54 protein-coding genes (2 of these 54 cut by a window edge) are annotated in these 57,671 nt (G+C 45.8%); 23 read left to right on the top strand and 31 right to left on the bottom strand.

The genetic code is table 11. From position 1 onward, the window contains the following. Both NIES208_RS04835 and sbcD read left to right on the top strand, forming a co-directional pair. Positions 1–1,192 carry the 3' portion of an ABC1 kinase family protein gene (locus NIES208_RS04835; protein WP_075890279.1) on the top strand. The gene continues 785 nt to the left of window position 1, outside the view, so 1,192 of the gene's 1,977 nt are visible here — the last part of the coding sequence; the start codon falls outside the window, past its left edge; the stop codon is at positions 1,190–1,192. Between the two features lie 89 nt (positions 1,193–1,281). After that, on the top strand, positions 1,282–2,514 hold the full coding sequence (sbcD, locus tag NIES208_RS04830; protein WP_075890277.1) for an exonuclease subunit SbcD: 1,233 nt from the start codon (positions 1,282–1,284) through the stop codon (positions 2,512–2,514). Positions 2,515–2,518: 4 nt separating this feature from the next. Here sbcD and NIES208_RS04825 read toward each other — a convergent pair whose 3' ends face one another. The 3 genes from NIES208_RS04825 to queA are packed head-to-tail and all read right to left on the bottom strand — an operon-like array spanning position 2,519 to position 6,256. Further along, on the bottom strand, positions 2,519–3,811 hold the full coding sequence (locus tag NIES208_RS04825) for a TldD/PmbA family protein (protein WP_075890275.1): 1,293 nt from the start codon (positions 3,809–3,811) through the stop codon (positions 2,519–2,521). 7 nt (positions 3,812–3,818) lie between these two features. Then, entirely contained in the window at positions 3,819–5,144 is a 1,326-nt protein-coding gene (locus NIES208_RS04820; protein ID WP_139324986.1) for a tetratricopeptide repeat protein, read from the bottom strand. 29 nt (positions 5,145–5,173) lie between these two features. Further along, a complete protein-coding gene (queA, locus tag NIES208_RS04815; protein ID WP_075890271.1) occupies positions 5,174–6,256 on the bottom strand; it encodes a tRNA preQ1(34) S-adenosylmethionine ribosyltransferase-isomerase QueA in 1,083 nt (360 codons plus the stop codon). A gap of 89 nt (positions 6,257–6,345) precedes the next feature. Between queA and NIES208_RS04810 the strand changes: the two genes are divergently transcribed. Beyond that, positions 6,346–6,888 carry a TIGR02652 family protein gene (locus tag NIES208_RS04810; RefSeq protein ID WP_075890269.1) on the top strand — a complete coding sequence of 181 codons (543 nt, stop codon included), beginning with the start codon at positions 6,346–6,348 and terminating at the stop codon, positions 6,886–6,888. Between the two features lie 121 nt (positions 6,889–7,009). Here NIES208_RS04810 and NIES208_RS04805 read toward each other — a convergent pair whose 3' ends face one another. Continuing rightward, positions 7,010–7,984, bottom strand: coding sequence for a LysR family transcriptional regulator (locus NIES208_RS04805; protein ID WP_075890267.1), 975 nt, complete (start codon positions 7,982–7,984; stop codon positions 7,010–7,012). Between the two features lie 142 nt (positions 7,985–8,126). On the opposite strand from NIES208_RS04805, the gene NIES208_RS04800 reads away from it, so the two are divergent. From NIES208_RS04800 to miaA, 3 genes are all read left to right on the top strand, one after another. After that, positions 8,127–8,843, top strand: a complete 717-nt coding sequence (locus NIES208_RS04800) for an NnrU family protein (RefSeq protein WP_075890265.1) — start codon at positions 8,127–8,129, stop codon at positions 8,841–8,843. Positions 8,844–8,987: 144 nt separating this feature from the next. Continuing rightward, on the top strand, positions 8,988–9,329 hold the full coding sequence (locus NIES208_RS04795) for a thioredoxin family protein (protein ID WP_075890263.1): 342 nt from the start codon (positions 8,988–8,990) through the stop codon (positions 9,327–9,329). After that, complete coding sequence (gene miaA / locus NIES208_RS04790) at positions 9,326–10,228, top strand: tRNA (adenosine(37)-N6)-dimethylallyltransferase MiaA (protein ID WP_075890261.1); 903 nt, start codon at positions 9,326–9,328, stop codon at positions 10,226–10,228. Before NIES208_RS04795 ends, miaA begins: the two co-directional genes overlap by 4 nt. Positions 10,229–10,246: 18 nt before the next feature. Here the strand turns inward: miaA and NIES208_RS04785 are convergent, their stop codons facing one another. After that, positions 10,247–10,831 carry a VOC family protein gene (locus tag NIES208_RS04785; protein WP_075890259.1) on the bottom strand — a complete coding sequence of 195 codons (585 nt, stop codon included), beginning with the start codon at positions 10,829–10,831 and terminating at the stop codon, positions 10,247–10,249. Between the two features lie 85 nt (positions 10,832–10,916). Here NIES208_RS04785 and NIES208_RS04780 point away from each other — a divergent pair, with 85 nt between their 5' ends. The 3 genes from NIES208_RS04780 to NIES208_RS04770 all read left to right on the top strand — a co-directional run bounded on the left by NIES208_RS04780 (position 10,917) and on the right by NIES208_RS04770 (position 12,719). After that, positions 10,917–11,564, top strand: a complete 648-nt coding sequence (locus NIES208_RS04780) for an RNA polymerase subunit sigma-70 (RefSeq protein ID WP_075890257.1) — start codon at positions 10,917–10,919, stop codon at positions 11,562–11,564. Positions 11,565–11,883: 319 nt separating this feature from the next. Next, complete coding sequence (locus NIES208_RS04775; RefSeq protein ID WP_075890254.1) at positions 11,884–12,054, top strand: NAD(P)H dehydrogenase subunit NdhS; 171 nt, start codon at positions 11,884–11,886, stop codon at positions 12,052–12,054. Between the two features lie 5 nt (positions 12,055–12,059). Then, the gene (locus NIES208_RS04770) at positions 12,060–12,719 is read left to right on the top strand and encodes an HAS-barrel domain-containing protein (RefSeq protein WP_075890252.1); all 660 of its coding nucleotides are present in this window, start codon (positions 12,060–12,062) and stop codon (positions 12,717–12,719) included. A 101-nt stretch (positions 12,720–12,820) separates the two neighbouring features. Here NIES208_RS04770 and trpB read toward each other — a convergent pair whose 3' ends face one another. The 4 genes from trpB to NIES208_RS04750 all read right to left on the bottom strand — a co-directional run bounded on the left by trpB (position 12,821) and on the right by NIES208_RS04750 (position 17,688). Next, positions 12,821–14,074: a tryptophan synthase subunit beta gene (trpB, locus tag NIES208_RS04765; RefSeq protein ID WP_075890250.1), complete on the bottom strand. Its 1,254-nt coding sequence runs from the start codon at positions 14,072–14,074 to the stop codon at positions 12,821–12,823. 91 nt (positions 14,075–14,165) lie between these two features. Then, positions 14,166–15,551, bottom strand: coding sequence for a hypothetical protein (locus tag NIES208_RS04760; RefSeq protein ID WP_075890248.1), 1,386 nt, complete (start codon positions 15,549–15,551; stop codon positions 14,166–14,168). A gap of 145 nt (positions 15,552–15,696) precedes the next feature. Next, positions 15,697–16,872: a sensor histidine kinase gene (locus NIES208_RS04755; RefSeq protein ID WP_225875252.1), complete on the bottom strand. Its 1,176-nt coding sequence runs from the start codon at positions 16,870–16,872 to the stop codon at positions 15,697–15,699. 315 nt (positions 16,873–17,187) lie between these two features. Continuing rightward, positions 17,188–17,688 carry a DUF427 domain-containing protein gene (locus NIES208_RS04750; RefSeq protein WP_075890244.1) on the bottom strand — a complete coding sequence of 167 codons (501 nt, stop codon included), beginning with the start codon at positions 17,686–17,688 and terminating at the stop codon, positions 17,188–17,190. A 1,072-nt stretch (positions 17,689–18,760) separates the two neighbouring features. Here NIES208_RS04750 and NIES208_RS04745 point away from each other — a divergent pair. Then, positions 18,761–18,985, top strand: coding sequence for a hypothetical protein (locus tag NIES208_RS04745; RefSeq protein WP_075890242.1), 225 nt, complete (start codon positions 18,761–18,763; stop codon positions 18,983–18,985). Positions 18,986–19,054: 69 nt separating this feature from the next. Here NIES208_RS04745 and NIES208_RS18865 read toward each other — a convergent pair whose 3' ends face one another. After that, positions 19,055–19,222 (bottom strand): hypothetical protein, encoded by a 168-nt coding sequence (locus NIES208_RS18865; protein WP_171971719.1) that lies wholly within the window; start codon positions 19,220–19,222, stop codon positions 19,055–19,057. A gap of 121 nt (positions 19,223–19,343) precedes the next feature. Continuing rightward, positions 19,344–20,114 carry a type I methionyl aminopeptidase gene (gene map / locus NIES208_RS04740; RefSeq protein WP_075890240.1) on the bottom strand — a complete coding sequence of 257 codons (771 nt, stop codon included), beginning with the start codon at positions 20,112–20,114 and terminating at the stop codon, positions 19,344–19,346. A 317-nt stretch (positions 20,115–20,431) separates the two neighbouring features. Here map and ilvC point away from each other — a divergent pair, with 317 nt between their 5' ends. From ilvC to bchM, 4 genes are all read left to right on the top strand, one after another. Further along, positions 20,432–21,427, top strand: a complete 996-nt coding sequence (ilvC, locus tag NIES208_RS04735) for a ketol-acid reductoisomerase (RefSeq protein ID WP_075890238.1) — start codon at positions 20,432–20,434, stop codon at positions 21,425–21,427. Positions 21,428–21,859: 432 nt separating this feature from the next. Continuing rightward, the gene (locus NIES208_RS04730) at positions 21,860–23,215 is read left to right on the top strand and encodes a GGDEF domain-containing response regulator (RefSeq protein ID WP_075890236.1); all 1,356 of its coding nucleotides are present in this window, start codon (positions 21,860–21,862) and stop codon (positions 23,213–23,215) included. Between the two features lie 61 nt (positions 23,216–23,276). After that, positions 23,277–23,765, top strand: a complete 489-nt coding sequence (locus tag NIES208_RS04725; RefSeq protein ID WP_075890234.1) for a CYTH domain-containing protein — start codon at positions 23,277–23,279, stop codon at positions 23,763–23,765. A 59-nt stretch (positions 23,766–23,824) separates the two neighbouring features. Continuing rightward, complete coding sequence (bchM, locus tag NIES208_RS04720) at positions 23,825–24,523, top strand: magnesium protoporphyrin IX methyltransferase (protein WP_075890232.1); 699 nt, start codon at positions 23,825–23,827, stop codon at positions 24,521–24,523. Positions 24,524–24,605: 82 nt separating this feature from the next. Here bchM and NIES208_RS04715 read toward each other — a convergent pair whose 3' ends face one another. Both NIES208_RS04715 and NIES208_RS04710 read right to left on the bottom strand, forming a co-directional pair. Continuing rightward, entirely contained in the window at positions 24,606–26,258 is a 1,653-nt protein-coding gene (locus tag NIES208_RS04715) for an adenylate/guanylate cyclase domain-containing protein (RefSeq protein ID WP_075890230.1), read from the bottom strand. Between the two features lie 106 nt (positions 26,259–26,364). Then, complete coding sequence (locus NIES208_RS04710; protein ID WP_075890228.1) at positions 26,365–26,862, bottom strand: cupin domain-containing protein; 498 nt, start codon at positions 26,860–26,862, stop codon at positions 26,365–26,367. A gap of 447 nt (positions 26,863–27,309) precedes the next feature. On the opposite strand from NIES208_RS04710, the gene recQ reads away from it, so the two are divergent. After that, on the top strand, positions 27,310–29,463 hold the full coding sequence (gene recQ / locus NIES208_RS04705) for a DNA helicase RecQ (protein ID WP_075890226.1): 2,154 nt from the start codon (positions 27,310–27,312) through the stop codon (positions 29,461–29,463). Here recQ and NIES208_RS04700 read toward each other — a convergent pair whose 3' ends face one another. Then, entirely contained in the window at positions 29,464–30,066 is a 603-nt protein-coding gene (locus NIES208_RS04700; RefSeq protein ID WP_075890224.1) for a Uma2 family endonuclease, read from the bottom strand. 75 nt (positions 30,067–30,141) lie between these two features. Here NIES208_RS04700 and NIES208_RS19600 point away from each other — a divergent pair, with 75 nt between their 5' ends. After that, complete coding sequence (locus NIES208_RS19600; protein WP_411974249.1) at positions 30,142–30,282, top strand: hypothetical protein; 141 nt, start codon at positions 30,142–30,144, stop codon at positions 30,280–30,282. Positions 30,283–30,286: 4 nt separating this feature from the next. Here the strand turns inward: NIES208_RS19600 and NIES208_RS04695 are convergent, their stop codons facing one another. The 11 genes from NIES208_RS04695 to NIES208_RS04645 all read right to left on the bottom strand — a co-directional run bounded on the left by NIES208_RS04695 (position 30,287) and on the right by NIES208_RS04645 (position 47,583). After that, the gene (locus tag NIES208_RS04695; protein ID WP_075890222.1) at positions 30,287–30,883 is read right to left on the bottom strand and encodes a Uma2 family endonuclease; all 597 of its coding nucleotides are present in this window, start codon (positions 30,881–30,883) and stop codon (positions 30,287–30,289) included. 91 nt (positions 30,884–30,974) lie between these two features. Next, entirely contained in the window at positions 30,975–31,589 is a 615-nt protein-coding gene (locus NIES208_RS04690) for a Uma2 family endonuclease (protein ID WP_235641336.1), read from the bottom strand. 62 nt (positions 31,590–31,651) lie between these two features. After that, positions 31,652–33,112: an adenylate/guanylate cyclase domain-containing protein gene (locus tag NIES208_RS04685; RefSeq protein WP_225875251.1), complete on the bottom strand. Its 1,461-nt coding sequence runs from the start codon at positions 33,110–33,112 to the stop codon at positions 31,652–31,654. Positions 33,113–33,381: 269 nt separating this feature from the next. Next, positions 33,382–35,859, bottom strand: coding sequence for a CHAT domain-containing protein (locus NIES208_RS04680; protein WP_075890218.1), 2,478 nt, complete (start codon positions 35,857–35,859; stop codon positions 33,382–33,384). Positions 35,860–36,206: 347 nt separating this feature from the next. Beyond that, positions 36,207–37,109, bottom strand: a complete 903-nt coding sequence (locus tag NIES208_RS04675; RefSeq protein ID WP_075890216.1) for a histone deacetylase family protein — start codon at positions 37,107–37,109, stop codon at positions 36,207–36,209. Between the two features lie 36 nt (positions 37,110–37,145). Next, positions 37,146–38,369, bottom strand: a complete 1,224-nt coding sequence (locus tag NIES208_RS04670) for a glycosyltransferase (RefSeq protein ID WP_075890214.1) — start codon at positions 38,367–38,369, stop codon at positions 37,146–37,148. 333 nt (positions 38,370–38,702) lie between these two features. Beyond that, the gene (locus NIES208_RS04665; RefSeq protein ID WP_075890212.1) at positions 38,703–40,487 is read right to left on the bottom strand and encodes a fatty acyl-AMP ligase; all 1,785 of its coding nucleotides are present in this window, start codon (positions 40,485–40,487) and stop codon (positions 38,703–38,705) included. Between the two features lie 82 nt (positions 40,488–40,569). Continuing rightward, positions 40,570–41,373, bottom strand: a complete 804-nt coding sequence (locus tag NIES208_RS04660; RefSeq protein WP_075890210.1) for an SDR family oxidoreductase — start codon at positions 41,371–41,373, stop codon at positions 40,570–40,572. A gap of 80 nt (positions 41,374–41,453) precedes the next feature. After that, the gene (locus NIES208_RS04655) at positions 41,454–44,792 is read right to left on the bottom strand and encodes an aminotransferase class I/II-fold pyridoxal phosphate-dependent enzyme (protein WP_075890208.1); all 3,339 of its coding nucleotides are present in this window, start codon (positions 44,790–44,792) and stop codon (positions 41,454–41,456) included. Between the two features lie 268 nt (positions 44,793–45,060). Next, positions 45,061–46,935 (bottom strand): glutamine--fructose-6-phosphate transaminase (isomerizing), encoded by a 1,875-nt coding sequence (gene glmS, locus NIES208_RS04650; RefSeq protein WP_075890206.1) that lies wholly within the window; start codon positions 46,933–46,935, stop codon positions 45,061–45,063. An 84-nt stretch (positions 46,936–47,019) separates the two neighbouring features. Next, the gene (locus NIES208_RS04645; RefSeq protein ID WP_075890204.1) at positions 47,020–47,583 is read right to left on the bottom strand and encodes a DUF3172 domain-containing protein; all 564 of its coding nucleotides are present in this window, start codon (positions 47,581–47,583) and stop codon (positions 47,020–47,022) included. A 125-nt stretch (positions 47,584–47,708) separates the two neighbouring features. Between NIES208_RS04645 and NIES208_RS04640 the strand changes: the two genes are divergently transcribed. Continuing rightward, on the top strand, positions 47,709–48,068 hold the full coding sequence (locus NIES208_RS04640; protein WP_075890202.1) for a HepT-like ribonuclease domain-containing protein: 360 nt from the start codon (positions 47,709–47,711) through the stop codon (positions 48,066–48,068). Between the two features lie 41 nt (positions 48,069–48,109). Beyond that, entirely contained in the window at positions 48,110–48,760 is a 651-nt protein-coding gene (locus tag NIES208_RS04635; protein ID WP_075890200.1) for a histidine phosphatase family protein, read from the top strand. Between the two features lie 96 nt (positions 48,761–48,856). Here the strand turns inward: NIES208_RS04635 and nadA are convergent, their stop codons facing one another. Beyond that, a complete protein-coding gene (nadA, locus tag NIES208_RS04630; protein WP_075890198.1) occupies positions 48,857–49,819 on the bottom strand; it encodes a quinolinate synthase NadA in 963 nt (320 codons plus the stop codon). Between the two features lie 220 nt (positions 49,820–50,039). Between nadA and NIES208_RS04625 the strand changes: the two genes are divergently transcribed. Continuing rightward, positions 50,040–50,258 (top strand): hypothetical protein, encoded by a 219-nt coding sequence (locus NIES208_RS04625; protein WP_075890196.1) that lies wholly within the window; start codon positions 50,040–50,042, stop codon positions 50,256–50,258. A gap of 1 nt (position 50,259) precedes the next feature. Next, positions 50,260–50,646 carry a pepsin/retropepsin-like aspartic protease family protein gene (locus NIES208_RS04620; protein WP_225875250.1) on the top strand — a complete coding sequence of 129 codons (387 nt, stop codon included), beginning with the start codon at positions 50,260–50,262 and terminating at the stop codon, positions 50,644–50,646. 10 nt (positions 50,647–50,656) lie between these two features. Here NIES208_RS04620 and NIES208_RS04615 read toward each other — a convergent pair whose 3' ends face one another. After that, entirely contained in the window at positions 50,657–51,430 is a 774-nt protein-coding gene (locus NIES208_RS04615; protein WP_075890192.1) for an ABC transporter permease, read from the bottom strand. A 70-nt stretch (positions 51,431–51,500) separates the two neighbouring features. On the opposite strand from NIES208_RS04615, the gene NIES208_RS04610 reads away from it, so the two are divergent. The 3 genes from NIES208_RS04610 (at position 51,501) to NIES208_RS04600 (ending at position 54,728) form a co-directional block, all read left to right on the top strand. Next, positions 51,501–52,622, top strand: coding sequence for a DegT/DnrJ/EryC1/StrS family aminotransferase (locus tag NIES208_RS04610; protein ID WP_075890190.1), 1,122 nt, complete (start codon positions 51,501–51,503; stop codon positions 52,620–52,622). Positions 52,623–52,888: 266 nt separating this feature from the next. Then, positions 52,889–53,779 carry a hypothetical protein gene (locus tag NIES208_RS04605; protein WP_075890188.1) on the top strand — a complete coding sequence of 297 codons (891 nt, stop codon included), beginning with the start codon at positions 52,889–52,891 and terminating at the stop codon, positions 53,777–53,779. Positions 53,780–53,858: 79 nt separating this feature from the next. Then, on the top strand, positions 53,859–54,728 hold the full coding sequence (locus tag NIES208_RS04600; protein WP_075890186.1) for a mechanosensitive ion channel family protein: 870 nt from the start codon (positions 53,859–53,861) through the stop codon (positions 54,726–54,728). Here NIES208_RS04600 and NIES208_RS04595 read toward each other — a convergent pair. The 4 genes from NIES208_RS04595 to NIES208_RS04580 all read right to left on the bottom strand — a co-directional run. After that, positions 54,720–55,847: a DNA alkylation repair protein gene (locus tag NIES208_RS04595; RefSeq protein ID WP_075890184.1), complete on the bottom strand. Its 1,128-nt coding sequence runs from the start codon at positions 55,845–55,847 to the stop codon at positions 54,720–54,722. The two genes, NIES208_RS04600 and NIES208_RS04595, sit on opposite strands and share 9 nt — an antisense overlap. An 80-nt stretch (positions 55,848–55,927) precedes the next feature. Beyond that, complete coding sequence (locus tag NIES208_RS04590; protein ID WP_075890311.1) at positions 55,928–56,695, bottom strand: SDR family oxidoreductase; 768 nt, start codon at positions 56,693–56,695, stop codon at positions 55,928–55,930. Between the two features lie 22 nt (positions 56,696–56,717). After that, positions 56,718–57,233: a P-loop NTPase family protein gene (locus tag NIES208_RS04585; RefSeq protein ID WP_075890182.1), complete on the bottom strand. Its 516-nt coding sequence runs from the start codon at positions 57,231–57,233 to the stop codon at positions 56,718–56,720. A gap of 117 nt (positions 57,234–57,350) precedes the next feature. Further along, positions 57,351–57,671: the end of an AvaI/BsoBI family type II restriction endonuclease gene (locus NIES208_RS04580; protein WP_075890180.1), read on the bottom strand. 630 nt of this gene lie beyond the right edge of the window; only the last 321 of its 951 coding nucleotides appear in the window; its start codon lies beyond the right edge, outside the window; its stop codon occupies positions 57,351–57,353.

Here is a 57,671-nt window from a genome sequence, read left to right as displayed (position 1 = left end):
AACAATGGAATGGCTGGACGGGATCAAGCTCACCAACCTAAAGGAAATTGCCGCCCTCGGCATTGATGCCACCCACCTTGTGGAAGTCGGTGTTGAATGTTCCCTGCGTCAGCTCCTCGAATATGGGTTTTTCCATGCCGATCCCCACCCCGGTAACCTACTGGCCTTAGAAGATGGTCGTCTTGCCTATCTCGACTTCGGCATGATGAGTATGATCAAGCCCTACCAACGCTATGGCCTCATTGAAGCAGTCGTACATTTAGTCAATCGTGACTTTGAGTCCCTTGCCCATGACTATGTCAAACTTGATTTTCTGACACCGGATACCGATTTAGCACCGATTATTCCTGCCCTCAGCACTGTCTTTGGTAATGCCCTTGGCGCTAGCGTAGCGGAGCTAAACTTTAAAAGTATTACCGATCAGATGTCTGGCATCATGTACGAATTTCCGTTTCAAGTGCCGGCCTATTACGCACTGATTATTCGTTCAATGGTGACCTTAGAAGGGATTGCCATTGGCGTTGATCCGGAGTTTAAGGTTCTGAGCAAGGCTTATCCCTACATTGCCAAGCGTCTACTAACGGACGAATCGGAAGAGTTGCGCAGTTCCCTCAAGGATTTGCTCTTTAAAGATGGTAGTTTCCGTTGGAACCGTCTTGAAAACCTTCTTCAAAACGCGAAGACTTCCCAGGATTATGACTTGGAAAATGCTGTAAATCAGGCTGTGGATTACATTTTTTCTGAGCGGGGTGATTATATCCGTGAGCAGTTGGCTGAAGAAATTGTGCAGTCAGTGGATGCTTTTGGTCGTAGCACTTTCCAAAGTCTGACGAATTTGGTACAGCAGCGTCTGGGTCAGAAAAAGGATATTACACGCTCGAAAACGGAGATGATTGACACGGAGGGCCGTGCAAATTTAGAGCATATCCAAAATATTTGGCAGATTTTACAAGATACGCCTGATTTTGACCCGACATTCCTATTGCCTTTAATTCCCCGCGTGTTGATTAAGCCTGAAACTCAGCAGCTTGGCCAAAAGATTGCGGAAGGTTTACTGCAGAAGGTTGCCGCACGATTTATTCGGAATGTGCTTTTAGCGGATCGGGAGTCTGTTGCTAGTGCTAAGACGGTTGATGTTGATGTGATTCGTTATCCTTCTAATATCTCTGCTCCAAAGGCGGCTTTACGTTAAAAGTAGATCTTGTGTATGGGTTCGGTCTCACTCAACATAATCGAATCAAGCTAAGGTTAGGTATTGAGCTTGGGTGATAGATCGGGTAGATGTTTAAAATTCTTCATCTTGCAGATATCCATATGGGTAGTGGTTTTTCCCATGGACAGGTCAATCCGGAAACGGGGATTAATAGCCGCCTTGAAGATTTTGAGCGTACTTTGAGTCTTTGTATGGATCGGGCGATCGCCGAACCGGTAGATCTCGTGATTTTTGCGGGTGATGCCTTTCCCGATGCGACTCCTGCCCCCTATGTCCAAGAGGCCTTTGCTGAGCAATTTCGCCGTCTCGCCGATGCCAAGATTGCTACGGTTTTATTAGTGGGAAACCATGACCAATATTCCCAAGGGAGTGGCGGCGCGAGTTTAAGTATCTATCGCACTCTTGCCGTACCCGGTTTTATTGTCGGTGAAAGCCTGAAAACCCATCGCCTAACGCTGCCGAAAGGTGAGCTGCAAATTATTACGCTGCCGTGGATTAACCAATCAACTTTACTGACTCGTCAGCAAACAGAAGGCAAAACCTTAGCCGAAATTCACGACATTTTGCTTGAAAAGCTGAAGCCTGTGTTGGAAGCAGAAATTCGTCGTCTTGATCCGGAGATCCCAGCGATTCTGGTGGGTCACTTGATGGCGGATCGCGCTAATCTTGGTGCTGAACGTTTTTTAGCTGTGGGGAAAGGCTTTAATATTCCCATTGCGTTTCTCAATCGTCAGGAATTAGACTATGTTGCCCTCGGCCATGTCCATCGCCACCAAAATTTAAATAAAGACAATAATCCGCCCATTATTTATCCGGGCAGTATTGAGCGGGTGGATTTTAGTGAGGAAAAAGAAGATAAAGGCTATGTGATGGTGCATTTGGAAAAGGGTAAAGTGGCTTGGGAGTTTGTCCCTTTACCTGTGCGCAAGTTTTTAACGCTCAAGGTTGATGTCAGTGAAGAAACGGAACCGGAAGCGGTCATTCTTAAAAAGATTAAAAAAGCCAATATTAAGGACGCGGTGGTGCGGCTGATCTATAAATTGCGGTCTGAACAGATTGAGCTGGTCAATCTTAAGGTTTTGCGGGAAGCTCTCGCTGAGGCTCACCAGATGGCCATTCAACCGGAATTGGTCAGTCAATTGGCGCGGCCTCGTTTGCCGGAATTGGGGGCGGGTCAATCGATTGATCCACTCCATGCTCTTGGTGCTTATTTAAATAATCGCGAGGATTTACGGGATATTGCTGAGGAGATGCAAATGAAGGCGGAGGAACTTTTTGCGGAGCTGGACTTGGTGCAATAGTTTTCTAGCCTGTGATGGACAGAGATTCTAGCAAGATTGATGGGGTTAAACAGGAGCCTTGCCAGCGGCGATCGCCACCGATTTCCACCACATGTTTAAGGGCTTCATAGACATTGCCGGAAACCATGGTGTCTTTCACTCGGCCAATCACCTCACCGTTTTTGACTTGATAGCCAAGGTCGATATTGACGGAAAAATCACCGGATAAATCTGCGCCGCCCCCTAAAATTTGGTCAACGATAATGGCATTCTCTAAATCTGCAATAATTTCAAGTGGTTGTTTTTCGCCGGGAGCAACGATGAGATTAATCAGATCTGGCGTTGGATAGCGCCCGAGGCTCGGCCGAAACCCATTGCCCGTTGGACGCAGACGTAATGCTTTTGAGGTGTGGCGATCGCCGTAAAAATCTTGAATTTCCCCCTCTCGGATTAAGGATAAGGCGCGGGTGGGGGTTCCCTCGTCATCAAAGTGACAAATATAAGGTTTGGCGGTGGGATCTTGGTATAGAGAAATTTTGGGAGACAGAACCTGTTTGCCTCCGGCATGACTCCATGGAGATGAACCTTCAAGGATAAATTTGCCGTTTAAGGCTGATGACACGGTTGACCACAACATGGATGCGGCATTGCTGGTGAATAAAACGGGTATTTTACCGCTGCTCGGACGCGTATTTTGTGTTGCCCACTGTAAGCGTTGCAAAATGGATTGGACAATTTCCGCCGTTTGGAGCTTATCTTGGGCGACTTCGCTGTCATAAACTGCGAGAAAATCATCGCCACGCATCCACTCTGCGCCGAGAAAAAAGCTGAGGGAAATATCTGCGGCTTCGCAATACAACTGATCTGAATTGAGTAATAATGTCTCAGAATGGTCACATTCAAAGCTACTGTGGCAAACGAGATCCGGGTAAGCTTCCCGCAATTGGGCGATCGCCGTTTTCCCCATTTCGATAAAGGTTTCGACAGAGAGTTCCTTGCCGATGGGTGGGTTGATATCCCGGCGCGGTTCGCAAAAATCAGGACGATTAATTCCATTCAGATCACTGAGGGCGATCGCCTTGTCCACGAGGGACTGGGGCTCGACTGCACCATAGGCTACCGCTAATCCCGGACGACCATCTCGCCAAACTCGAAGGGCTGTACCGACTGATTCGGAACTTTCTAGTTGCTTTAACCGGTTAGATTCAAAGGTAACCGGGCGCGAAAAAGAAGAAGATTGGTAGACTTCTGCGTCCTGCGCACCAGATTTTAGCGCTGTGTCAATCAGCTGTTGGGCAAACGCTCGATTTAATTGCATGAACTATCTAAGCTTGTACTTCGGTCGAGGTGGATTCAGAATCTTCTGGTTCGGTTGGAGCAGCCTCAGTTTCGGCTGGAGTCGTTTCGGGAGTGGGAGGATTTAAAATCCGTCGCTGCAAAAAACGATCAGCTTCTTGCACTTTAAAATCTCGCCCCTCTTGGGCAAATAAATCCCGTGCCTGCACAATAAAGGTTGTGGCTTTGCGTGGCTTCCCTAAAGCTTGGTAACAAACGCCAATATTGAAAACCGCTTCGCTGAGGCTCGGCTCACGGATTAAGGCTTGCTCATAGGCGGCGATCGCCAAGGTATATTGTGCCTGTTTTTGATAAACAACGCCGAGATTGTAGTGGGACAATGCATCGTCAGGGTCAAGATTAAGAGCCTCTTGAAACGCCACTAACGCATCATCTAGATCACCATTTTTTAGTGCCGCTACCCCCAGTTGACGATAGGCACTCACATTATCGGGATTAAGGCGAATCGTCCGCTCAAAGCGTTTGGCAGCACCATCGTAATTTTCCGCCTCCGCCAGCAATAAACCGTAGTGATATTGGGCAAGGGCATTTTCTGGGTCAAGGGATGCGGCACGACCCACCGTATTTAAAGCTTGCTCTAAATTATTTTCTTTGAGGTATAGCAAGCCAAGTTGGTAATAGGCTGGTGCATAGTCAGGGTCAAGCTCAATAGCCGTTTCAAAGTTGGCGATCGCCTCAGCAGTACTACCAGCCTCTGCCAGCAAAATACCGAGGTTATTGTAGGCGGCAACATAGGTATCATCTAGCTCTAGCACCTTAACGTATTGTTCTTGGGCAGAACGGGACTGGCCTTGGACATCGTAGGCAAGACCTAGTTGGAAATAGGCATCAACAAATTCTGGATCGAGGCGAATGACTTGGCCAAAGGCGGCGATCGCCGGGCGGAGATCCCCAAGATCATAGGACACTAACCCCAAGTTGTAATAGGCTTCCACAAACAACGGATCATACTGCGTCGCACTTGCATAGGCTGCCTGTGCCTTGCGGGGTTTTTCTGCTTCGAGGAAAAGGTGACCCTGTAGATAATGAGCCATCGGCATCCAAGGATCAAAATCTAAGGCAATTTCAACATATTTCGTTGCCCGCGCAAATTCCCGCCGTTGGTACAAATCCATCGCCTGCTGAAAGGCTTTACCCGCCTCCAGACTTTCGGTGTAAATACCGTTGAGCACCTGTTTATTGCCAACAAGCTGACTAGATTTTTCGGCGATCGCCCCCTGTTGGAAAAAAATACCGCCACTGAGGGCAAACATTAAACCAAGGGCAATCCGTCGTTGTTGTGAGCCAAATAACACAGGGTAACCTCCACCATTCTCCCTTTGTTTCACATCATACCCTTTGCTTGTGGCAAGATAGCCATCGCATCACCAAATGAATAAAATCGATACCCCTCGGCGATCGCCTCCCCATAAAGCGCCAATAATCTTTCCCGGCCGATCAACGCACTCACCAGCATCATCAAACTCGACTTAGGCAAATGGAAATTCGTAATCAAACCATCAACCACTTGCCACTCATAGCCCGGGTAAATAAATAAATTCGTCTTCCCTTGAAATCCCCGCAATTCACCGTCCGATGCCGCCGCCATGCCCTCCAGAGAGCGTACAGCCGTTGTCCCGATAGCAATTACACGCCCCCCCTTCGCCTTCGTTTCCTTGATTTTTTGTACCGTACTATCCGGCACATCAATCCATTCATAGTGCATATCATGGGTCGTAATATCATCAACCTCCACCGGACGAAACGTCCCAACCCCCACATGGAGAGTGATAAAAGCCCTAGCAATACCTTTCGCCCCAAGCTTATCCAATAACTCAGGCGTAAAATGTAGCCCGGCAGTAGGAGCAGCCACCGCTCCCGGTTGCTCTGCATAAATAGTTTGGTACTGATCCGGCTTGGCCTCAGAATCAGTGACATAGGGCGGAAAAGGAATTTCCCCAAAATCATCTAAAACAGACCAAAGATTCGTCGTTGCAGGCAAATCAAACGCAAGGACACGACCCCCAGTTTCAGGATCTCGATCAATAACCGTTGCCCTAAGAACCTGGTCTAAATCACGGGGTGACGTAAACGCAATTTCTGCGCCGAGGGTAAACCGTTTCCCCGGCTTCACTAAAGCAAGCCATGTATTAACCGACTTTTCTTCCAGCAATAGGACTTCTACCGGTGCACCCGTCACCTTGCGCCCGTGCAGTCGCGCCGGAATAACCTTCGTATTATTCATGATCAGTAGATCATTAGGCTGTAACCAATCACCAAGTTGGTAAAAATGCTGGTGGTGGTGAGTTGTCGGCGAGTCTAGGACTAATAGCCGGGAGTGATCGCGGGGAGTGACGGGCGTTTGGGCGATGCATTCCGGCGGCAGAATATAGTCGTAACTAGCGAGGTTTTGGTCAACAGTAGACATGGTAGGACAGGGAACAAAAATCTCCGGGTATAATGAATGAAATTCCGTCGACGGTATAGCGTAATTCTATCGGTGCAAATTAAGTCGTAATGCTCGAATCCAGCTTACATTATCCTATTTTCGGTAAAGAAATTCTTTGTCCCCACTGCCGTCAAACAATTCAGGCGCTCACCCTAACCGATAGCTATCTCTGCGATCGCCACGGCGCATTTGAAGCCAATCCGGAGACCGAAGAGCTCGTACACCTCCAGTCCAGTCGACAATGGAAACGTTGGGAAGAAAAATGGTATCGCCAACATACTCATCCGGATGGGATTCGCTTTGAAATCCATGAAGCACTAGATCGACTTTATACTAAAGGTTTTCGCGCCACAAAAATCACGATCGCCAGTCGTTACGAAACCCTAGTAAGCCGCTCCTTAGAATTACGCGCTCCCCGCACTCGCATTACCAGCGAACCATCACATACACCCGTTCAATCCCGTGTGCCCTACCTCTACGGTTTACCCGTGACCTTCAGTGATAATGGCGATCGCCAGAATGACGAAAAATGGAACATCGTTAACTTTGAACTAGAAACAGAGCCCGGTGTGCCCCGTCGCTACCCCTACCATTACCTCGTGCGAGACTAGACAAATAATAATCATCAAGACAGATATACTTGACAGTGATGGTAACCTTGACGATCAGCCAAAACCCTACCATTAATCCCACTCGTCAACTTTAAATTAAATTTAAATTAAAAGACGCATATTATTTCCCATCAGACTCAGCAGGCATTAGCTCACTAAGATCAAACTTCTTCAACTGATTTGCGAAATGGGGCAAAATCTCTTGGCAAAATGCCTCTGCCGCCTTAGAACGATAGCGATTAGGATTAATAATTACACTAAGAATCCGCCGCACTTCAACCTCTTCAATGTGGGCACGGTGTAATGCACCCATGCGCAGTTCCTTTTCAATGGCCGTTACGGACACAAAAGAAGCACCTAAACCGGACTGAACAGCATTTTTGATCGCCTCAATGGAATTGAGTTCCATTTCAATACGCAGACGCTTAGTATCAATATCGCAACGGGTTAAAACCTGATCAATCACTTTGCGGATAGTGGATTGGGAATCGAGAGCAATAAATTTCAGCTTATATAGATCATCGCGGTGAATGGTTTCTACCTTTGCCAAGGGGTGATTAATCGGCAAAATTAAAGACAGCTCATCTTCTGCATAGGGCACAATTTTGAGGGTGTCCTGCAACTCAGAAGGGACTTCACCACCGATAATGGCGAGATCCACTTGACCGTTCGCAACACCCCACGATGTTCTGCGGGTTGAGTGAACCTGTAATTGCACTGCGACATCGGGATATTTTTGGCGAAATAAACCGATCATGCGGGGGATGAGATAAGTACCCGTGGTTTGGGATGCGCCGACGATTAAAGTACCGCCCTGTAAATTTTGTAAATCTTCGATCGCCCGACAGGTTTCTTGGCAGAGGGTGATAATTTTTTCACCGTAATCAAGTAACAGATAACCGGCTTCCGTGAGTTGTGCCCTTCTACCACCTCGGTCAAAGAGGGGAACACTGAGTTGTTTTTCTAAGTTTTGAACCTGTAGACTGACCGCTGGCTGGGAGACGTAGAGGCTATCTGCGGCTCGCTTAAAGCTACCTTCGGTGGAAATGGCTTTAAGGATACGAAGTTGATCCAGAGTGAATGGAATGTCAGACATACAGCCTCGGCAAAAAGAAACGATAAAGAGGTATCGATGCTGGTTTCATGATTGACAGTACCACAATAAGGGGATCGTATCTCTTTTGATGGATAATATAGCCTGTACTAATTCGTTTAAAAATACTTCTATTGGCTGAATTATGGCGGAAATGAGCTGGTTTACGACAAGTCACTGGGTGATGTTAGGGCTTTTGGTTGGGTTTGCGATCGCCCACAGTGGATTAGCGGCGCTCCGTCCTTGGGGTGAAAAGAAGATTGGCTCTCGCCTCTACCGCGTCATTTTTGCATTGGTGAGCATTCCCTTTGCGACATGCTTAATTATTTATTTCTTTAACCACCGTTATGACGGGGCAGTGCTGTGGCAAATCCAAGGGGAAGCTTGGGTAAAGCCGACGGTGTGGTGGCTGTCAGCGATTTCATTTTTCTTTCTTTATCCTTCGACCTTTAATTTGCTGGAAATTGCTGCAGTACAACAGCCCCAGGTTCATCTTTATGAGAAAGGTATTATCCGTATTACCCGTCACCCGCAAATGGTGGGTCAGGTGATTTGGTGTGTTGGTCATCTTCTGTGGGTGGGGAGTTCGTTTATGTTGCTCACTTGTGTTGGTTTGGTGGCGCATCATTTGTTTGCGGTTTGGCATGGCGATCGCCGCCTAGAGTCCCGCTACGGCAAAACATTTCTCGCCGTCAAAGAACGCACATCGGTTATACCATTTCTCGCAATTTTCCAAGGAAGACAAACCCTCAAGCTTGGTGAATTTCTCAAACCTGCTTATGTGGGTGTGAGTGGCTTTATTGCGCTTCTATGGTGGGGACATCCTTGGCTGATGGTAATGACTGCAAAAGTGCCGTGGTAGATGTTTAAACGAATATGAGTTCTGATTGGGGATCAAGATCTAACCTTGGGTTTCTTAACCGAAAAAATATGATCCCCACGACCGATACAGGTAAGATAAGAGACCAAGATAAAATGTCTATATAACCAGAAACAACGGGAGATCATGGTTCTGTCGATCACCGAGGAAAATTTTAAGCAGACTGTTTTAGAAGCTGACCAGCCCGTCTTAGTGAATTTTTGGGCCCCTTGGTGTGGTCTTTGCCATTTATTACATCCCTTTCTCGTCAAAGTTCAGAAGGAATGGCAAGGGCAATTTTTATTGGTTGATGTGAATGCTGACGATAATTTCAAGCTGGCCAATACCTATCGGCTGAAAACATTGCCGACTTTGATTTTGTTTAATCATGGCAAAATTGTTGAACGTATTGATAAATTCCAAGACCGCGATCGCCTCAGCAGCCAGCTAGAACAACTCTTACAAGGTGTCGTAATTCCGAACCGATGACTTTGCCTTTGATCGTAATTTGTGGCGCGACGGCAACGGGAAAATCAAGTTTAGCCCTCAAGCTTGCCAAAGTATTAGATGCCGTTATTCTCAGTGCTGATTCACGGCAAATTTATCGAGAGTTTGATATTGGTACAGCCAAACCGAGTCCAGCAGAGCTAGCCCAAGCGCCCCATTATTTAATCGATATTTGTGAGCCAACGAAGACGCTAACTTTGGCTGAATATCAATCCCAAGCCCAAGCACTGATCGCTAAATTTCAAGCAGAAAATCGTTATATTTTGTTAGTGGGTGGGACTGGTCTTTACATTAAGGCGATCGCCAAAGGTTTAAAAATTCCGCGCGTTTCTCCTCAGCCAAATCTCCGCGAACAATTTACTAATCTAGGTCAAAAATATAGTTACCAACTCTTGCAACAACTCGATCCCATTGCCTGCGAAAAGATTCACCCCAATGACCAAGTGCGAACATTGCGGGCTTTGGAAGTTTTTTACGTTACAGGCAAACCAATCACCGAGCAGCAGGGCGAAAATCCCCCAGACTATCCCATTATTCAAATCGGCCTAGATTGCGATCTTGACCATCTCGAAGACCGAATCCGTCGTCGTACTCATCAAATGGTTGAGTTGAGGTTTGCGTCGGAAGTAAAAACCTTGGGGAAAAAATATGGTTGGGATTTACCATTACTCAAAACCCTCGGCTACGAAGAATTTGGAGAATATGTCCGTAACGAAACGACTGTTCAGGGGGCGATCGCCGCAACCATTTTACATACCCGTCAATTTGCCAAACGCCAACGAACTTGGTTCCGAGCCGTGCCCGAAATTAATTGGCTTAATAACGAAGATCCTGATTTAGTCCAGCAGGCGATCGCCGTCATTAAAAAGTCCAGTGCATGAGTGAAGCATAACGCGCGATCAAGACATTACTTCCGCAATTTCAATCACCTGATCTTCCCAATCTTTGACGAGAAAATTGAGAGGCTTTTCCTGACGAATTTTGTATTTTAAACGGCGAGACTGCACGCGCAATAAAACTGACTCCAAGCATTCCTTATCAAAACAAACATGGCGCTGTTGATTTTTTTTGCCTAAGCTTGCCCCAGACACAATATGCAACTGCGTATCTTTTTTGAGCTGATACCAGAGACCTTCCTGTTCCTTAACTGGGGACATGCCCATGGCCGAAGGTGATGCAGCGCCCATGTACATTGGATCAATACCACCGACACCACCGAGGGTTTGCTCATAGTTGTAGTAGTAATGCATCGGTACATCTGCCACAGGCAATTGTAAAATGCCCTCATAAAAACGCCTTGCCACATCCAAGTCTGAAACCATAATGGTATGAACCTTCGGGGCGCTGGTGAGAAACATCCACATCGCTACACCATAGGCACAAAGCAGCATAACCATAATGCCCTGGGTCGAAAAAAGCGAATCGAAGACCGGGAAAAATGCGCCGAGGTAAAGATTAGTAAGGATTGGAACAGCTGCAACCATAGATCAGGCGTTGATGAATAAATCGACTATGATGAAAGTCTAATGAGTCTGTTTAGGTGATTTTGTAAGCATTATATTGTAGGACATGGTTCAGATCCCGAGTTTTCCCGAAGCGAATCATCCCCTGATTCAATCCCTCAACCATTATAGCGATTTGGATTTGCTCACTCTTTTCCAGCGTTATCCGGAGCAGGGTAAGTATTTTACTGGGATTTTTTGTCGCTATTCACCGATTATTTATTCTCTGATCGGTAATTCTGCGCGATCGCCGGTGCAGGCAGACTACATTTTTGCATTGACATGGCGACATATTTTCCATGAAATGCGCGGTCTAAATTTGCGAGACGAAAATACCAACGCCGATACCCTACAAAATTGGCTAATCAACACCACGGCAATGTGCATCAACGGCACTGAAATGCCCCCTGTCGAATCGATCAACTACAACATCAAAGAAGCAACCCCCCCATTGTGGTGCTATCTCGAACAAGCCCTAGAACTCATTCCACCCTTGGCACGACTAATTTTGGTGATGGCCGATAATTATCACTGGAGTCCTACCCGCATTTCGGCATATCTCCAAGCAGAAGGCGAAAACCTTTCCACTGAAGATGTGGAATATTGGATTCAGCAGGGTCGCCAATTTGTCATTAACGAATTACCCGAAGATATTTGCGAACTTTATTTTCCTGAAGCCCTCGCATCCCGCGAAGATCTACTTGATGCCGTTTAAAATCAAGCTGCTTGTGCATCTGGAGGATGTCAGCGAACTTTTCCCAAAGTCGCCGAGCAACAACTGGTTCTACACGATTCATTGGTGATGCTGTGATTGTGACGCGATCTGTTGCGATTTTAGCCATTCTACCCGAACCATCCCTACGCCAAATCAAATGCTCCAGCCAATTTTGTTATTTTATTTGCTCGTCCCTTCTGCCAAGGGCTGATCAGCGTTTGCTGCTACCTCAAGCGGGCGTTCATAGATTTGCTGTTGCTTGTGTTCCGCATTAACCCGTTATTATTGTTGGAGTGTCTTTTAGAAAGGAAAACTTACGATGATTCTTCCCGGCAGTACAGTAAAAGTCATTAATCCCGACGATACCTTCTACCGTTTTACAGGCTTGGTACAGCGTGTCACCGATGGTCGTGCGGCGGTCTTGTTTGAAGGTGGTAACTGGGACAAAATTATTACGTTTAATCTCTCTGAACTCGAAGAGAGTAAGTAAGCTAGATGCGTTTGCCCTTGCCTCAATTTAGTCTTGGCGATCGCCACCCGGATCATATTGCGGAGGTCATCGAGACGACAACCACAGAATTCACGGCGCAATGTTTGGAACCAGAGGATTTAAGTTTCCCGGTCATGCCACCCTTCGGTAGTTGGGTAAAATCCTATGACGAAGAGTCCGGCAATGTGGTTTATGGCATCGTTACCTATGTGACGACATCCCCCATTGATTCTGTACATCGGGCAAGGGCATTGGGCATGAGTTTAGAGGAGTTGCGGGAACAGCAACCCCAGATTTTTGCCATGCTAAAAACTGAATTTCGAGCGGCAATTGTGGGCTTTGAAGCGCCGCCAAAACGAAGAAACAGTAAACGTGGCGAAGTGTTTCAATATTTACCGCCCCGCCCGCCTCAAATTCACCAATCGGTTTACCATTGCGAACCGGAAGAGATTATTCACTTCACTGACAAGCTCGAATTTTTACGGGTTTTATTGCAGGTGAATTGGGTTCCGCCGGAATCTCTCATCGCTGCATCTGTGCGAGAGGTTTACCGACTACGAAAAGGCGATCGCCAGTGGCTCGTAAACGTGGGGCGAATGATCAGCACCTTGCTCAAGGATGACTACGATCGATTGCGTTATATCCTGAGCCAAATTCATTGGTAATTTTAGAGAATCAAAAAGCGACCACATTTCCTGAATCAAGAGGAAGGCGATCGCCCAAAAAACAATTTTTGATTTATCCGTAAAATTTGTCTATAAAAAAATTAATCCCAACCGTTCTTGTCGAGGTACTTCGCCACAGTTTGCACATCCTTATCACCACGACCAGAACTATTGATCACGATGCGAGGACTACCTTCTAACCGAGGACAAAGAGTTTCAAGGTACGCAAAAGCATGGGACGTTTCAAGAGCCGGAATAATGCCCTCAAGCTCCGACACAAACCGGAAAGCCCTCACCGCATCCTCGTCCGTCACACTGTAATATTCCGCGCGGCTCGTATCCTTGAGATAACTATGCTCAGGGCCAACACCGGGATAATCAAGACCCGCACTAATCGAATGCGCCTCAACCACCTGACCTTCTGTATCCTGCAATAAATAGCTCATCGCGCCATGCAAGACACCCGGCTGACCTTGGGTTAATGTCGCTGCATGGTGGCCACTAGCCACACCAGAACCTTCCGCTTCAACACCGATGAGGCGAACAGAACGATCTCTAACAAACTCATGGAATAAGCCCATTGCATTGGAGCCACCGCCGACACAAGCCATGAGGATATCCGGTAAACCGCCCCATTTTTCTTGACATTGCTCACGAGTTTCTGCGCCGATAATCGCGTGGAAATCCCGTACCATCATCGGATAGGGGTGAGGCCCAGCCACAGAACCAAGAATGTAGTGAGTATTTTCGACATTTGTCACCCAATCCCGGATCGCCTCAGAAGTGGCATCCTTTAGCGTACCCGTTCCCGCTGCCACCGGTTGGACTGTTGCCCCCAGAAGCTTCATCCGAAAAACATTAAGTGCCTGACGTTCCATATCTTGCACACCCATATAGATGATGCACTCCATTCCGAAACGCGCACAAACTGTCGCTGTTGCCACACCATGTTGACCTGCGCCAGTCTCCGCAATAATCCGTTTTTTACCCATGCGCTTCGCTAATAAAGCTTGGGCGATCGCATTATTGATTTTATGAGCCCCAGTATGATTGAGATCCTCGCGCTTGAGATAAATCTGAGGGCCTGAGCCATCCGGGCGAACGTAGCGTTCCGTTAGCCGCTCTGCAAAATACAGTGGGCTAGGACGACCGACATAATCCTTAAGAAGAAGATCTAGCTCAGCTTTGAAGTCAGGATCATTACGGTACTGAGCATAGGCTGATTCCAGCTCAGCCAGTGCAGGCATTAAGGTTTCCGGTACATACTTGCCGCCATACTGACCAAAACGGCCAAGGGCATCCGGCTGATTCGCATCAAAGGTTTTGCTGCTGGGAGAAATCGGAGAAATAGTCACGGTGTACGTTATAGATGAAGAAAATAACTCTAAGTAGAGATATTGTAACCTCTTCATCCCAGTAGATTTGTCATCAACTCCCCGCAAGGGTTTAAGCCGTGACAACAGGCATAATTTTCATTAACGATGCTTGGCGTTGCTCAAATAATTTGTTGATGCCCTTAACGACAGTTAGCGTAATTTCTGGGCTAATGCTTTCAAGAAATCCCTCTTGGGACAACTCTCCCCGGAAAAAGAGCTTTGCGCGATCGCACTGTTCCCGTACCGCATCAAAACCAATAGATTTCACAATATAAGTTGCTAATGGTGAATTTTTGAGATCGTAGGAAGCATTTTGGTAACGACCTTTTTCTAATAAATCTAAAACCTCTTTCTCCACATCGTTTCTGAGGGTAAACGTACTCTCAATCGCAGGAATATAATCAATCAGCTTTGACTGAATATCGTCTTCACCTTGTGATGGTAATTCACCCATCATGCTAGATAAAGGAATATCGCGACCTAAGCGGCGAGAAATAGCCTCTAGAAAACCAATCGTAAATAACTTACAACCGAGATACAGGCGACCAACTTGTAAATTTCGCTCAGACTGCGCAATCAGTTCGTTGTAAATATCTTGGTCAGGTTCACCCATAAATTCTTGGAAAATGATATTTGGCCGCAGGAAATTCATAAAGCCTTCCATTTTTTGGAGCGCTTGGCGATATTCAACGACAGTATAGGAAGAGCGGTTATGGAGATTATGGTTTGTTTCAGGTAAAAGATCCCATGTCCCATCTAAGAAGCGAGCTGCTTTGGGGTGGGCAAAACTGCCGACATCGCGGTTAGACAATCTCACCGCACGGCGAATTGTATTTTCCATCTGGTCTTGGGATAAGCCGATGCCATACTTTTCGTTTACAGTTTCTAGGCGGTGAAACAATGCCATGGCCGCGCTAACACCATTTTCATCGTCTGGACGGAAGGGGATTGTTGTTTCAATGCAACAAATCACTTCAGCCAGTTGGGCGGGAGACAAAAATGGTTCTAAAACTTTAGCGCCGACAATTGCACTGAGAAACTCGTTTTGTCCCCTAAATGAAGAGAGGGGTTGGCCGGGCTGGAAACCAAATAAATCTAGGATGATCTGAAAAAGTTGGTCTTGTGGTAATTCGTCGGGGTCGCGGATAAAGAGTTGTTCTCGGACTTCTTTAACGAAGGGCACAATGTAGTAGCTGAGGTTAAAGTTGACGCTTTTGTCCACTTGTACGTAAACAACGTCGTGAAACAGGGCGGCTAAAAGTTCGATGGCGTTGTCGGAACCACCCACTTCAAAAATATGCTCTGGTGTGTGGAATGAGCGCCAAGGTCCCGTCATTGTTTGCACAATAAGGTTTGCTATTTTATTGAGTTGAGCCATCTCAAAGTCAATTTTAAGCTCCTCCATTGCCCAAATGAGTTTCTCTAAACATTGTTGGTGGTCATTTTCAAAACTCACGGGAACCTCCCCTAATTTTGCCCAAAGTATTTGGTAATGTGGCAGTTGATACGTACGTGATTTGGTATCAAAGTTATAGATGCTTTCAATGTAGCAAAGGTGATTCACTAGGGGCAAAGATCTAGATCACCGCTTGGGTTGATCTTTAAGGGGGCAGGACGGATTGGGGGCGAAAGGGGAGGGAAAAGAGGAACTGGGAGCCTTCTCCGTGGTTGGATTCTAGCCAAATAGAGCCACCGTGGCGTTGGACTATTTTTTTGCATACGGCTAGGCCGATGCCTGTACCTGCGTACTGGGATTGGGAATGGAGTCGTTTAAAGGCGTAAAAGATTTGGTCAAAGTAGTCGGGTTCGATACCGATGCCATTATCGCGGCAGCTAAAGATCCATTGTTGGTTATGGGAGTGGGCACTGATGTGGACGAAAGGAATGACATCTTCTCGATGGTATTTCAGGGCATTTTCAATGAGATTTTGGAAAAGTTGACCGAGCTGGAGGGGGTTGGCATAGACTTCTGGCAAGGGGTCTATGGTAATTTCTGCTTGGCTTTGGGCGATCGCCGAGCTGAGACGGTTGAGGACTTGGTGCACGATAATATTGCAATTTACCGTCACAAATTCACTTTCTGCACGGTCAACACGGGAATAGGTGAGAAGATCTTCAATCAACTGGGTCATCTGTTTGACGGAGTCTTGCATGGATTGAATGTATTGGTGTCCTTTCTCATCTAGGCGATCGCCGTAGCGTACCTGCAATAGCTGCGCCCATGAATAGATACTAGATAAAGGCTGCTTCAAATCATGGGAGGCAATATAGGCAAACTGCTCGAGTTCTTTATTGGACTCTTGTAATTTACGCTGAATCTGCTCGCGTACCGTCATCTCCTGCCGGAGTCGTGCGTTGGCAATGCGCAATGCTTTTTGATTTTTTTTGCGCTCAATGGCATACAGTAGCGATCGCCATAATGTTGCCTGATCAATGGCAATATTTGTTTTGACTAAATAATCCTGCGCCCCTTGGTGTACCGCTTCTAGAGCCGTTTCCGAATCACTGGTATTCGTTAACACAACAACCGGCGTATCTGGAGCAACAGCGATAATGGCCGATAGGGAATTTAAGCCCTGGCTATCGGGTAAACTGAGGTCTAGTAAAACAATGTCAAACTGTTGTTGCTGTAAAGCCTTTAAGGCTGCGGACAGACGACTTTCATGGCAAAGCTGACAAGCGGTTGTATCAAGGGTGAGCAGGAGTTCTTGTAACAATTCAGCTTCGGCTAAATTATCTTCAATTAATAAAATTACAAGCGCATTAGGCAGGATCACTGAACTCCTTTTGTGCTCTGAATACATGTAATGTGAGCTGTTCCAGCAAAATCAGCGACGTAACGACATTTTAAAGAAAGATATTGTCATTAAATGATCATTGAGAAATTATCATGGAGCACCGTTGGCGATCATATTTCCTCCCCGGACTGGGCCGGCTTCCCAATAACCTTTGGCCTTGGCATGACTGGGTTTTAACTTTGTTGCGATAATCATGGCTGATAACGAGAGTAAACGTTTAAAAATCGAAACTCCCTATCTCTATTTTATATTTCCCGATTGCAGAATAGAAAATTGCATCGTTTTGAGACTGTTTTACCAGCCAAAACTACCCGGTTCACCTTTAAAAGGCCCAATAATATCTTTTGTGATCCAGCCACCATAAAAGCCGCCGGGCTGGGGGGTGACTTTTTCGCCATCGACATAACAGGCATCCATTGGTTGGGCATAGAAAGCTACATAATTTTGTAGCTCCTTAAAGGGGGCTGTCGGCTCGGGATAATACCAGCCAACTTTTGCTAAAGTTTTGTCCTGCACCACAATGTTGTAATAGTGAGCAAGGCCTTTCCATTCACAAAAAGATTGACCTTCTGCTGCTTGTAAATAGTGTTGTTCAATGGCGGTGGGTGGCAGATAGTATACGGGCGGGTGACTGGTTTCGAGGACGCGATAGCTATCACTGGTTTCGGCGATCGCCACACCATTAAACATAATTTTGATCTGTTTCTGGCAAGGCTCAAGGCGAGGAGGACGCGGATAATCCCAGACGGATTCTTGATCTGGCGTAGTCGGGAGAGGCTGAGGACGAGAAAACATAGAAAACCGAGGTAAGCTGAACCGGAAATACTTAGGAAAAAAAATAATTGTCAAAAATATTCTAAGAATCTGCACAAAGCAGCATTGTTTTTTTGCTCAAAAAGGGAACAACAAGGGGGGAAATTTAGTTTTATCTAGTTAATAGATTAACGCTTAAATGGGGTTTTGACTGGGTTTGTCGCCGGGAAATACATCCCACTAGGTTATGAACGATATTTCAGAACTACTGGTAAGTGGGCGAATTTTGAAGACGCGGCTATGGTTGCGACCCCCACTTCATTTCAGATTATCTGGGTCATTAAATTATTATGGCTAAGCGTCGTTTTTTGGAATTAGCGCGCCATGGGGAAATGCAGGCGATCGCCCTTTTTTAACCATGTGGAAATTCGTGGTTATGGAACCTATCTGTAATTATTGCAATGGCTAGATTGTTTTGATACTGATGATCAAAAAAATTTGGCGAAAATCACCATGTCAGCCAAAATAACGACGCATTCGGTGGCAACAAACAATCAAACAATCGCTTTTTATTGATTAGTTAAATTAAAATTTGGGTCTAAATCTTGCGCCGTTGCTCGGTCTTTTATGGTGCTGTCTTGACGCTCCCCCACCAACTGCAAAGCAGTATGGCTTGTGAGATTCCTGTTGCACAGACCCTTAACTAGAACATGCAATTCCCATGCGATATTCCCCGCCAGACCGTCTCACCAAGTATTTTGGTTTTACCTCCACGATGCGCCCCACCGCAGATAAAAATATTCAGTTTTAGCTTATGGCCGTTTTCGGTTGTCAGTATCTAAATCGTTTCCTGAGCCGCCTTTGGGTGTACCAATTTTTCTCATTTTTGGCGTTTGAGCTGTTGATTTAATCGTATCAAACTTGTTCCCTTCGGTTACGCTCTGCTTCACCCCCCCTAACCTCCGGTATCGGCGGAGCACTGCGAAGGTCTCTGGTAGAAAAAATCTAGGGGTCGCGATCGCCACCCTTGGAGATGTGGGTTGATTTTGTAAAATAAGATACGTGAAAAGGTATAAACTTATTTTTTCACAGCAAGTTATTTACAGAAATTGCCATGACTACCGAGCGAGAATTAGCAGAATGGCCAGAAAAAATTAGACGAGTACGGGGTCAGTCGCCGCTGTATTCAGGGGGCAGCCGTCCTCGCCAAAGTGCTGTATGGTTCCGTGTCATTTTATTTGTTGGTGGTTTGGCGATCGCCCTAGCGGTGAGTAACCATCTACAAAAAGCCCAGCAGTCAGAATCCCAGCCCCCCATCATCCGAGAATATCGTCCCTAGGGTCGTCCCCATGCAATGTCCCGTACTAATCAATCTTGGGTGACCACCACGGCGATCGCCTCACCATACTCAAGCATATTCAGTGCCACCTAGCCCCAACCCAGATCTTGGGACTGTAAGGGTTACCATCACCCCAAGCTCAATAAGCTGGCAATTGTCGTCGTAGGCGATCGCCTGACGATACATTCGTTCAATGTCCGATACCAAGTACTTTTGTTGTAACTCAAGGGTAAGCAACTCGTAGATCCCCTCACAATCCCCTTCCCCTAAAGCCTATGCCACTGGTAAAGCCAAAGTGCCGTGGGGCGTTTCGGAAAATCCATTTAGAATAATCCGTATGGTTGCGTTTTCACAAAAACTATTCTGGCAGCGTCAAAATTTCAGGGCCATCTTTAGTAATGGCGATCGTATGTTCAAACTGTGCCGAAAGCTTACGATCCTTTGTGACAGCCGTCCAACCATCGCTTAGAACTTCCGCTTCATGGGTACCTTGATTAATCATCGGTTCAATGGTGAACACCATGCCCGGACGGATTTTTTTACCCTTGCCGCGTGTACCGTAATGGGGTACTTGAGGCTCAGTATGAAAAACATTGCTAACACCATGTCCGACAAAATCACGCACCACAGAATAACCCTGGGCCTCAGCGTACTCTTGAATGGCTGCGCCAATATCACCAATGCGGCCATTGGGCTGGGCTGCTTCGATGCCGAGATAAAGGCATTTTTTCGTGACTTCAACGAGGCGTTCAACATCCGGCTTGGGTGTCCCCACAAAAAAAGTACGAGAAGTATCACCGTGGTAGCCCTCAACAATGGGGGTCACGTCAATATTGATAATGTCGCCATTCTTTAAAACGTCTTTCTTATTGGGAATGCCGTGGCAAATCACTTCATTAATACTGGTGCAAATGGATTTGGGGTAGGGATTGCTTTTGCCGTAGCCTAGGGGTGCACTTCTCGCGCCATGTTCTTGGGTCCAGGTCTCTGCCGCATCGTTCAGTTCGAGGGTGCTTACGCCGGGTTTGACCATAGGGGCAAGATAGTCCAGTAGTTGTGCTGCGAGACGTCCTGCATTACGCATTTTCTCGATTTCGCGTTTTGAAAGTAGAACGATGCCTTTACCCATGGGATCTAGTGAGTCTTAAATAAAACTGAATACACGATATTTTTTGAATTTGTTTATTGTAACAGTCCCTAAAGCTAAGGGGTTTAACGAAATAGGGGGCGATCGCCGCTGACCATTCCCTTCACCCTTTTCTTTCGCCCCTTTATTGACTAAATCAGTCAGTGTAAAAAGAGTCCCTGAAAAACCTATCCAGAGAGAAATTCTCCAGAAAAGAATATGTGCGAATAGACAAAGACAGCTATCCTCTATAATGAAAAATTTGCAGTATGCATTAACACATATTCGTAATTTAGTAATTTTTGTCGGAGAACTGTCCTATGGCTCGCATGTATTATGATGCGGACGCGAATTTAGATCTTTTAAATGGAAAAACCGTGGCCATTGTTGGCTATGGTTCCCAAGGTCATGCCCACGCCCTCAATCTCAAAGAAAGCGGCGTCGATGTTGTTGTGGGTTTATATGAAGGTAGTAAGTCCAAAGCAAAAGCCGAGGCTGAAGGTCTGAAGGTCTTGTCCGTTGCAGAAGCTGCGAAGGCTGCGGACTGGGTGATGATCCTGCTGCCGGATGATGTCCAAAAGCGTGTTTACACGAACGACATTGCTCCCAATCTCAAAGCAGGGGATATTCTCTCCTTTGCCCATGGTTTTAATATCAACTTCGGTCAGATTGTGCCTCCCGCAGATGTTGATGTCGTTATGGTTGCGCCGAAAGGCCCTGGTCACCTCGTGCGCCGTACCTATACCCAAGGTCAGGGTGTACCTGCATTATTTGCCGTTGATCAAGATGCTAGTGGTCAAGCCCGTGATCTAGCAATGGCATATGCTAAAGGCATTGGTGGGACTCGCGGCGGCATCCTAGAAACGACGTTCCGTGAAGAGACTGAAACAGATCTTTTCGGTGAGCAGGCGGTTCTCTGTGGTGGTCTTAGTGAATTAATTAAGGCTGGTTTTGAGACTCTTGTTGAAGCGGGATACCAGCCGGAATTGGCTTATTTTGAATGTTTGCATGAAGTCAAGCTCATTGTTGACCTTGTGGTTGAAGGTGGCCTCGCGAAAATGCGTGATAGCATCTCGACGACTGCTGAGTATGGGGATTATATGAGTGGTCCTCGCATTGTGACTGCTGATACGAAAGCTGCGATGAAGAAAATTCTCAGCGAAATTCAGTCTGGTGAGTTTGCTCGTAACTTCATTTTGGAAAATCAGTCTGGTGGTGCACAGTTTAAGGCTATTCGTCGCCGTGAAGCTGAGCATCCCATTGAGGTTGTTGGTAAGGATCTACGGGCTATGTTTAGCTGGCTCAAGGACAATTAATGGTCGCTAATTATTCCATTGAATTGTTTTGATATGAGGGTGGGATTCGTCTCACCTTTTTTGTTTTGTGAGGCCAAATGATTTTGGAGGAGCGAGAAATAAAATCTTGAATTGCTTCGGAAATAATGATTTTGGTTTATTCATTTGTCGCTCTAATTTTTAAAGTTAGTATTGGTTGTGGCGATCGCCAACTTCAAAAGTCTTGGGGGCAGACTAAATGTAGACCGGGGGTGATGGCTCGGATAAGTCTGAATTTTAGTTTGGGATAAATGGGTTTATTTTTTATCTGAATATTCTGAATATAATGATTTTTTTTATAGCTTTAGCTTTTTTTCTGTTAAGGAATTCTCATCGATTAGTTCAGGGGATTTGTGTCACAATTTGAGGTAAGTCATTGCCTTTATTTTTGAGTATTTTGGGATCACATTCCTGATGGGTTGCATTTTTGTTATTGATGGCAATACGGGTGGTTTAGCCTCCGTTGCTCAGGCCTTAGGACAGGAAGGGTATTGTATCCAAACTTTTGCTGGGGACGATGACATTCTGACTAAGGCGATCGCCAAATTACCAGAATTAATTTTATGTAATACATCCATATCGGTGGTTCAGACCTACCAGTTATGTTTTGCATTTAAATCCCATGCTGTAACCCGACATATTCCCCTCATTCTCATTGATCAAGCATTAGATATTCAGCGTCGAACAAAAGCCCTCGAACTTGGTTTTGATGACTATATCGCAGAGCCATGCGTCAATTTTGAACTCTTGATGCGGTTTAGGATACATCTGCGTACCCAAGCCCTCAACCGACGTCTGATAGAGCAAGAGGAGTTTCTCCAAGGGGAAATTTTTCGTCGTCAACTGGCCGAAGAACGTCTCAAACTGGCCGAGGAGAAATTTGGCAAAGCTTTTTATTCTAGTCCCAACCCCTCCACCATCACGCTATTGAGTGATGGCCGTCATATAGAGGTAAACGATAGCTTTTGTCAGGTGACAGGTTATACCACGGGGGAAATTATTGGCAAAAATGCTGTTGAGTTAAATTTGTGGGTAAATTTGGCAGACCGTGATCGGTTGTTTGATTTAATTCGTCGCGATCGCCGGGTGAAAAATCACGAATTTGAATTTCGCACCAAGCACGGCACCATTCATACAGCGATTTTGTCCTGTGAAATTATTTGGATTAATGGCGAAGAATGTCTCTTGTCTTTGTCCAACGACATTACAGATCGCAAGCGGGTAGAGTCACAGCTACAACATGCCAATAGTGCCCTGAAACGGTTAGCGGATCTAGATGGGTTGACACAAATTGCCAATCGGCGGCGCTTTGATACCTATTTGAAATATCATCTGGCAGAAGCTCGTAAAAAAGGAAAATATTTATCGATGTTTTTGTGCGATGTGGATCATTTCAAAGCCTATAACGACTATTACGGTCATGTGGCTGGGGACAATTGTTTGGTTAAACTGGCCAATATTTTTAGGCAAACACTCACCGACTCAACGGATTTTGTGGCGCGTTACGGCGGCGAAGAATTTGCCATTATTTTGCCGGGGCGATCGCCGGATGCCGCTGCTCTAAAGATTCAACAGGTGTGGCAAGCCATTCAAGAAGCTGCCATTCCCCACGCCCGTTCCCAGACCGCAGACCATGTCACCGTGAGCTTTGGAGGCTATATTGTCATGCCAGAAAGTTCGGTGACAACGCCTCGCCAGCTCATTGGGAAGGCCGATGAAGCCCTCTATCGTGCTAAGTACCAAGGCCGTAATCAAGTGGTTTTTGCTTAGGATTGTGCCTAGGGTTTTGTCTGACATTTAACTCAACGACTTTAGAGAACTATTTAGAGAGATGGCTCAGGAAATTGAACGGAAATTTTTAGTGATCGGCGATCGCTGGCGAGGGTTAGCGGAGGGCATTTACTATCGCCAAGGCTATCTACAACGTCAACCCGAACGAACAGTACGCGTCCGTTTAGCCGGAGAACAGGGGATTTTAACGATTAAAGGTAAAACGACAGGCATTTCTCGCCTCGAATACGAATACTCGATACCGAAAGCCGATGCGATCACCATGCTTGATCATTTGGGCGATCGCCCTCAAGTTGAGAAAAAACGTTATCGTATCCCCCTCGGAGACTTTATTTGGGAAATTGACGAATTTTTTGGTGAAAACACAGGCTTAATTGTGGCCGAAATCGAACTGCAATTTGAAAACCAACCATTTCCCCTCCCCCCTTGGATTGGCTTAGAAGTAACCCACCTATCGCGCTACTACAACGCCAACCTTGTTAGCCATCCCTTTTGTCAGTGGACAGCAACGGAACAACAGGGAAAGTGATTCCCAAAGCTGGTACATTGTTTAACCAATAACAAACTTTTTTTTATTCCAAATTTCCCATGACCACCACCGCTAACAACGACAAAACTATCGTTAAAGACTACTTTAATGCCAAGGGATTTGACCGCTGGCGGCGTATTTATGGCGATGGTGATGTCAATAAAGTACAAGCAGATATTCGCATTGGCCACCAGCAAACTATCGATAAAGTATTGGCATGGCTTAAGGCCGACCAAAATTTACCACTACGCAGTATTTGCGATGCAGGTTGCGGTGTCGGCAGTCTGAGTATTCCCCTCCACGAAATGGGTGCTCGCTCCATTTACGCTAGCGACATTTCCGAAAAAATGGCAGGCGAAGGCGCAGAACGAGCCAAGGCAAAATTCGGCGACACACCCACCCTTACATTCGAAGCCAAGGATCTCGAAAGTATCTCTGGGAAGTACAACACGGTTATTTGTCTCGATGTTTTGATCCATTACCCCACAGAGGATGCGGCGCAGATGATTGCTCACCTTGCTTCCCTGAGTGAGGATCGTTTGATCCTGAGCTTTGCCCCGAAGACACCGTACCTAACTGTGCTAAAAAAGATTGGTGAATTTTTCCCCGGACCTAGCAAAACAACACGTGCCTATCAGCATCGAGAACGCGATATTCGTAATATTCTGATCGATAATGGCTTTGCGATCGCCCGCACAGAGATGACCAGCACGAGCTTTTACTATTCCCGTCTCATTGAGGCCGTGCGACTACGGTAAGCCAAAGAAAAGTAACTAAGCAATATTTTTTATTTTTGGATTTAAGGGATAATTCTTTATCTCTTTTTTTATTACCCGAACCCTAACTCGGCTGCATTGGTTTTGTTGCGCCAATGGAAATCTCTTTCCAGCAGAGCCTATAGAGCGTGAGTGGCTCATCTTTGCCCTTCACCTTAGTCGGCGGTAGCGCTTCAAAGGGTAAATTTAAGCCCAGTAGACGCTGGTGGGTCGTGTCAGAAAGGATGATTTCTCCTGCCTGTGCCACATTACAAATGCGGCTAGTAACGTTCGTGGTGTCACCGATCGCCGCGTATTGAATTAGCCGTTGCGAGCCAATATTACCCGCTGCCACATCCCCAGTATTTAAACCAATGTGAATAGAAATCGGTTCTTTGCCCTCGCGAATCCACTTACGGTTGAGCTTGGTGACCGCCCACTGCATATCGATGGCCGCTTGGACAGCAAGCTGGGGATCATTGGGACGACGGTAGGGTGCACCCCAAATGGCAAATAACGCATCACCGATATACTTTTCTAACGTCCCTTCATATTCAAAGACAATGTCCTCAACCATCACCTGAAAATATTCATTCAGCATGGTGATAATTTGGCGTGGTTCCATCGTCGAAGACATGCGCGTAAAGCCACTAATATCTGCAAATAGCGCCGTAACTTCAGTTTCAATAATCCCTAATCGTTCAGTTTCTTTAATTTTTTTCGAGACAGCTTGGGGGAAAAAACGTTCAAGCTTATCCCGCATCACCGCCTCTGCTTGAATTTGTTTAAAAAGCAAATTATTTTCGATGGCGATCGCCGCCTGATTGCCCAGTGCCGCCAGAAAACTCATATCCTCATCGGTGTAGAGATTCACAAGACTAAGATTATCCACATACAGCACCCCAATCACATCTTCGCGGGGTTTGAGGGGCACACACATGGAAGCGTGAATAGATTGAAACAAAATCGATTCTGAACGGCCAAAGCGCTGATCAACCCGGGCATCAGAAGTTAAAATACCTTCCCCTTTCTCAAAAACATAATCAGTGATTTTTTGGCTATAAAATCGCGTACTCTTTTGCGTCGGGTTCCGGAGTTTAATAGCTTTACAATCCAGCTGATTTGTTTGGGGATTTTTGAGTAAAATGGCGGCCCGATCAACGCTCATAATCTCAAAGAGCAAATCAAGAATTTTTTGGAGTAAATTTTCTGGCTCATCGGGCGACGATAGTTCCTTCGCAATTTCCAACAAAATATTGAGTTTGTCGAGGGCGCGTTGCCCCTCATCGGCTTGCCGTAGACGTAAGACCGAAGGCTGACCCTGATTTTTTTCAGTGAGTAGCTCCTTAATTTTAATGCTCGTTGCTTGGGGATTGATGGTTTGAATAAACGAGCTAGAGTTTTCCTCCGCTTCTTCCGTAGGTGGGATTGTGGCATTGGGTAAGGGTGGGCGCAGGTCGACAAAGCGAAACTCCACATTGCCGCAGCGCAATAGATCACCGTTACGGAGACGTTTTTCCATGATCAGTTGGCCATTGACAAAGGTATGGTTGAGGCTTTTAAGGTCTCGCACTAAAACATGATCAAAGGAAATTTCGATCTCAGCGTGGCGGCGTGAAATGCTGTCATCGACAATTACAACGGTATTCCCTATGGCGCGACCAACTGAATTTACCCCGGCTTGCAACTGATGCTGTTCGCCAGAAGATTCACCAGTGTTGCGGATGAGGTAGGGCATGGGGGTAAGTTCAAGACAGTAGATCTTCTCTATGGTGCGGCTTTCTTAGTATGCAAAATACTTTACTCCAAATCATCTGTGGCAGACGTAATATTATTATCTTTTTTTACGTCTTTTCTGGGTGGATATACGAGACTAATCGTTTTTGGTGTTGGGGATAGAGCTGGGTGAGTTCGTTGAGTGTGGCAACTTTCATGTCGCGATAGTCAAAACCGGGAGCAACGGATTCTCCGAGTAGTCCGTATTCACCTTCTTCAAGGATTGCGGTTTTCCAGTGGCCGCTGGGCACGAGTAATTGGGGGACTTCTCCTGCGGTAATGTTGAGACCGAGTTTAATGGTTTGCCATTCGCCTGCGGGGGTGATCAGGTGATAGGTGATCGCAGATCCACTGTGGAAATAGTGCATAATCGGCGATCTATTTTGATGAAAATAATCGATGGGTCTGTCGTCGGTCAGTAGGTAATAAATTGAGGTGAGTAAGGGGCGATCGCCGCCGTCTCGTTCTGTCATCATCGTTGTTTCATCGCGATAGGTTTCCCGAAAATAACCACCTTCGATGTGGGGTTCGAGGTTGAGAAGGTTGATGATGTCCTGCTTATTCATGTCGAAATTTTTGAGTTTACCGTTGCTGGCAAAAAATTATGGCTTAGTGTGCAGAGTTTGGCACAAAGAAGAGGCGATCGCCGAATGACCCTCTCTTTTTTTATGGAGATATAAGCTTTCAAGTATAGAAAGTCCTGTGTCCCCAACGAGGGTTGCTCTTGCATCACCATAAATGTGTGGCAGGTGATGCATGGGATATTCTTGGTAAAAAAATAAATGTGCCCATTGTCGCTAGTTGCATATATTCTCCCTCGATTTTGGCTGGAAAGCTTGGTCTGGTGTTAGGCGATCGCCAACATTTCCGAACAAACATAAGTCCGAGACCTTGCTATTCATTTGTCGCCAAAAAGTGGTCTAGCACAGCGTAAGATGGAGCTATAAAAGGTTGCTTCCCAGATACGCAACATTCTCTGATTTCCCTTGCTCACAACGCCTAATACCTAGTCCATGACCCAATTTCCTACCCTAGAAGCGGCTCTTAAACACTTCTTTGGGTACGAGTCATTTCGTCCGGGGCAAAAAACAGTCATTGAAGCCGCCCTACAAAATCGCGATGTGCTGGCCTTGATGCCGACGGGTGCAGGAAAATCCATTTGTTTTCAATTACCGGCGCTGCTGAAATCGGGATTAACAATTGTCATTTCGCCATTGATCGCCCTAATGCAAGATCAGGTGGATTCCCTAACGGACAATGGTATTGGCGCAACGTTTCTCAATAGCACCCTTAATTTAGACCAAGCGCGATCGCGGATCCAAGCGATATTTAACGGCAAAATCAAGTTGCTTTATGTTGCCCCCGAAAGATTATTCAATGAGGGATTTCAAGAATTTCTCAATGATGTCACCAACTCTGTGGGGCTGTCCGGCTTTGTCGTCGATGAAGCCCACTGTGTCTCGGAATGGGGTCACGATTTTCGGCCAGAATATCGGCAACTCGCACGATTGCGGCGTAACTATCCCCAAGTTCCCTGTCACGCATTCACTGCGACGGCGACGGAACGGGTTCGGCAAGATATCATCACGCAATTAGCGCTGCACACACCGAGCTTCCATTGCACCAGTTTTAATCGCCCAAATCTCTACTATGAGGTCATTCCCAAGACTAGCCGCAGTTATGATCAGGTGCTGAAATATGTCCGCAAACATCGGGGTAAATCGGGGATTATTTATTGTTCGAGCCGTAAAAAAGTCGATGACATTAGCGATCGCCTCAAAAACGACGGTGTAAATGCTTTGCCGTACCATGCGGGCATGTCCGACAAGCTACGGGCGAGTCATCAGGATCAATTTATTCGGGATGATGTACCTGTTATCGTTGCAACCATTGCCTTTGGGATGGGCATCAATAAACCGGATGTGCGCTTTGTGGTGCACTATGATTTACCCGGAAATTTGGAGCGATATTACCAAGAATCAGGGCGGGCAGGGCGTGATAATGAACCCGCAAATTGTGCGTTGCTCTATAGTCCCGGCGATATTAAGCGGGCTGAGTATTTTATTGAACTGAAAGATGACGAAAACGAAAAACGGGTAGCCTACCAGCAGCTCCAAAAAATGATCGATTATGCTGAGGGCATCGAATGTCGGCGGACGATTCAGCTGAGTTATTTCGGGGAAAGTTTTGTCGGCAATTGTGGCGCTTGTGATAACTGCAAAAATCCGAAACCCATTGAAGATTGGACGATTGAGGCGCAGAAATTCTTATCCTGTGTCGCCCGCTGTCGGGAACGCTATGGCATGTCCTACATTATCGATGTACTGAAAGGGTCTCGGCGCGAAAAGATTTTGCAAAATCGCCACCATGAATTATCAACCTACGGCATTGGGCGCGATCACACGAAGGATGAATGGAAAAATCTGGGGCGATCGCTGTTGCATCAGGGCTTAATGGCAGAAACCAGTGATGGCTACCGTGTCCTAAAACTGAATGCTTTGAGCTGGGAAATTCTGCGGAAACAACGGGAAGTCAAGATTGCGGTAGAGCGCCGTAAATCGGCAGAAGAGATTTTGGGTGTTAGCGCCAGCCGACTGGATGTGGAGATGCTTTTCGAAGAGTTGCGTCGTCTGCGGAAGCACCTCGCGGATGTGAATTGGGTTGCGCCCTACATGATTTTTTCGGATTCAACCCTGAGGAAAATGGCAAAAAAACGTCCCCAAACCCGTGCTGATTTTATGCAAATTTCTGGGGTGACTATTGCGAAAACCCAACGTTATGGCGAACCGTTCCTCAACAAAATTAAAGAGTTTTGCCGATCGCAACCGTCCTCTAAACCCAAGGTTTCTGAAAGTCATATTTTCACGTTGCAACTATTCCAACAAAATCTTTCTGTCCCTGAAATCGCTAAGCAACGTAGTCTGACTGCTGGCACGATCAACAAGCACCTCGCGGATCTAATCGAAAATGGGGAAATGGTTGAGCTAGATCGGATTGTGACCCGAAAAGCTCAGGAAGAAATTAGGGGGGCGATCGCCGCAGTGGGTCATGAGTCTCTCAGTAAAATTCGTACACACCTCAACGAAAAATTCAGCTATGATGCTATCCGGTTAGTTCGTGCCCAATGGTTGCAATCCCTAGCTCAAACTCCAGAAAAAATCAGTTAGTTAAACATTTTTATTTTCTGTTTCTTCTTCATTTTCAAAGGTGATATCGCGATAAATATCAGCGACGGAAACTTCTAACCCTAAAGATTTAAGACTGAGAGTTGTACCTAGATTCTGATAGCTTTGCAATACCCACAAATCATTTTCTCCACGCCGAAAATGATCAATAAGATATCGTTGTGAGCTTACCAGTAGATACTCTTCAAGAGAGGGAATGGAGCGATAGAACTCGAATTTGTCTCCTCTATCGAAACCTTCCGTCGATTTTGATAAAACCTCAACAATTAGTCTAGGTTGGTTCATATAGTAGGTCGTTAAATCTTCAGTTTCAGATGTACAAGCAACCAAAATATCTGGATAAAAAAACTTTTTTCCTTCTCCAACCCGGACTTTCATATCACCCATATACGATTCGCATGGTGTGCCTCGCAATTTGAGGGTTAACTCAACTAATAAATTTCTAGAAATACGATTATGGGCATTACTCGCTCCAGCCATTGCGTAAATCTCACCATCAACATATTCATGGCGAATTTCGCTAGTCTCTTCAAACTCTAAATATTCTTCTGGGGTGAGATATTTACCGGAGTTGAGGGCAATCATAGTTTAAGTTGCAAGCAGCATTTTCTCTATTGTGCCAAGCTTTTGCCAGAATTCCAGTGAAATAAAAGAGAGGCGATCGCCGCAGTGGGTCATGAATCCCTCAGTAAAATTCGTACCCACCTCAACGAAAAATTTAGCTATGATGCTATCCGGTTAGTCCGTGCCCAGTGGTTACAAACAGAAGGGCGATCGCCGACAGCTACATCATCAAATTAAAATTTTATTCTGTCACCGCTTCAGCCGAATTTTCAAAAGAAATTGTGTCATAAATTTCAGCTAGAGAAACCTCAACATTAATCGATTTAAGCTGAAGTATTGCATCTAAATCCTGATGACTTTGCAATACCCAAAAATTATTTTCACCACGCCGGAAACAATCGACAGAGTACTGATCTGTGCTCACCAAAATATATTCTTGGAGACTGGGGATAGAGCGATAAAACTTGAACTTGTCACCACGATCAAAACCTTCAGTTGATGTCGATAGAACTTCAACAATTAATTTAGGCTGATCCATATGGTAAGACGTGAGATCATTCGTTTCTGAAGCACAGGACACCAGTAAATCTGGATAAAAGAAGCGTCGTCCATCTGCAACGCGCACTTTCATATCATTCATATAGGGGCGACAAGTCGTTCCTCTCAGTCGAGATTTCAGCCCTGATGCAAAATTTAGATTGATTATGTTGTGAGCATTACTTGCCCCTGACATTGCGTAAATCTCACCATCAACATATTCGTGGCGAATTTCGCTAGTTTTTTCAAACTCTAAATATTCTTCTGGGGTGAGATATTGACCGGAGTTGAGGGCAATCATGGTTTAAGTCACAAGGCAGCATTTCCTCTATTGTGCCAAGCTTTTGCCAGAATTCCAGTGAAATAGAGGAAGGGCGATCGCCTCGACTCGATCACTCTTCTGCTGTCACGGTGTCAAAGATTGCGTCTTCATATAAAAGTTGCACTGGACAGTCAAATTCAATACTCGGAATCGTCAATATTTCATTCAATTCATAATCCGTATAGCCCCACATTTTGCCAGACTGACGCTGGTACATTTCTACCTTCACCCGTTGACTATCAATGAGAATGTACTCTTGTAGGCTCGCAATTTGACGATATAACTTCAACTTGAAGTCCTTGTCGTAATTCGCATTACTTGGCGACAGCACTTCCACAATCGTTGTTGGGTATTGAATGAGTTGATTATTTTTCTGATCCGAAGCATTACAGGTGATTGCTAAGTCAGGATAAAAATACCGTTCACTTTCAACATCCTGAACTTTGACATCAGACACAGCAGCATAGCAGCCCCGCTTCTTTAAATGCGGTCTTAACGCAAAATATAAATTTAAAGCGATGCGATTGTGGGTAACTGAGCCACCTGTCATCGCATAGATTTCGCCATCAACATATTCATATCGAATATTTTGAGTTGCTTCCCATTCCAGATACTCTTCTGGCGTCATTTTTCTGGGGAGTTCTGCGGCGGCAATCATGTATTTAGAAAATGTTGATGGTTGCATTTCTATTTTAATCGCGGAGTTCAAGATAGTTGTCTGATGAGTCAGAACCTTGAGCACATCCATTACAACAGCGTAAAAATTTCAATGGGTTCAGATTTTCCTTTAACCATCTGTGGTTCTAAGGTCTCTAAACGAGAGTCAAAATTTTTCGGTAAAGCGGCTTTTGTTGCGCCAGAAAAAATCAGCGATCGCCCCAATTTTTTTGTGAGAGATTCCACCCGTGACGCGACATTTACCGTATCGCCAACCGCTGTATATTCCATCCGTTGGGGTGAACCAATACTGCCGGCGATCGCCATGCCTGTGTGGAGCCCGATGCCAATTTGGAGGGGCGTAATATTTTCAGCGATGAGTTCTTGGTTCAGTCGCTCTAGACCCCGCATCATATCCTGCGCTGCATTGACTGCTTGTTCAGCATGATTTTCCTCTCCTTGACCCACTCCAAACAAAGCCATAAACCCGTCGCCGAGTAGCTGGTTCACCATGCCGCCATGCCGCTGCTCAACGATTTCGACCATGATATTGAGAAATCGATTTAGTAAAACTACCGTATCGCTAGGACGAGAAATGGCGCTTCTCGCGGTGAAATTTCGAATATCAGTGAACATTACCGTTAAATTTTGCTCCGTGCCGACCAAATCTGGGTTACTTTGCAAAATTTGCTGGGCAATACCCTGTCCCACATGACGACCAAACATTTCCCGCAAATATTGTTTTTCCTCTAGCTCCGCCACCATTTGATTAAATTCATCGATCAATGGGCCAAACTCATCGGCTCGTTTGAGATCGATGCGTGTCGTTAAATCTCCAGCTATCACCGCTTGGGAAGCCTTTTTTAATGCCATCACAGGTTCGACAACAGTGCGACCCAGCATCCATGCACTGATAAATCCAAAGCCAATACCGATTAGTCCCACAACCAATGCGAAATAAAGATTTTGCCAATCGCTAGGCGGCGGGACAGAGAGTAGCAGCAGTAACGAAATAATTGGGCAAATGCCGACCGACACTATAACTAAAAAACCGCGCTCGTAGAGGGAGAGGGAATAGGCCGTTAGGGTTTCAGCGACTTTTGTATCGCGAAAAAGGATGGGATAAAACCTCTGTTGACTCGTCAGCTCGATAGCAAAGAAGCTTTGGGTAATAGCAATTAATGCCGAGATGGTAATGGAGACAGGCAAGTATAGAAAAATGTTGGGATTAGGATTTTCTGGGGTAAGGAGCAACGCACCAAGGAAAACAGGAATACATAAAAACCAGGCGATCGCCGCGATGGCAGTACCCAACCAAGGCAAATTCAAAACCTGTCGTCGGGCTAGATCTAGGCGCTGTGTAGAGATGGTTTGGCCTTTTTGCAAGGCGTTAATTGTTTTGGCGAGGGCACGAACTCGAATGATCCAGTAGGCGATCGCCATGGGATAAACGACGAGGTTGTAAACCAGAATTGTGGAGGTGAGAACAGTTTGTTGAGTCGCGGTAAGGAGAGGCTGAACGCGGGCAACGTTGTACCAAATATTGAACATGCTCCCCAAGATCTGGGGTAAAAGGGGCGATAATCCCACTGCCCAAATTGCTGAGGGCTGAAACTTATCATTTCGACGTTGCGACGCTGGATTTTTGTGTGAACTAGATCTGAAATTATTAGGATATTTATCCGCCACGTTACTCCCAAACCATTTGGTACTCTATGTTTGCAGTGTAGCCGCCACCCCTAAGCTCACCCTACTTTGACAACAATAATTATTTAAAAAAGTCGGTGATCAATATATCGAAAGTCCTAACCCAAAAAACCCTAGAGACCGTTGCCAATCAAAATAAATGAAGCCCAGTAGTAAGGATGATTAAAGGTCTCGTCATGGAGCATATTGCGTTGCACTTCTTGGAGAGCTGCCGTTTTCGTGACATTGCCTTGCAAGAGATTTTCGTAAAACTGATTCATTAAAATCTGGGTGCTGCGATCGCTGACCGACCAAAGACTCGCCAAAATTGCATCGGCTCCCTGCTGTTGCATTTGATAGCCCAAACCCAACACCTCAACACCATTTCCCAAGGTATCGCCCACACCCGTTTCGCAGGCACTCAGCACAATCAGCGCGACATTACTCAAATCCCAATCCCGCACATCTTCGAGGGTGGCGAATTCCCCTTCACCAAAGGCGATATAGGAATCCTTTGGTCTGCCGGAAACAAATTCGGCATGGGTCGCAAGGTGTACGACATCATAGCTATTCATCTCATAAATAATGTCGCCATTAAACTGCTCATTCAGGCGAACGCTACTACGGGGAATCGTTGCGGCAAGGGTTTCGACTTCCTGTACGGCGTAGGGCAACCCCGCTAGGGGGATTTGGCGCGTCCCAAATTCGAGGGTGACATCATGACCGGGAAAAGCGCCAGCAATCAAATTAAAGTCATCTAGGGGCGCAACCTCATCAAAGTCAGTCAGGCTAAGGGCTGTGATGTTGTTGATGTCATATTTTTCGATGAGCCACTGGTTGTTCTCGGCATCAAATAAGGAGGCGAGGGGAATATAACGTAGTGCACCGTCTGGAGCATAAATAATCGTTTCAATATTGGCGGCTGCGAGGGTTGCTTCGACGGGTTTAATCAGCCAATCGTGGAGTTTTGCTAATGGGTCAAAGGTGCTTGTCGACTGACTACCTTTTTGCCGAGGCACTGTCGTTAGGGTTTGGCGCGCTGCGAGGATGGTTTCATTTAGCTCGGTGCGGGCAATGGGCACAGTGTGACGCAGGGGAGGTGTATTGGCGCTAACTACGATAATCTCTAGGCGATCGCCCAAAATTAGAGGGTAAATAATGGCAGCATTACGACCCGCTTTTTTAATAGTTTGGAGCTGTTCCTTGAGCTTGGCATCTTGACTGAGGTTAAACGATAGAGATTCATTGCTACTGAGATTTGCTTTGAGGTCACCGATCACGGCTTGTACCTCATCACTCTCTAGAAAGGCTCGAAAGTTGTGACGTTCAGAATTTTGTGCTTTGCGTAGGGAAATCAATTCTTGCCGCTGGGCTTCTGAGAGGGCGCTGGGGGAAATTTCTTCGAGTTCCGCCAACCGTTTCGAGGCAACGATGAGCTGTTCCGTTTGTTTTTGATTTAAAGCTAAAAACGTTTCTTCGGGGGGACGATAGCCCGTACCTTTTTCTGTTTCTGCTGTGCCACGCACATGGTAGAGATAATCGCTCAATTCTTGGATTTTCAGTAAATCTAAGACCCGTTGAGCTTCGAGGATACGGTTTTGGGTCAGCAACAAATCAGCGAGATTACGATAGGTGGATTCGACGCTACTGAGATAGCTTTCTTGGAGAGCATTATCTAATCCTTGGATTTCGTTGCGAATACTTTCGTAGGTATTGATGACCTCTTTAAAGAAAATAATGGCTAGCTCTGCATCGCCCTGGGCTTGGAAGAAACTGCCTAGGTTTTTTAAGACGCGACCGATGGAGTGGCGATCGCCAATATCTGTGCTAATGCCGAGGGCTTCTTGGTAGTAGGTGAGTGCTTGGTCAGCTTGGTCGATGGTTTCGTAGGCTTTACCGAGGGAATTTAAAGTGAGTGCCGTCACCCGACGGTTATCAATTGCCCTTGTAATTTGTAGCGATTCTTCGAAATAGGCGATCGCCTTTTGATTTTCTCCGCGTCGAAAGGCCACTTCCCCCAGATTTTTGAGGGCATAGGACATTTCATATTGATAGTTTTCTGCCGAAGAAATTTCTAACGATTGGAGGTAATAGTCCTGAGCTAGGGCATAATTCTTTAGCTCCATGTGGGCAAAGCCTAAATTGTTGATCAGGATTGGTTCGATTTGTAAATCACGAGTTGTTTGCACAGCCTCTAAAGCCTGTTCGTAGTAAGTAATCGCATTTTCGATTTCACCAAGTTGGCGATAGGCTTCCCCTAAATTGTTGGCGATCGCCGCTTGTTGGCGCGGGTCATTGATCCCTTGGGTAATGGCTGTGGCCTGTTCATATTGACGCACCGCCTTGGCATATTCACCGAAGGAATGGTGGGAGATACCGATGCAATTGTGGGCTGCGCCCATGCCTTCCAAATGATTTTGGGCTTCAAATCCCGTTAATGCTTTTGTACAGAGGGCGATCGCCTCTTGATATTGCCCTGTTTTAAAAGCTCTCTCCCCGTCGTAAATGAGATTCCGAGACTCTGCGAGGGAATAAGTTTGTTTTTCTATAACGTTTTCTTCGAGCGGTGACGAGAAAGTCTGGGGGGCGATCGCAATATTTTGCACAACCATAGCCACGATTAATGTTGAACAGAATTGCCTAATTCCCATAGTTCCTTCCCCAAGCCATTGATTTAATTGTAGAAATTCCTATCTCCCTTGAGGGTCAAAAATTAAGAACTGTTCCCCAAGGTGATAAATGTTCACGTAAAAAATCGCCCTAAAAAAACGTCAGTTATGGATAAGAATTTAGCTGATATTTCTTTAAAGAAAGGAAGACAAGGAGAGGTAGAGACACGGAGAACCAACGAAAATTTGCGTTTTTTGACCCCTCGGATTGTTTGGATAAAACATCTCCCTATCTCTCGCTCTCTTATTCGCCGCGTCGTATTGCCGAGTACCCTTAAGCAAAACTCAGGTTAAAAAATATCGTTTGCCGCGCGGTGCAAAAGAGAATGGCGATAAACCAACTCATCAATATTTTTCGCATAGCCACCCCCAATCACACAGGCAACGGGATATCCTGCCGCATGGCAAGCACTGAGTACCATGCGATCCCGGCGATAAATGCCCCGATCTGTCATGGCTAATTTGCCGAGGCGATCGCCCACATGGGTATCCACACCCGCATCAAAAAAAACTAAATCGGGTTTCACTTCCGAGAGCAGATCATCGAGGTGAGTCGCGAGAATTTGCAAATAACCATCGTCATCTAGCCCCGCAGGCAAGGGAATATCAAAATCACTCTGCTGCTTTTTGCTGGGAAAATTAATCTCGCAGTGCATCGAAAAGGTAAACACATCCGGCTCATCTTGAAAAATAAAGGCTGTACCGTCCCCTTGGTGAACATCGAGATCAATAATTAAAATCTTTTTTGCCAAACCTAAATGGCGGACAGTTTTGGCGGCGATCGCCAAATCATTGAGAATACAAAACCCAGAACCATAATTAGGAAAAGCATGGTGGGTTCCCCCAGCAGTATTGCAAGCTAAACCATGTTCGAGGGCAAGTTTTGCGGTGGTGACTGTGCCCCCAATGGCGGTGAGCGTCCGGGTGACAACGCCTTGACTCCAAGGTAAACCGATGCGACGTTGGGCTTTTTTTTCAAGAGTGCCGTTACGATAGGCATCAATATAATCACGATTGTGAACCAGCTCTAGCCAATCCATTTCAGGAAATTCTGGCTCGTAAACTTGCTCTGGTCGAATCACGTCATCCCGCAGCAGCATTTCATAGAGCAGCTTGAACTTTGGCATCGGAAAGCGATGTTCTTCAGGAATCGGCGTAACGTAATTTGGGTGGTAAACGACGGGAAAACCCATAGCAAAACTCAAGCAACTTGAGACAGTGTAGCGATTTTACTGGGTTTGGGCTTGGTTAATTTGACGCTGCAAATACTCAATCCAGATGTAGCTGGGGTCATTCTTCTCGGAATGGTTCGCCAAAATGTTTTCCCGCAACCGTTGGCGATCGCCGTTATTTTCAATCAAATCCGCCAATTTCTGAATAAAATCATCACCACTTTCAGGATCAAACAAAATGCCATTTTGAGCGGGTTCCACTAAATTTCTAGTCCAATCACAATCTGGCGCAAGGATCGGCGTGCCCACATAAAGGGATTCCTGAACGGTTCGCCCAAAGGTTTCTTTCAGAGAGGCGGTCACATGAAAATCCACATTTGCTAAAAGTTTGGGGATTTGTTCGTGGGGCACTTCCCCTAAAATCTCAGTCGGTAATTCTGTCGCAAACTCACTGGCGGCGATCGCCTCGTCTAGTTCCCCGCGCCCCGCCACGAGAATCGTAAATTTCTGGGAAATATTTTTCTGTTTCAACTTAGCCAAATGTTGCAGCGTAAAATCCCAATTTTTATCGGGAGAAAGGCGACCGAGAAAGAGAACTTTTACCGTGTCATCAACCTTGGCAAGATTAAAATTTTTCTCGAAGAAACCTGCTTCTTTTAAAGACAACGGATTTTTAATAACCGGTGGGCCAATGACTTTCGCATAGTCAACATTTTTGATACCCCAAGCCTGTAACTTTTTCTCGATAAAACGACTCCCCACAAGCGTGATCGAGCATTGATTGTAAATCCACTTTGTCAGAAACAATGCTGCCGTTTTCGCGATGCCCACCAGCAAACTTGGTACATAATCAGGGATGTAATCAATAAAATTTGTTCGATAACACCCGATATAGGGAATCTCATTTTGTTGCGCATATTGTAGTCCCGGCAAACTAAATAGCGTTGTCCACAACCGTTCCGGCTCTTCGATTTCGATAATGTCTGGCTCAAATTCGGCGATCGCCCCCTCAATTTTTTTTAGGGTAGATCGTTTCGGATTCCGCTCTTGGGGCACATCCATCCATTCCTCACTATTCAAAGAAATTATTTTGACATTAGGAAAAAGATCACCAACATAATCTGACCATTTCGGATAAATTGCCGCGATTTCTTGATAGCTTGATACTAAACAAAGCGCCTCATGACCGGCGATCGATAACTGTTTAATCCGTTCGTAGAGCGTAATGCTCACCCCATCATGGGACGGCAAAAACGTAGCCGAAATAATAACAACTTTCATCTAAATTCCGGAAATAACCCTTGTATTTGTAGGGTGCATTAATGAAATGTAATGCACCTTTTTAATTTATGAGATCTGTGCGTTTATGATCTGTGCGTTACGCTTCGCTAACACACCCTACATAGAATGCTTACCCCATCATGGGACGGTAAAAACGTGGCAGAAATAATAACAACTTTCATCTAAATTCCGGAAATAACTCTTGTATTGGTAGGGTGCATTAATGAAATGTAATGCACCTTTTTAATTTATGAGATCTGTGCATTTATGATCTGTGCGTTACGCTTCGCTAACACACCCTACATAGAATGTTTTTTATTGCTTTTATTGAAGTTACAAACTACCAGCCAATTCGGTAATCCCTTTGCTTTCAGCGACTTCTAATTTCCACTCGCCCACCACATTTAAGCCTTCCCCTTCTAGATAAAGTTGACGACATTTACGTCGTTGAATTTTGCCGCTACTAGTCTTCGGAATACTGGCTGTCCGAATTAAAACAATGCCATAAACTTCGACAGAATGTTCTTCATAAATAGCTTTTCGAATCGCACCGACCACCTCCTCGACATTAAGTTTACGGATATGGCTACGCTCCACTTCATGAACCACCACTAAACGCTCATCATCCTCTGCCTCAATGGAAAACGCCGCGCCTAAGGATGGCCGTAAAGCTGGGTGACATTGCTCGACAGTCGCCTCAATATCTTGGGGATAACGATAGCGACCCCACAGAATCATCACTTCCTTCATGCGACCCGTAATATAAACTTCGCCGTCTTTCACAAAGCCTAAATCACCCGTCCGTAAAAATGGCCCGCGATCGCCGAGATATTGCTTAAACGTTGCCTCAGTTTCTTCGGGTCGTTGCCAATAGCCCTGACCAATGCCGCCGCCACAAGCCCAAATTTCTCCAACTTTGCCATCTTCCAGCTCAGTTCTTGTGTCAGGATCAACGATCGCCAACTGATCATCTAGCCAAGTATGACCACAACTCACAATGCCCAACTTACTGTCGGCACTGGGAACAGCACGATTTTCTTGTAATGCCTCTGGGTCAAGATATTGAATATTTGGTACTTGCCTAGCCTGACCACCAGTGATGAATAATGTCGCCTCCGCCATGCCATAGCAAGGGTAAAAATATTCTGGCTTGAAGCCAAAGGGAGCAAATACTTCAGCGAATTTTTTGAGGGTTGTCGCTCGCACTGTCTCCGCCCCAGAAAAGGCTAATCGCCAAGAACTCAGATCAAGATTGTCCAGTTGAGTCGGGTCAACCTGTCTAGCCACTAGATCATAGGCAAAATTAGGAGCGCCGCTAGTGGTGATTTTGTGATGGGAAATGGTTTCTAGCCATAAACGAGGCCGCTTAATTAATTCGACAGGCGACATCATGATCGACGGAAAACCCGTGTACAACGGCTGAATAATTCCACCAATTAAACCCATATCGTGAAACACCGGCAACCAAGTGCCCATAATACTTTCAGTGTTGTACTCAAAAGCATTGCGAATGGTTTCAGAATTATTGATGAGGTTCCCTTGGGTAATCATTACCCCCTTAGGTTTGCCCGTCGAGCCGGATGTGTATTGGAAAAACGCGAGGTCATCTGAAGTTACTTCTGGATCTTGCCAATGCGCCGCTTCATCGAGGGAAATTTTATCCATTTCCACCAACTCGAGATGACTAAACTTAGTTGCAACACCTACACTTTTGAGGGGATTTTTCGCCAACTTACCTTTGAAATAATTAATCACTTCAGAAGTTGTAACCACTGCCTTCGCCTGAGAATCTTCAATGCGCTCTAGCAATTTATCTAAGGCATCGGCGTTCTTGCTGGGATTAATGGTGACCGCCACCGCCCCCGCATAGGAACAAGCATAAAAACTCGCCACAAACTCCAAGCCATCACTATAAGGAAAGAGCAACAAAATGCGATCGCCCTTTTTGATCTTTGTTTGCACATGGGCGGCGATCGCCTTCACTCTAGTTTCCAACTGTTGATAAGTGAGACTTTGGAAATTAGTCGGGGTCTCCGAAACAAACGAATAGGCTAATCGTTCTGGTGTGGTGGCGGCGCGATCGCGAAGAACATCAACAATGGTGGAATAGGTTTTCATCGATTAATTACAACTAGAAATAAATAATGAAGGCGATCGCCAAACTCTTAACTGATCACTGTTAACTGATGACTGTTAACTGTTAACTGTCTCTCACTTTGCGGACAATACCGTCAAAATACCAGTTCAGCACAGGCGCGAGCAAACTATGGAGGCGATTGAGCAAAGTCAGTTCCAAGCCGGGGGCGATCGCAAATTTATTTTGTTCAACACCTTGCAAAATGACGGCAGCAAGTTTGTCCGGTTGCCACATTTCGGCTGTGCCCGTAATTTGTTTAGTTTCCTCAGGCTTTGTCTTGTTTTCAGCAGCAAGCTGCGGTGTATCCGTATCCGGTGGATAAACGATGGTTACACCAATGCCAAAACATTTCAGCTCACCGCGCAAGGATTCTGCCAAGCCCCGCAACGCAAATTTCGAGGGGCCATAGGCGGTATAACCATATAGACCAATCAATGCTGCCCCAGACGAGATCATTACGATCTGACCTTTCTGCTGTTGTTGCATTGCGGGAATGGCGGCTTTGATGGCATACAGCGTCCCCAAATAATTGACGGCGATCGCCTGTTCAAACACATCCACTGGCATCTCTGCAAAATAACCAGGTCGCGCTACCCCCGCCGAGGTAATCAACAAATCCGGTGCGCCTAATTCGGCGATCGCCGTTTCCACCGCCTCTGTAATTTGTTCTCGATTCGCAACATCCGCCGAAAAACAATAAATATTTTGCTTTGGATTAATGCGTTCTTTTTCTAATGCTATTTTTGCGCCTTCTAAAAGCTCTGGACGACGGGCAATCAACGAAATGCTGTAGCCCTGTTGGATGAGTAATGAGGCGATCGCCTTCCCAATCCCACTCGACCCACCCGTAATAATCGCGTGTTGCATATATTGCTTTTTTATCTCTTGAAAATATCAGCTGAAAGTCCCCCTTAAAAAGGGGGATTTAGGGGGATCAAAATTTTGGATTAAGAAATAATCTCTAATTTACGACCAACTTCCGCAATAATTGTGAGCGCTTTATCAAGATGTTCTTGGGTGTGGGTCGCCATCACGCTCGTCCGCAAAGAAGCCTGATTCCGGGGAACCGCCGGATACACCGCCGAATTCACATACACCCCAGCCTCCAGCAACTCCTTACAGAAGACCATACATTTGAGATCATCACCCACCAATACCTTAATCACAGGCGTTTGGGATTCACCCACAGTAAAGCCCAACTGTGACAAATTATCCTTCCAATACTTGGCATTTTTATGGAGATTTTCCACCCGCCAAGGCTCTTCGATCAAAATATCTAAAGACGTAGAAGCCGCTGCCAAAGATGTCGGGGGAATCGAAGCCGAGAACAGCATCGATCGCCCATTAAACCGAATCCAATCAATCACCTTCGCCTCTGCCGCAACCCAACCGCCAACGGAAGCCAAACTCTTGGAGAATGTGCCACACAAAATATCGCTGGAGCCAATCATATCGAAATGCTCTTCTGTACCTTTACCGCATTTACCCAGCACACCGAGGGAATGGGCATCATCCACCGCCAACGCCACACCATAGCGATCGCACAACGCTCTGAGTTCAGGTAACGGCGCAATATCCCCAGTCATCGAGTAAACCCCATCAACCGCCACCATTGCCGCAGATTTTCCGGCGACCTGTTGGAGCTTTTTTTCAAGATCCGCCATGTCATTGTGATGGTAGGTCATCACCTTACAGCGACTCATAAACGCCCCATCGAAAATACAAGCATGGGCTTCGCTGTCGAGAATAATAGTTGTGTTCTCGTTCATTAACGCCGAGATAAACCCAAGGTTTGCCTGATAACCCGTTGTAAACACAAGGGCATCTTCATGACCCACAAACTTTGCTAGTCTTTTCTCCAATTCCCGGTGTTGGTGCGTTGAACCATTGAGCAAGCGAGACCCCGTCAAACTAGGGCCATCCACTAAGGCTGCCTTTGCCGTTGCGCCCCGAACACGCATATCTGCCGTCAAACCGAGGTAATTATTTGACCCCAGCATAATCAGCGATCGCCCGTCAAAAATACAAGTTGCGCCTTCATTGCGTTCTAGTTCCCGGAAGTAGGGCAATAACCCTTTTTCGCGCAATTGATCCGGCAAATCAAAATCCCGCGCCTTTTGCAACACATCATTATCCTTTTGGAAGGCTAATCTCAGGCGAGAATCGAGATCAATTTCGCCTGTGCCATTACTCTCAGCTACCTTGCCATTTTCGGAAGTTTGCACCGCTCCTTCACCAGAGACTAAATCGTAAGACCATTCATCGGTGGTTTTACTCGCTTCCGCAACAATATTTTCCGCCAATTGCGCCACCGTAATATCTTCAAAAAACTGCTCCATCGGCACAGTTAAATCGAAATTTTCTTCCACATAACCCTTAATGGCGATCGCCTGAATAGAGTCCAAACCGAGACTACCAATTTTCTGATCAGGACGGATGCTATTAGCTGGTAAACCCAACTCTTGGGACATTTGCTCACAGAGTTGCTTTAATAATGTCGAAATTTCTGCTGCCTTTGCCGTTGCCGCATCCGTTACACCAAGACCTGTTTCACCCAAAATATTTTGCCCCACAACAATTAATTCATCATTTAAAAACGCTTCACGGCAAGCATGACGCTGAATTTTACCACTAGACGTTTTGGCAATACTGCCCGTCTTAATCAAAATCACCCCATAAGCTTGTAATTCGTGGTTTTCCGACACCGCTTTACGGATGATGCCGATTACTGCTTCCACATCAAGATCCCGCAAATAAGTACGCTTTACCTCTTGTACAATGACCAATTTTTCTTGCCCATTATGGTCAATGGAAAAAGCTGCGCCACAGTTTTCGCGCAGAGCCGGGTGGGATTTTTGTACCGTTAGCTCAATGTCGTGGGGATAGTGATTTTTGCCGCGAATAATAATTAAATCCTTCAGACGACCTGTGACGAAGAGTTCTCCCCGACTAAAAAAGCCCAAATCTCCCGTCCGTAAAAACGAATGTTGCTCTTTTTCTTCAAGGGTTGCCTCAAAGGTTTCTGCCGTTGCTAAAGGAGCATTCCAATAGCCGGCGGCAATACTGCCACCACTCACCCAAATTTCGCCGACCTGTCCATCAAGGCAACAGGTAAAGGTATTTGGATCAACGATCGCCACCGTCGTATCCATATAGGGGCGACCACAACCGACGAACACACTTTCTGATGCGGTTAAAGTTGCGGGAGTATCTTCGTTTTTGACGAGTAAATCTTCTGGCTGTACTTTTTCGACGACTGGACTTTTGTGTTTTTGGCCACCGGTAACGAAGAGGGTCGTTTCAGCCATGCCATAGCAGGGATAAAAAGAATTGTGGTTAAACTGACAAGCGCCAAACTTTTCGCTAAATTTTTCGAGGGTTTCTGCCCGGACAGGCTCCGCGCCGCTATAGGCTAAATCCCAACTGGATAAATCTAAACCTGCCAGCTGCTCATCGGAAATGCGGTTTATGCAGAGATCGTAGGCAAAATTTGGGCCACCACTGGTCGTTGCTCTGTATTTGGAAATGGCCTTTAACCAGCGTAGGGGGTTGGCAAGGAAGGCGAGGGGCGGCATCAAAATACTCGGAAAGCCGACATACAACGGTTGTAAGACATGGCCAATTAAACCCATGTCATGGAACAGGGGCAACCAACCGACACCGATGCTCTTTTCGCTGTGGCCAAAGGCCTGGTGAATGAGGCGTTGGTTGTGGATGATATTACCGTGGGTCACCATTACTCCCTTCGGTGTGCCTGTAGAACCGGAGGTGTACTGCAAAAAGGCGAGGTCTTCGGACTGAATTTCTTGCTGTTTAAAGGTGGCGGGATCGTCGTTGATAGTATTGCTCGCAATCACCTTTAACTGGGATAACTCTGTATTTTCTTCCCAGCGCTGTTCAATTTCTTGAAGAATCGTGGTGGTGGTGAGGGCAATTTTTGCTTGGGAATTGTTGGCGATCGCCAGTAGTCTAGAGAGTTTTTGGTTACGCCTCGGTCGATAAACGGGAACGGCCACCACCTTGGCATAGAGACAACCAAAAAAAGCCTTAACAAAATCTAGTCCTGACGAATAAAGTAGTAATGCTCTTTCCCCTTCCCATGGTTTGAGGTGGGCGGCGATCGCCCGTGCCTGTTGGTCTAATTCATAATAAGTAAGACGCTCTGACTCCGTTTCCCCATCCTGTAGAAAAACATAGGCTTGTTGATCCGGCTGATGTTGCGCGCGATGACCCAGAATTTCTAATAAAGATGCGTGTGTTCGGGGGGGATTCGGCAGAGTTACCATAAAGCAATGAATTAAGAGTTTTAGGATATTAAAAGCTATTCCGACTAAACTTCCTCAGACCACAGGAAGCGAGATAATTTAGTTTTCGTCGCTTTTTATATGTTTTTATGGGCTTAGAGGTAGAGAATACTGTATCTGACCAGTTGTGCAGTTATTCTAAGCCTACCCCTGTTATTTATAAAGTTTTTGCAAGGAGTATATATTACTCTCCCAGACTTGTGTTATGCACTTACAACCGATTCTAGGAGAGGAATTGCTCAAAGCAGTTTTATTCGACTGTGACGGATTTGGCGAGATTACGGGGCTGATCCACGTCCAGACCACGACGGGCCGCAATATGGTAGGACAGCAACTGTAAAGGTATGACGGCCAATAAAGGTGACAGAACTTCATTGACGGAGGCAACTGTTAGTAATTTATCGAAGGTGTGTGCTGCTTCCTCATCATCATTTGCGGTCACGCCAATGAGTAATGCATCGCGGGCTTTTGCTTCTTGGGCGTTGGAAATAACCTTTTCGTAAATGTCTCCCGGCATGGCGATCGCCACCACGGGCACTTTGGTGTCCAGCAAGGCAATGGGGCCATGTTTCATCTCCCCAGCGGGATAACCTTCCGCATGGATATAGCTAATTTCCTTCAGCTTTAATGCTCCTTCTAGGGCAATGGGGAAATTGATGCCCCGGCCAATAAAAATGAAGTCATTGGTATCCACAAAAGCGTGGGCAAGCTCCTCGATATCCCGCTCTTGATCTTCAAGGATCGATTCAATTTGCGCTGGAATTTGTTTTAAGCCGTCGATTAATGTGTGGATTTCTGTCGGAGCCAAGGTTTTCCGCCGCGCTGCGAGCTCCATCGCGAGAAAATAAAAACTCATCAGCTGGGCTTCAAAGGTTTTCGTTGCTGCCACCCCGATTTCGATGCCGGCGTGGGTGTACATGACCTGATCCACGATTTGGGTAATGGTACTTTCAGAGCGGTTGGTGATACCGAGTAAGCGCGGTTTAAATCTTGTTTCAGTACTGTGGGAGCGTCGTTCTTTTTCCATCTCCAGCGCGGCGATCGTGTCGGCGGTTTCACCGGACTGGGTTACACCAATGGTCAAAGTATTGGGCATTAGGGGCGATGGTGAATAGCGAAACTCTGAGGCGTAGTAAACAAAGGTCGGAATTCCGGCCAATTGCTCTAACAAGTATTTGCCGACGAGGCTGGCGTGCCAACTGGTACCACAGGAGACTATCTGGATGTGGTCGATATTGTCGAGGAATTCGGGGGGGTTAATAGAGAGATTAATGGGGTGTTCGGCTTCGGGGTTGAGGTAAGCCTCGATATTGGTACGGACGACGGCGGGCTGCTCGTAAATCTCCTTGAGCATATAGTGTCGGAACCCTTGCTTTTCGACGGCGACGGGGTTCCAGTCTAGGGTGCGGGGGGTTTTCTTGAGGCGATCGCCCGCAAAATTATAAATCTCCATCCCCAAGGGAGTCATGCGCGCCATCTCGCCATTTTCGAGGGTCAAAATTGCGCTGGTGTGGGGAATAAGAGCTGTAATGTCCGAGGCACAGAAAAATTCCCCTTGACCAAAACCAAGGGTGAGAGGAGCCTGTTGTCTGGCAACAATTAATTCATCGGGATAATCCGCACAAATAACGGCGATCGCAAAAGCACCATTTAAACGGGCGATCGCCTTTTGCACCGCATCTAAAAAAGGCTCATTACTACCGATTGTCTCAGTAAGTAAATCCGCAATGAGATGGGGAATAACCTCCGTATCCGTCTCCGAGAGAAACTTATAACCCTTTTCCTTTAGCTCATCGCGCAGTTCGCGATAATTTTCAACAATGCCATTTTGGACAACAGCCACCCGTTGAGACATATCAAGGTGGGGGTGAGCGTTGTGTTCCTCCGGTTTACCATGGGTTGCCCAGCGCGTGTGACCAATACCAATTTGTGCCGGTGTTTTTTGCTGCTCTAGTTTTTCGCGCAAATTATAGAGCTTGCCCTTAGCCCGGACTGAATGCAGTTTTCCTTCCCAAATCGTAGCGATGCCCGCCGAATCATAGCCGCGATATTCCAGGCGCTCTAACCCGCCCACCAGAATATCCGTTGCCGCTTGCGTTCCCAAATAGCCGACGATCCCACACATCGTGATACTCCTCTAAACACACAAAAAATAAGTAGTTTTATCCTAGTCTAGGATTCAGCCGCCTAACTGTTCTTTCCTAAAAACCTAAAAACTATCTGACTCCGGCACAACATTGTTCCCTGACTGATTGAGGAAGAGGTTGCCCGCCGCATCATTTTGATAAATACAGTTAATTTTCGGAGAACCCTGCAAACTGCCTGTATAACCAAACGTATTCATCCGACGCTTACAATCGTTGACCTGTTCCGAAGTGATGAGGTTTTGTCTTTCGAGAATGCTCCAATTGTTTTGTCTGATGACACAACCGGGCTGCATCTTGGGTTGGGTAACGAAGACATTAAAGGGGTTTAAAGTGACATAGACCTGCATGTTTGTCACAATCGCACTAGCGCCAAACTGCTGACATAGTTCGGCATCGGGGGCTTGGCGGTCAATCTCTAAGCGGGAATCAATACTTGTCGGGTTAAGATTGGTACTGGAGCTGAAGCCAATGCCCACCGTAACCCCCAACACAAAAATTCCCCCAAATAGGGCAAGGGTTGCATAATTAAAGTTGAATAGCGGCTTTTTTGCTGGGTCTTGCTCCGGATACCGTTGCCGTCGGTCATTGTTTGGGCGATCGTAACGGGAGCGGGTTTTACGTTTCATTAGGACTTAAAATTTGAAGGAACAATGGCTCTAACGCGTCTTCGAACTCTAGTAAATTTCTAAATGATCACTGTATTCAATATAGCGATTTAGATCCCTCAACGGAGGTTCTTACGAGGTTTTTCATGGCGGATCGGCATACCTTAATTTTGCTGGATATTTTGATTTCGGCACGATTGGCAATTAATTATATTTCAGAGATGTCTTGGAGTGATTTCCTTGCCAATATTGTGGTGCAGGATGCGGTCATTCGTCGTTTGGAAATTATGGGGATTGCGTCGCGGAATGTCCCTGGTGAGCTAAAGGAAGAGATTCCGCAATTGCCGTGGTATGAGCTAGATCAGATTGCGCGCACGATGGGTGAGGAATATTCGGTAGTCAATATCGCTTTTGTGTGGGATTTAGTGCATAACGAGTTGCCCCGTTGGTCTCAAACTTTAGAGGTGATTTTGCCGGATAAAGGATTTGCGACAACAAATTCATAGTGGGTTGACATGTCAGCTTTGTATTGGTAACGGGACTCTGGATGGTGGCTGATACAAGAAAGAGAAAGGTTTGGTTAGTGCGCCACGGTAATCGTCTCGATTTTATTCGGCCGGAATGGTTTCTCTCGGCACTGTTTAAGTACGATCCGCCCCTTTGTCCTGCGGGAAAAATACAGGCTCAGGAGACGGCAAAATATTTGAGTTCTAAAGCGATCGCCCACATTTTTGTGTCGCCCTACTGTCGGACAATACAAACAGCATTACCGATGGCGATCGCTCACAATCTTCCTTTAAATCTAGAAGCGGGTTTGGGGGAATGGGAAAATCCGGATTGGATGGGTGAAAAACCTCAGTTAACGAATGAGCGAATTGTCGAAGTCGAAAATGTAATTAATCGAGATTATCGGAGCTTGGTGCAGCCGCAATATCCTGAAACCCAAGAGGAAATGTGGGCACGGGCAAAAAAAACAACGCAGTTTCTGGTGGAAAACTACGCTGGTAATTTATTAATTGTGGGTCACAAGGAATCGCTCTTTGGGGCGGCGATCGCCTTCCTTGGTAAAGAACCAGATTTTGATTTTGATGTTTGTGGGATCACGGAGTTTTGTTGGACGGGCGATCGCTGGAAGTGTACGTTAGCCAATGACCAATCCCATTTAAGTGATCCCGGTGTGAAGGTTGCTGAATATTGAAGAGGTAACGGGTAGGGTAGGTTCGATAACTTGCGGCAACCTCTTCCGCCCTCCGGGCACCTTCCCCAAGGAAGGAACTATAGTGAGAATTCTAAATTAAACGCTCATTTCCAACATCTTTTGGATGGGCTTAAGAGCTGCAGTAGAAGTGGCTTCGGGCAACGTAATTTCGGGCGCTTTATTTTTCATTGCCAAATACAATTTTTCGAGGGTGTTTAGGCGCATATGGGGACATTCGTTGCAGGCGCAAGTTTCGTCGGTGGAAGGGGCAGGAATAAAGGTTTTATCGGGACTATCTTTTTCCATCTGGTGAATGATGCCCGGCTCTGTCGCCACAATAAAGGTTTGGCGATCGCTCTCTTGGGAGTATTTGAGCAAGGCGGTTGTAGAACCGATGTAATCAGCGTGACTTAAAACTGGGGTTTCACATTCGGGGTGCGCCAAAATCTCTGATCCCGGATTTTCCACTTTTAGTTCGATAATGCGTTTTTCTGAAAAAGTCTCATGGACAATACAACTGCCTTCCCATAGTAATAAATCTCGACCCGTTTGCTCCATTACATAACGACCCAGATTCTTATCCGGCGCAAAAATAATCGGCTGATCCGCAGGGATTTGATTGACGATTTTAACGGCATTGGAACTGGTGCAAATGATGTCGCTCATCGCCTTAATTTCGGCGGTGCAGTTGATATAGGAAATGACGATGTGGTCTGGGTTGGCGGCTTTGAATTTGGCGAATTCTGTGGGTGGGCAACTGTCAGCGAGGGAACAGCCTGCGTCGAGATCGGGAAGTAACACGAGTTTGTGGGGATTGAGAATCTTCGCGGTTTCTGCCATGAAATGTACCCCAGCAAAAACGATCACTTCTGCATCGGTTTCCGCCGCCTGTCGCGACAAACCTAAAGAATCACCGATGTAGTCGGCAATGTCTTGGATATCGGGCTCTTGGTAGTAGTGGGCAAGGACAATGGCGTTTAGTTCTTGCTTTAGTTCGGCGATCGCCGCAAACAGATCAGTGGGAATTTGGGGAGTCGTGGGGCGGGCAGCAGTAAACATGGTGCTGAAATATATCTCCAGTGGGAAGACAAAAAACCTAGGCACAACATCATAGCTTTTTAGTTTCGTTTTTGTGTGGTGCATTTTTGCTAAGACTAATCACTTGGGTCAATTTGCAAACTTGCTTTATATCTGGATGAACTATGACTATCAGCTTAAAATCGAACTAGGTTTTCAAGTAAAACTAGTTACAAATAAACATTAGGAGTCATCATCAAAAATGTCTCTTGCAGAACTGATTCCTTTGGTCAACGATCTCAATGCCTCAGATCAATTATCTTTATTCAAACTTCTAGCAACAAAAATCCCAAACGCAGAACTCCAAGCAATTTTTTCTGAGCCAATCTATCCAGTTGTGTCTTTGTATGATGCAACAGAGGCGGCTGATGCATTGATGCAAATGATTCAGGATGATCAGGGAGAATCTTCTGGTATCTAGGATGATTGAATTTCCTTGGCTTAATGACCAAATTCTGCCCGTTATTCCCATATCTTTGAGTTGCTCAAACTTTACTATCTCTGCCAATGCATTGCTGGATACAGGTTCAACAGTCAATGTTTTACCCTATGATTTGGGTTTGCAATTAGGAGCGATTTGGGAAGACCAAAAGGTTAGTATTCCGCTAGCGGGCAATCTTGCTAAAACTGAAGCCAAGGGATTATTTGTAGAACTCCAACTTCAAGATTTAGAACCCGTGCGATTAGCTTTTGCTTGGGCTAAAACTTCGCAGCTCCCCTTAATTCTGGGTCAAACCAATTTCTTTCAAGAATTTGATGTTTGCTTTCAGCGGTCAAGTCAGAGTATTAAGGTTACTCTTCGCCGTTAAAAAAATGCTCCTATTCCAAAACTAGTTGAGAATCACTATTGAAGAATTGCCGATAGATTCCGGCGGTAACCAAAGAAGTACTGAGCATATTTGTTGCTGCAATCATGAACAGAATGAGGATTTGGTAAGATGCTGCATTCAGTGGATCGACACCGGATAAAACTTGTCCTGTGAAAATACCGGGTAAACTCACGAGTCCCACCACCATCATGACGTTAATGGTGGGGATTAGGCTGGCACGGATGGCTTCGCGGCGGTATGTGGCGATCGCCTGTTCTGGGGTAGCACCGAGACAGAGTTGAGTTTCGATGTCGAGGCGGCTGGATTTAATTTTGCTGCTGAGCCTTTCCCCCGCTAGAGACGCACTATTCATGGCATTGCCCATCATCATCCCCGCTAACGGAATCAAATATTGCGGGTCATACCAATGGTCTGGTTGCACGATAAAAACCATGACATAGGTCAATGGCAAGGCAAAACCAAAAAAAATTGACCCAAACATTAACGGAAAATTACCCGCATCCCGCAAACGATTTTTTGAGGCGATCGCCGCGATCGTTAGCATCACCAAAATAATGCCCAGCACAGGTAGCGGCTGCCCAATGGCAAACACAGCTTCCAAGATGTAGCCCACCACTGCCAGTTGCAATAATGTGCGTCCTGTTGCTAGGAGAAATTGTCCTTCAAGATCAAGCTTTTGCCACCGTGACAGGGCGATCGCCAAACCGATCAGTCCGAAAGCCCATCCCAAATCCCCACCATCGAGCTGAATAAATTCGTCCATTTTGCTTTTTTTTTAATCTCCAATCACCTATAACAGTTATATTTACGTCACCTTTCTGTCACCGTCACCCATGAGCCAAATTCCTCCCGTTGATCTAGGACGACAATACGCCAATATCGCTGCCGAAACGAACGCTGCTGTCCTAGAGATACTCAACTCTGGGTGTTATATCGGGGGTGAGTCCGTCACAAAATTTGAAGCGCGGTTTGCGGATTATCACCAGACTTCCTTTGCGGCGGGTTGCAACTCCGGCACAGACGCTTTATTTCTCGCCCTTAAGGGTTTGGGCATTGGGGCGGGTGATGAGGTGATTACCTCAACTTTTACGTTTGTTGCGACTGCTGAGGCCATCTGCATGACCGGGGCAAAACCTGTTTTTGTGGATGTGACAGCTGATAGTTTTAATCTTGATCTTGAGCAGATCGAATCGGCCATTACGCCCCAAACAAAAGCGATTATTCCAGTGCATTTGTTTGGGCGGCCAGTAAATATGGATCGACTGATGGCGATCGCCGAGCGCTATAACCTGAAGGTGATTGAAGACTGTGCCCAGGCAACGGGAGCGGCGTGGGGAATGCAGAAAGTCGGGGCGATCGGGGATGTGGGCTGTTTTAGTTTTTTCCCGACAAAAAATTTAGGAGGCTGCGGCGACGGCGGCGCAATTACGACCCATAACGAAGATTTACTAAATGAATTTACGATGCTGCGGCAGCATGGCTCAAAAATTCGTTATCAGCACGATGTGATGGGTGTAAACAGTCGTCTCGATACTCTGCAAGCTGTCATTCTCAGTATTAAATTACGACACCTTGACCGCTGGAATAAACAACGGGCGGCGATCGCCCAGCGCTACACCAAACTACTGGCGGGTCTAGAAGAACATATTCAGTTGCCGACAGCCCCAGAAGGCGGCACTCACGTGTGGAATCAGTACACCCTTTTGGTGAAGGATTGTAAGCGCGATGCGTTGCGGGAAGCCCTACAGGAAAAAGGGATTAGCATCATGATCTATTACCCCAAGCCACTACATTTGCAGCCCGTCTTTCTAGAATATGGTTACCAATCGGGACAATTTCCCATCTCTGAACAATGTGCCCACGAGGTTTTATCACTACCGATGTTCCCAGATTTGAGTATTGCCGAACAGGAGCAAGTGGTCGCTGCGTTACAAACAGTTCTCCCACAACTTTAAGATAAAAAAATTACTGCCCTATTGCCATAGTTTTGACCAAGACTTTTCGAGGCGATCGCCCTCAGACATTACAAAACACTGCAATCATCCAACCGTTTTTAAGCTCACTTCCATAATGGTTAAACAAGTCGGTTTAAAGATATGCAGGCGCAACCCGTTTTTTATAGTCATAGTCGGCAAGATTGGTAGGGGTTTAACATGTTAAACCCCTACAGGATAAGGTTTTGAAGTTTATCTGATATCTTAACTTTGATGGTTTTAATTATATGAATAATGTTTGGATTAGACGCAGCTTCATTACAGGTTTTAGTCTCTTTGCGCTGGTGGTGACAGCCTGTAGCCCAGCAATTGAAGAAGAGGTTACAACGGAAACACCCACACCAGAATCAACAGCCGTAGACTCTGAGACAACGACATCAGCACCAGCAGAACCGACTGCCCAAGCCCCAGAATCAACTGAGCATGTGACGACTCCCCATAGCCTTGAGGAAGTCATCAATAAATCCGAAAATTTCTACTTGGGTCAATACTATAACGACACTTGGGCGATCGCCGTTGCAGAAGGCAGTCAAGGCTATACCTACTACGGCTGCAGCCTCGGTACAGAAGATGGCTGTCTTATCCTCACCAAGGGCAACAAAACCTGCGAACGGGGTCTCTGTCTCTTTACGTGGCAAACCGGAAACTTGATGTACCAAGCAGACATCTCCGATCTGTATAACCAAGTGTCCGTTACCCAAGGGAAAGAAGTCATTGTCGATACCGGTGAGCTGATGGTCTTCGAGGCGAGTGGAGACGATGTCCCTGCCGACCGTGAAGAAGTAACCGGCATTTCTGAAGCCCAACTCAAAACCCTTGCTGACCAGATTTACCAAGCAATTTATGCCGAAGATTGGCAGGCGATCGCCGCCCTGAGTACAGATCCGGTGCGGGTAAATTATCCTGACCAAGAAAAATCCATAGAAGTCGCCAAAAATGAGCTGCCAGCGCTCTTAAGCAAAGCCGATTTAGACCAATGGCAAGCCCGCATTATGACCAGTCGCCTCGACGATCTACTCCTAAACCAATACGGTGTCATGTTTGGTGGCGGTGCGATTTGGGCAAGTCAAATAATCGGCGAACCGGAGCCACAAATTTACAGCATCAATATTTGGTAATCGTGAAAAAATCTATCTTTAGCGGCTCAACAACAGCATTTTATCAAGATAATATTTCAGCATTTTGCAAGAGAAATGAATGTCTGAATTATTACGAGATATTGTTACCAAACTAGAGGAAACATTCGATCCTGACGTACTAAGTTCGCAAATTGCTAGTGGCATTGTAAATTTCAGTGTTGCCCTAATTACCTTCTTAGTTTTTTACCTTGTCTGGCGTGTAGTACAAAAAATTTTAGTCCCAACATTAAAAAAGTCGCGCATTGATAAAACCTCTAGCAACTTCCTCAGCACTATTGCCAAATTCTCGATTTTGACCTTTGGTCTCTTGCAAGCCTTGAGTGCCATTGGCATCAATATGACCGCAATTATGACCAGCCTTGGAGTGGTGGGGATTACTGTTGGCTTTGCGGCGAGAGATGCGATGTCAAACTTAATTTCAGGGCTATTAATTTTTTGGGATCGACCATTTGTGATTGATGATTTGATCGAGATTGACCATTTTTATGGACGTGTCGAAAAAATCACGTTACGAAGTACTCGTGTGGTTACCCCTGATGGCAAAATGCTAGCTATTCCTAATTCAAAAGTGATTAATTCGACGGTTATTTCCTATAGTAATTTTCCCCATTTGCGCCTTGACATTGATGTTAGTGTTGCTGTTTATGAAAGTATTGATCATACGCGGGAAATTTTACTGGATTTAGTTGAATGTAATCCTGATTTTATGAAGATACCGCCACCAAGAGTTGTTGTGACAGCCCTCAATGACTACAATATCGCTTTGCAATTGCAGGTTTGGCTATTGGATGAAAGGACGCATTTGCTAGAAAGATTTGACTTGCGAGAATGTGTTTTTAATGCCCTCACTAAAGCGGGTGTTGATATGCCCTTTGAAACGATCAAAATAACGCCCATAACGCTCGAAAAGGGTGATCGCCTAAATTAGTTCAAAGCTTAAATTGCCAAAGGCTTGACCATTTATATGGAGGGTAATATCATGTTTGCCGAGGGTTTGTCGTCTGGTGGTCATTAATCTCATGGGATGAGTTTTTTGTAGAGTAACCGATTCATTTTCTACTAACTCTAACTGCTTAATTTTAAAAACTTTTTGGGATTGTTTTTTTCCTGTATTGGGATATTTCATCAAATAATCAATGAGGAGTTTCTGGGGTTTATGAGAATAAATCGTGATGGAAAATAAAAAAGATTCACCAATTCTGACCTTGGGAGTACTCGTCGAAAATTCGGTGATTTCAATCTCTGGTGTAGCGCCAAAACCCATTAGCTGAAGAGCATCTGGGTGATTTTGTTTTAATAATGTCCTCACACTATGTTTCGTGATGAACGCCATTTCTTCGGCAGATTGTTCTTTGCTGGACTGCCATTTTTGAAGTAACTGAATCACTAAAGGCGCGTCGAGTTTACTGATGTCGTTGAGATGATTGGCGACAGAGCGGGTGACATAACGCGTATTATCGGCATAGAGATTTTCTAAAATGGGCAGCGGTTGGCGGTAATTCAAGCTTAGTTTTTGTGACCAAGGTAATTTTGGACGTGTCCCTTCGCTGGCAAGGCGGCGCACATGATAGTTTTCATCGGTGGTGCAATCGAGGAGAAAGTCTAAGGTTTGGTCGGGAAACGCGTTTAGAAAATAGCGAATTGCATCTTCGGCAGAAAAGCGTTTGGTGATGGTTTTGAGGGCATTTAGAGAAATGTTCAAATATTCTTCTGTGCAACCATGGGTCGCGACGAAAAATGAAAGTGGTGCAAAAATGAAATCGCCAAAATCATCGTCAGTTTTGTTTGGGTCTAACTCCGGTGGCAGTGCCCGCAGCAAAGTTTCTAATGCAACGATGTAATCGTCCGGCAAATATATTTCGAGACAATTGGTGATGTGGGCGATACGGGCTTTTAATTCGAGGGATGGAAATGGGGCAATCACATCGTTACGAAATTTTTTTGTCTCAAAAGCTGGGAATACTCTCTGAATTAAATTGGCTAAGTAATCAACTTTCTTGGCATTAAAAAGCTGATCTTTTAACGAAAAAGAGGTTTTAGCTTTCACAGAAAATTAGCCCGTATCTTTTAGGTCATCGATTTATATTAGCTATTTGTTGGGGCGATCGCCGCCCTTATTTTTTCTGCTTATAAACCCGGTGTGGTCTGGGCAAAGAGTGCAGCAAAATCATTGGTAATTGGTGCTGTTCCTTCTGGTTTTGACACCACATCAAAGGCTTTATTACGGGCATTGGCTTCCTGTAAAGCTTGGACAACAACCTCTGCCACATCTGCGCGGGGAATCGCTGTGGTCACATCTGCCGGCGTATCGTTGAGCAGCACATCATTTTTGCTGACAACGAGTTCTCGCTTGCCACCTGCTTCGTTCAGCAAACCGCCTGCCCGAATGATGGTGTAGTCAATGCCGGAGTCGATGAGATATTGTTCTGCCTTGCGCTTCCAGATCAAAATATTGCCATTGCCGAGGGTATTGAGGAAATGATTTTCGTCGGTGCCGCCCATGGAGCCAACGATAATGATGTGTTTCGCACCCGCTTTTTTCGCCGCATTAATCTGATTTACCTGACCGTGATAGTCGATTTGTTCTGGCATTTCACCATCGGGAAAAGCAAATTCCGGGCGTTGTCCGGGTTGGGGTGGCGCTTTCATTTGTGGCGTGGCGCTCGTCAAAATAACTAAGGCATCACAATCTATCATTGCCATTTCAAGATCAGTGGGGTTGAGGATGCTGCCAAAATAAAAATTTTCCGTAGAACCAAAGAGTTCTTTGGCTTTTTGCGGCGATCGCCCAAAACCTTTCGCCGTAAATTGCTCCGGTAACGCTTGCAATTTTTGTAACACAAGGGAACCAGTCCGTCCTGTCGCACCAGTTACTAAAACCTTAAGAGAAGTCACCATATATTTTTATCACCGAGTATTAATTGTCTATAGATTCTATAAATTTCGCGATCTCTTTGGGCGATCGCAGATGATGAACTTCTTTAGTCTGTTTCGCTTTCTCCACATATTCTCGATATTTAGGGGCGAGATGTTTTTCGCAGAGGTAAAGCACTTTATAGCTATTCATCGAACTTTTCCAGAGAGGACTATTCTCTGGCCAACCTTCAGGTGGATTGAAATAGCCCGTGATAAACCGCTTCGTTACCCACCAAAAATGAATGTAGATCGGTAAATCTATATAGACCAAAGTGTCGGCAATATCGAGCCGTTGCCAAAGCATTTTGAGGTTGCCAAAGCCATCAATCACCCATGTTTCACTATCGAGAATTTCTTGATGTGCTTGCTGGAATTCTTCGGGTGGAACTGGAATACCGCCAGGCTGAAACTGGACTTTGTCTAAAATATGTAGTGGCAAACCTGAGGCTGCGGCAATCTGTCTACTAAGTGTTGATTTTCCGCCACCAGTATTGCCAAAAACTGCAACTCTTTTCATCTCAATAAACTTTTCTGGGGAAATAACGGATTAAGTAGGCATCAAAAAAATGGGAGTTCAATGAGTATTTGATTAGTGAGGCAGCTAGATTCTATAAAGGCGACAAAATTTTGATTACTATTGAGTTATTAACCACTCACACAGAGCAGACAATTGGTTATCGACGGTGAGATTTGCCGCATTACTAAGTTCACCTTTTTGGCACTGTCCATAAATTTCTGACGACATACTATTTTCTATCGCAGCTCCGATAAAAAACAGCTGGACTTTAGTCTTGAAAGAGTCTCTTACTCTGCCAAGAGCTGTATTTGCTGTTTTCCAATGCTCATCTGCTCCAGCTGGATCTATTCCTCCCTTTAATTCACCGATAGCAAGATAATTCTGCGCATCATTAAGGGTATTAGCCAAAATAGAGGAAGTAACTCCGTCAATCTTGTC

This window comes from [Limnothrix rosea] IAM M-220, assembly GCF_001904615.1.
In the GTDB taxonomy this organism is placed as follows: Bacteria; Cyanobacteriota; Cyanobacteriia; order Cyanobacteriales; family MRBY01; genus MRBY01.
Note: the sequence above shows the minus strand (reverse complement) of the source record. Positions and strands in the feature narration are given on the sequence as shown.

What these genes read in the sequence shown, in the direction of transcription:
- sbcD (WP_075890277.1), top strand. Translation starts at nt 1,282, where the DNA reads ATGTTTAAAATTCTTCATCTTGCAGATATCCATATGGGTAGTGGTTTT.
- NIES208_RS04825 (WP_075890275.1), bottom strand. Translation starts at nt 3,811, where the DNA reads ATGCAATTAAATCGAGCGTTTGCCCAACAGCTGATTGACACAGCGCTA.
- queA (WP_075890271.1), bottom strand. Translation starts at nt 6,256, where the DNA reads ATGTCTACTGTTGACCAAAACCTCGCTAGTTACGACTATATTCTGCCG.
- NIES208_RS04810 (WP_075890269.1), top strand. Translation starts at nt 6,346, where the DNA reads ATGCTCGAATCCAGCTTACATTATCCTATTTTCGGTAAAGAAATTCTT.
- NIES208_RS04805 (WP_075890267.1), bottom strand. Translation starts at nt 7,984, where the DNA reads ATGTCTGACATTCCATTCACTCTGGATCAACTTCGTATCCTTAAAGCC.
- NIES208_RS04800 (WP_075890265.1), top strand. Translation starts at nt 8,127, where the DNA reads ATGGCGGAAATGAGCTGGTTTACGACAAGTCACTGGGTGATGTTAGGG.
- NIES208_RS04795 (WP_075890263.1), top strand. Translation starts at nt 8,988, where the DNA reads ATGGTTCTGTCGATCACCGAGGAAAATTTTAAGCAGACTGTTTTAGAA.
- miaA (WP_075890261.1), top strand. Translation starts at nt 9,326, where the DNA reads ATGACTTTGCCTTTGATCGTAATTTGTGGCGCGACGGCAACGGGAAAA.
- NIES208_RS04785 (WP_075890259.1), bottom strand. Translation starts at nt 10,831, where the DNA reads ATGGTTGCAGCTGTTCCAATCCTTACTAATCTTTACCTCGGCGCATTT.
- NIES208_RS04780 (WP_075890257.1), top strand. Translation starts at nt 10,917, where the DNA reads ATGGTTCAGATCCCGAGTTTTCCCGAAGCGAATCATCCCCTGATTCAA.
- NIES208_RS04775 (WP_075890254.1), top strand. Translation starts at nt 11,884, where the DNA reads ATGATTCTTCCCGGCAGTACAGTAAAAGTCATTAATCCCGACGATACC.
- NIES208_RS04770 (WP_075890252.1), top strand. Translation starts at nt 12,060, where the DNA reads ATGCGTTTGCCCTTGCCTCAATTTAGTCTTGGCGATCGCCACCCGGAT.
- NIES208_RS04750 (WP_075890244.1), bottom strand. Translation starts at nt 17,688, where the DNA reads ATGTTTTCTCGTCCTCAGCCTCTCCCGACTACGCCAGATCAAGAATCC.
- NIES208_RS04745 (WP_075890242.1), top strand. Translation starts at nt 18,761, where the DNA reads ATGACTACCGAGCGAGAATTAGCAGAATGGCCAGAAAAAATTAGACGA.
- map (WP_075890240.1), bottom strand. Translation starts at nt 20,114, where the DNA reads ATGGGTAAAGGCATCGTTCTACTTTCAAAACGCGAAATCGAGAAAATG.
- ilvC (WP_075890238.1), top strand. Translation starts at nt 20,432, where the DNA reads ATGGCTCGCATGTATTATGATGCGGACGCGAATTTAGATCTTTTAAAT.
- NIES208_RS04730 (WP_075890236.1), top strand. Translation starts at nt 21,860, where the DNA reads ATGGGTTGCATTTTTGTTATTGATGGCAATACGGGTGGTTTAGCCTCC.
- NIES208_RS04725 (WP_075890234.1), top strand. Translation starts at nt 23,277, where the DNA reads ATGGCTCAGGAAATTGAACGGAAATTTTTAGTGATCGGCGATCGCTGG.
- bchM (WP_075890232.1), top strand. Translation starts at nt 23,825, where the DNA reads ATGACCACCACCGCTAACAACGACAAAACTATCGTTAAAGACTACTTT.
- NIES208_RS04715 (WP_075890230.1), bottom strand. Translation starts at nt 26,258, where the DNA reads ATGCCCTACCTCATCCGCAACACTGGTGAATCTTCTGGCGAACAGCAT.
- NIES208_RS04710 (WP_075890228.1), bottom strand. Translation starts at nt 26,862, where the DNA reads ATGAATAAGCAGGACATCATCAACCTTCTCAACCTCGAACCCCACATC.
- recQ (WP_075890226.1), top strand. Translation starts at nt 27,310, where the DNA reads ATGACCCAATTTCCTACCCTAGAAGCGGCTCTTAAACACTTCTTTGGG.
- NIES208_RS04700 (WP_075890224.1), bottom strand. Translation starts at nt 30,066, where the DNA reads ATGATTGCCCTCAACTCCGGTAAATATCTCACCCCAGAAGAATATTTA.
- NIES208_RS04695 (WP_075890222.1), bottom strand. Translation starts at nt 30,883, where the DNA reads ATGATTGCCCTCAACTCCGGTCAATATCTCACCCCAGAAGAATATTTA.
- NIES208_RS04690 (WP_235641336.1), bottom strand. Translation starts at nt 31,589, where the DNA reads ATGCAACCATCAACATTTTCTAAATACATGATTGCCGCCGCAGAACTC.
- NIES208_RS04685 (WP_225875251.1), bottom strand. Translation starts at nt 33,112, where the DNA reads ATGTTCAATATTTGGTACAACGTTGCCCGCGTTCAGCCTCTCCTTACC.
- NIES208_RS04680 (WP_075890218.1), bottom strand. Translation starts at nt 35,859, where the DNA reads ATGGTTGTGCAAAATATTGCGATCGCCCCCCAGACTTTCTCGTCACCG.
- NIES208_RS04675 (WP_075890216.1), bottom strand. Translation starts at nt 37,109, where the DNA reads ATGGGTTTTCCCGTCGTTTACCACCCAAATTACGTTACGCCGATTCCT.
- NIES208_RS04670 (WP_075890214.1), bottom strand. Translation starts at nt 38,369, where the DNA reads ATGAAAGTTGTTATTATTTCGGCTACGTTTTTGCCGTCCCATGATGGG.
- NIES208_RS04665 (WP_075890212.1), bottom strand. Translation starts at nt 40,487, where the DNA reads ATGAAAACCTATTCCACCATTGTTGATGTTCTTCGCGATCGCGCCGCC.
- NIES208_RS04660 (WP_075890210.1), bottom strand. Translation starts at nt 41,373, where the DNA reads ATGCAACACGCGATTATTACGGGTGGGTCGAGTGGGATTGGGAAGGCG.
- NIES208_RS04655 (WP_075890208.1), bottom strand. Translation starts at nt 44,792, where the DNA reads ATGGTAACTCTGCCGAATCCCCCCCGAACACACGCATCTTTATTAGAA.
- glmS (WP_075890206.1), bottom strand. Translation starts at nt 46,935, where the DNA reads ATGTGTGGGATCGTCGGCTATTTGGGAACGCAAGCGGCAACGGATATT.
- NIES208_RS04645 (WP_075890204.1), bottom strand. Translation starts at nt 47,583, where the DNA reads ATGAAACGTAAAACCCGCTCCCGTTACGATCGCCCAAACAATGACCGA.
- NIES208_RS04640 (WP_075890202.1), top strand. Translation starts at nt 47,709, where the DNA reads ATGGCGGATCGGCATACCTTAATTTTGCTGGATATTTTGATTTCGGCA.
- NIES208_RS04635 (WP_075890200.1), top strand. Translation starts at nt 48,110, where the DNA reads ATGGTGGCTGATACAAGAAAGAGAAAGGTTTGGTTAGTGCGCCACGGT.
- nadA (WP_075890198.1), bottom strand. Translation starts at nt 49,819, where the DNA reads ATGTTTACTGCTGCCCGCCCCACGACTCCCCAAATTCCCACTGATCTG.
- NIES208_RS04625 (WP_075890196.1), top strand. Translation starts at nt 50,040, where the DNA reads ATGTCTCTTGCAGAACTGATTCCTTTGGTCAACGATCTCAATGCCTCA.
- NIES208_RS04620 (WP_225875250.1), top strand. Translation starts at nt 50,260, where the DNA reads ATGATTGAATTTCCTTGGCTTAATGACCAAATTCTGCCCGTTATTCCC.
- NIES208_RS04615 (WP_075890192.1), bottom strand. Translation starts at nt 51,430, where the DNA reads ATGGACGAATTTATTCAGCTCGATGGTGGGGATTTGGGATGGGCTTTC.
- NIES208_RS04610 (WP_075890190.1), top strand. Translation starts at nt 51,501, where the DNA reads ATGAGCCAAATTCCTCCCGTTGATCTAGGACGACAATACGCCAATATC.
- NIES208_RS04605 (WP_075890188.1), top strand. Translation starts at nt 52,889, where the DNA reads ATGAATAATGTTTGGATTAGACGCAGCTTCATTACAGGTTTTAGTCTC.
- NIES208_RS04600 (WP_075890186.1), top strand. Translation starts at nt 53,859, where the DNA reads ATGTCTGAATTATTACGAGATATTGTTACCAAACTAGAGGAAACATTC.
- NIES208_RS04585 (WP_075890182.1), bottom strand. Translation starts at nt 57,233, where the DNA reads ATGAAAAGAGTTGCAGTTTTTGGCAATACTGGTGGCGGAAAATCAACA.